Annotated in this window: 39 protein-coding genes; 25 read left to right on the forward strand and 14 right to left on the reverse strand. The window is 72.9% G+C overall.

Annotated features, from left to right (window positions below):
* A partial coding sequence (locus tag AB0H87_RS06070; protein WP_360140403.1) for a DUF1501 domain-containing protein occupies window positions 1-591 on the forward strand: 591 nt, incomplete at its 5' end.
* Here AB0H87_RS06070 and AB0H87_RS06075 read toward each other — a convergent pair.
* Window positions 578-1,399: an alpha/beta hydrolase gene (locus tag AB0H87_RS06075; protein ID WP_360140406.1), complete on the reverse strand. Its 822-nt coding sequence runs from the start codon at window positions 1,397-1,399 to the stop codon at window positions 578-580. The two genes, AB0H87_RS06070 and AB0H87_RS06075, sit on opposite strands and share 14 nt — an antisense overlap.
* A gap of 47 nt (window positions 1,400-1,446) precedes the next feature.
* Here AB0H87_RS06075 and AB0H87_RS06080 point away from each other — a divergent pair, with 47 nt between their 5' ends.
* The gene (locus tag AB0H87_RS06080) at window positions 1,447-2,397 is read left to right on the forward strand and encodes an NAD(P)-dependent oxidoreductase (protein ID WP_360140409.1); all 951 of its coding nucleotides are present in this window, start codon (window positions 1,447-1,449) and stop codon (window positions 2,395-2,397) included.
* A gap of 3 nt (window positions 2,398-2,400) precedes the next feature.
* Here the strand turns inward: AB0H87_RS06080 and AB0H87_RS06085 are convergent, their stop codons facing one another.
* Entirely contained in the window at window positions 2,401-3,963 is a 1,563-nt protein-coding gene (locus AB0H87_RS06085) for a serine/threonine-protein kinase (protein ID WP_360140412.1), read from the reverse strand.
* A gap of 163 nt (window positions 3,964-4,126) precedes the next feature.
* Between AB0H87_RS06085 and AB0H87_RS06090 the strand changes: the two genes are divergently transcribed.
* The 3 genes from AB0H87_RS06090 to AB0H87_RS06100 are packed head-to-tail and all read left to right on the forward strand — an operon-like array spanning window position 4,127 to window position 6,442.
* Window positions 4,127-4,423, forward strand: a complete 297-nt coding sequence (locus AB0H87_RS06090) for a hypothetical protein (protein ID WP_360140415.1) — start codon at window positions 4,127-4,129, stop codon at window positions 4,421-4,423.
* A 52-nt stretch (window positions 4,424-4,475) separates the two neighbouring features.
* A complete protein-coding gene (locus tag AB0H87_RS06095; protein WP_360140418.1) occupies window positions 4,476-5,249 on the forward strand; it encodes a hypothetical protein in 774 nt (257 codons plus the stop codon).
* 14 nt (window positions 5,250-5,263) lie between these two features.
* The gene (locus AB0H87_RS06100) at window positions 5,264-6,442 is read left to right on the forward strand and encodes a threonine synthase (protein WP_360140421.1); all 1,179 of its coding nucleotides are present in this window, start codon (window positions 5,264-5,266) and stop codon (window positions 6,440-6,442) included.
* Here AB0H87_RS06100 and AB0H87_RS06105 read toward each other — a convergent pair.
* Window positions 6,425-7,330 (reverse strand): DJ-1/PfpI family protein, encoded by a 906-nt coding sequence (locus tag AB0H87_RS06105; RefSeq protein WP_360140424.1) that lies wholly within the window; start codon window positions 7,328-7,330, stop codon window positions 6,425-6,427. The genes AB0H87_RS06100 and AB0H87_RS06105 overlap by 18 nt on opposite strands.
* A gap of 7 nt (window positions 7,331-7,337) precedes the next feature.
* Window positions 7,338-7,937, reverse strand: coding sequence for an isochorismatase family protein (locus AB0H87_RS06110; RefSeq protein WP_360140427.1), 600 nt, complete (start codon window positions 7,935-7,937; stop codon window positions 7,338-7,340).
* 136 nt (window positions 7,938-8,073) lie between these two features.
* Between AB0H87_RS06110 and AB0H87_RS06115 the strand changes: the two genes are divergently transcribed.
* Genes AB0H87_RS06115 through AB0H87_RS06125 form a run of 3 tightly spaced genes read left to right on the forward strand, consistent with a single transcriptional unit; the run spans window position 8,074 to window position 11,860 of the window.
* On the forward strand, window positions 8,074-9,732 hold the full coding sequence (locus tag AB0H87_RS06115; protein WP_360140430.1) for an FAD-dependent oxidoreductase: 1,659 nt from the start codon (window positions 8,074-8,076) through the stop codon (window positions 9,730-9,732).
* A complete protein-coding gene (locus tag AB0H87_RS06120; protein ID WP_360140433.1) occupies window positions 9,729-11,204 on the forward strand; it encodes an ATP-binding protein in 1,476 nt (491 codons plus the stop codon). Before AB0H87_RS06115 ends, AB0H87_RS06120 begins: the two co-directional genes overlap by 4 nt.
* Entirely contained in the window at window positions 11,201-11,860 is a 660-nt protein-coding gene (locus tag AB0H87_RS06125; RefSeq protein WP_360140436.1) for an HAD family hydrolase, read from the forward strand. Before AB0H87_RS06120 ends, AB0H87_RS06125 begins: the two co-directional genes overlap by 4 nt.
* Here AB0H87_RS06125 and AB0H87_RS06130 read toward each other — a convergent pair.
* The 5 genes from AB0H87_RS06130 to AB0H87_RS06150 form a co-directional block, all read right to left on the reverse strand.
* A complete protein-coding gene (locus tag AB0H87_RS06130) occupies window positions 11,857-12,933 on the reverse strand; it encodes a hypothetical protein (protein WP_360140439.1) in 1,077 nt (358 codons plus the stop codon). The genes AB0H87_RS06125 and AB0H87_RS06130 overlap by 4 nt on opposite strands.
* Before the next feature lie 537 nt (window positions 12,934-13,470).
* Window positions 13,471-14,076, reverse strand: a complete 606-nt coding sequence (locus AB0H87_RS06135; RefSeq protein WP_360140441.1) for a Clp protease N-terminal domain-containing protein — start codon at window positions 14,074-14,076, stop codon at window positions 13,471-13,473.
* Complete coding sequence (locus AB0H87_RS06140) at window positions 14,076-14,312, reverse strand: helix-turn-helix domain-containing protein (RefSeq protein WP_360140443.1); 237 nt, start codon at window positions 14,310-14,312, stop codon at window positions 14,076-14,078. The genes AB0H87_RS06135 and AB0H87_RS06140 overlap by 1 nt, the downstream gene beginning before the upstream one ends.
* A gap of 51 nt (window positions 14,313-14,363) precedes the next feature.
* The gene (locus AB0H87_RS06145) at window positions 14,364-15,152 is read right to left on the reverse strand and encodes a metalloregulator ArsR/SmtB family transcription factor (RefSeq protein ID WP_360140445.1); all 789 of its coding nucleotides are present in this window, start codon (window positions 15,150-15,152) and stop codon (window positions 14,364-14,366) included.
* Window positions 15,153-15,374: 222 nt separating this feature from the next.
* Window positions 15,375-16,253, reverse strand: coding sequence for a DUF1295 domain-containing protein (locus tag AB0H87_RS06150; protein ID WP_360140447.1), 879 nt, complete (start codon window positions 16,251-16,253; stop codon window positions 15,375-15,377).
* A gap of 500 nt (window positions 16,254-16,753) precedes the next feature.
* On the opposite strand from AB0H87_RS06150, the gene AB0H87_RS06155 reads away from it, so the two are divergent.
* Window positions 16,754-17,737, forward strand: a complete 984-nt coding sequence (locus AB0H87_RS06155) for a diacylglycerol kinase family protein (protein ID WP_360140449.1) — start codon at window positions 16,754-16,756, stop codon at window positions 17,735-17,737.
* Window positions 17,738-17,756: 19 nt separating this feature from the next.
* Window positions 17,757-18,761 carry a YihY/virulence factor BrkB family protein gene (locus AB0H87_RS06160; protein ID WP_360140451.1) on the forward strand — a complete coding sequence of 335 codons (1,005 nt, stop codon included), beginning with the start codon at window positions 17,757-17,759 and terminating at the stop codon, window positions 18,759-18,761.
* Window positions 18,762-19,008: 247 nt separating this feature from the next.
* On the opposite strand, the gene AB0H87_RS06165 is transcribed toward AB0H87_RS06160, so the two are convergent.
* Together AB0H87_RS06165 and AB0H87_RS06170 are read right to left on the reverse strand one after the other, a co-directional pair.
* On the reverse strand, window positions 19,009-20,604 hold the full coding sequence (locus AB0H87_RS06165) for a replication-associated recombination protein A (protein WP_360140454.1): 1,596 nt from the start codon (window positions 20,602-20,604) through the stop codon (window positions 19,009-19,011).
* A 246-nt stretch (window positions 20,605-20,850) separates the two neighbouring features.
* On the reverse strand, window positions 20,851-21,066 hold the full coding sequence (locus tag AB0H87_RS06170; RefSeq protein ID WP_360140457.1) for a hypothetical protein: 216 nt from the start codon (window positions 21,064-21,066) through the stop codon (window positions 20,851-20,853).
* Between the two features lie 110 nt (window positions 21,067-21,176).
* Between AB0H87_RS06170 and AB0H87_RS06175 the strand changes: the two genes are divergently transcribed.
* On the forward strand, window positions 21,177-21,881 hold the full coding sequence (locus tag AB0H87_RS06175; protein WP_360140460.1) for a GNAT family N-acetyltransferase: 705 nt from the start codon (window positions 21,177-21,179) through the stop codon (window positions 21,879-21,881).
* A 250-nt stretch (window positions 21,882-22,131) separates the two neighbouring features.
* On the opposite strand, the gene AB0H87_RS06180 is transcribed toward AB0H87_RS06175, so the two are convergent.
* Both AB0H87_RS06180 and aspS read right to left on the reverse strand, forming a co-directional pair.
* A complete protein-coding gene (locus AB0H87_RS06180; RefSeq protein WP_360140463.1) occupies window positions 22,132-22,968 on the reverse strand; it encodes a sugar nucleotide-binding protein in 837 nt (278 codons plus the stop codon).
* A 16-nt stretch (window positions 22,969-22,984) separates the two neighbouring features.
* Window positions 22,985-24,787: an aspartate--tRNA ligase gene (gene aspS, locus AB0H87_RS06185; RefSeq protein WP_360140466.1), complete on the reverse strand. Its 1,803-nt coding sequence runs from the start codon at window positions 24,785-24,787 to the stop codon at window positions 22,985-22,987.
* A gap of 164 nt (window positions 24,788-24,951) precedes the next feature.
* Between aspS and AB0H87_RS06190 the strand changes: the two genes are divergently transcribed.
* The 10 genes from AB0H87_RS06190 to AB0H87_RS06235 all read left to right on the forward strand — a co-directional run bounded on the left by AB0H87_RS06190 (window position 24,952) and on the right by AB0H87_RS06235 (window position 36,688).
* Entirely contained in the window at window positions 24,952-28,002 is a 3,051-nt protein-coding gene (locus AB0H87_RS06190) for an SWIM zinc finger family protein (protein ID WP_360140469.1), read from the forward strand.
* Complete coding sequence (locus AB0H87_RS06195; protein WP_360140472.1) at window positions 27,999-29,060, forward strand: AAA family ATPase; 1,062 nt, start codon at window positions 27,999-28,001, stop codon at window positions 29,058-29,060. The genes AB0H87_RS06190 and AB0H87_RS06195 overlap by 4 nt, the downstream gene beginning before the upstream one ends.
* The gene (locus AB0H87_RS06200) at window positions 29,053-31,590 is read left to right on the forward strand and encodes a DUF5682 family protein (RefSeq protein ID WP_360140475.1); all 2,538 of its coding nucleotides are present in this window, start codon (window positions 29,053-29,055) and stop codon (window positions 31,588-31,590) included. The genes AB0H87_RS06195 and AB0H87_RS06200 overlap by 8 nt, the downstream gene beginning before the upstream one ends.
* Window positions 31,587-32,792, forward strand: coding sequence for a VWA domain-containing protein (locus tag AB0H87_RS06205; protein ID WP_360140478.1), 1,206 nt, complete (start codon window positions 31,587-31,589; stop codon window positions 32,790-32,792). The genes AB0H87_RS06200 and AB0H87_RS06205 overlap by 4 nt, the downstream gene beginning before the upstream one ends.
* A gap of 110 nt (window positions 32,793-32,902) precedes the next feature.
* Complete coding sequence (locus AB0H87_RS06210) at window positions 32,903-33,847, forward strand: YbaB/EbfC family nucleoid-associated protein (protein ID WP_360140481.1); 945 nt, start codon at window positions 32,903-32,905, stop codon at window positions 33,845-33,847.
* Between the two features lie 3 nt (window positions 33,848-33,850).
* Entirely contained in the window at window positions 33,851-34,168 is a 318-nt protein-coding gene (locus tag AB0H87_RS06215; protein ID WP_360140484.1) for a hypothetical protein, read from the forward strand.
* A gap of 5 nt (window positions 34,169-34,173) precedes the next feature.
* A complete protein-coding gene (locus AB0H87_RS06220) occupies window positions 34,174-35,271 on the forward strand; it encodes a hypothetical protein (protein ID WP_360140487.1) in 1,098 nt (365 codons plus the stop codon).
* Window positions 35,255-35,488 carry a hypothetical protein gene (locus AB0H87_RS06225; protein ID WP_360140490.1) on the forward strand — a complete coding sequence of 78 codons (234 nt, stop codon included), beginning with the start codon at window positions 35,255-35,257 and terminating at the stop codon, window positions 35,486-35,488. Before AB0H87_RS06220 ends, AB0H87_RS06225 begins: the two co-directional genes overlap by 17 nt.
* A gap of 40 nt (window positions 35,489-35,528) precedes the next feature.
* Window positions 35,529-35,828 carry a hypothetical protein gene (locus tag AB0H87_RS06230; protein ID WP_360140493.1) on the forward strand — a complete coding sequence of 100 codons (300 nt, stop codon included), beginning with the start codon at window positions 35,529-35,531 and terminating at the stop codon, window positions 35,826-35,828.
* Window positions 35,828-36,688, forward strand: a complete 861-nt coding sequence (locus AB0H87_RS06235; protein WP_360140496.1) for a sigma-70 family RNA polymerase sigma factor — start codon at window positions 35,828-35,830, stop codon at window positions 36,686-36,688. Before AB0H87_RS06230 ends, AB0H87_RS06235 begins: the two co-directional genes overlap by 1 nt.
* On the opposite strand, the gene AB0H87_RS06240 is transcribed toward AB0H87_RS06235, so the two are convergent.
* Window positions 36,689-37,507, reverse strand: a complete 819-nt coding sequence (locus AB0H87_RS06240; protein WP_360140499.1) for an MBL fold metallo-hydrolase — start codon at window positions 37,505-37,507, stop codon at window positions 36,689-36,691.
* A gap of 110 nt (window positions 37,508-37,617) precedes the next feature.
* Between AB0H87_RS06240 and AB0H87_RS06245 the strand changes: the two genes are divergently transcribed.
* The 4 genes from AB0H87_RS06245 to AB0H87_RS06260 are packed head-to-tail and all read left to right on the forward strand — an operon-like array spanning window position 37,618 to window position 40,639.
* The gene (locus tag AB0H87_RS06245; RefSeq protein WP_360140502.1) at window positions 37,618-37,920 is read left to right on the forward strand and encodes an urease subunit gamma; all 303 of its coding nucleotides are present in this window, start codon (window positions 37,618-37,620) and stop codon (window positions 37,918-37,920) included.
* 9 nt (window positions 37,921-37,929) lie between these two features.
* A complete protein-coding gene (locus AB0H87_RS06250) occupies window positions 37,930-38,250 on the forward strand; it encodes an urease subunit beta (RefSeq protein ID WP_360140505.1) in 321 nt (106 codons plus the stop codon).
* On the forward strand, window positions 38,247-39,941 hold the full coding sequence (locus AB0H87_RS06255) for an urease subunit alpha (RefSeq protein ID WP_360140508.1): 1,695 nt from the start codon (window positions 38,247-38,249) through the stop codon (window positions 39,939-39,941). The genes AB0H87_RS06250 and AB0H87_RS06255 overlap by 4 nt, the downstream gene beginning before the upstream one ends.
* Complete coding sequence (locus AB0H87_RS06260) at window positions 39,941-40,639, forward strand: urease accessory UreF family protein (protein ID WP_360140511.1); 699 nt, start codon at window positions 39,941-39,943, stop codon at window positions 40,637-40,639. The genes AB0H87_RS06255 and AB0H87_RS06260 overlap by 1 nt, the downstream gene beginning before the upstream one ends.
* The last annotated feature ends 31 nt before the right edge of the window (window positions 40,640-40,670 follow it).

Below are 40,670 nucleotides of genomic sequence, written 5' to 3' on the forward strand. Positions count from 1 at the left end.
GCCCGGTGCTTCGCCGACCTGGACCGGATCGACCAGATGATCACCGAGGTACGCGAGGCGCGGCCCGACGATCCCGACGCGGACGACGGCGGCGCCGACCCGGCCACCGGCACCGGCGGGCGGGCCGAGCTCGGCGCGCAGCTCGACCTCGTCGCCCAGTGCGTCGAGGCGGGCGTGGCGACCCGGGCCTTCTCGGTGTCGCTCGGCGGCTTCGACACCCACGCCGACGAGAAGCAGCTCCAGGAGATCCTGCTCGGCAAGATGGACAAGGCCGTCACCGCGTTCGCCGACCGGATGGCCGGCCGTCCGGTGACCGTGGCGGTCTACTCGGAGTTCGGCCGCCGGGTGCGGGCCAACGCGAGCGACGGCACCGACCACGGCACGGCGTCCAACGTGTTCGTGCTCGGTTCCGGCGTACGCGGCGGGCTGCACGGCGCGCAGCCGAGCCTGACCGACCTGGACGACGGCGACCTGAAGTACACGGTGGACTTCCGCGACGTCTACGCGGGTCTGCTCGCGGACGTGCTGGCCACCGATCCGGAGCGGGTGCTCGGCGGCTGGACCGGGCGGCTGTCGCTCACCGCTTCGTGAGCCACCGCATCGCCGACGGGAACCGCCGGAGGACGGACACGTGCCCGTCCACGTCGGACGTCCGCAGTGTCGCGCCCGGGATCCGTGCGGCGAGCCACCCGCTGTGCGTCGGTGGCACCATCCGGTCGCGCGCGCCGGTCAGCACCAGGACCGGTGCGGTGACCGCGGCCGGGTCGAAGCCCCACGGCGCCACGTAGGCGAGGTCGTCGTCGGCCGCGGCGGCGGGACCCTGGGCCAGGGCCGGCCGCACCACGTCGAGCACCCAGGCCCAGTCGGTCGCGAGGGCGTCCTCGTCCGCGTCGCAGAAGCCGATGTCCGGGTCGTCGGACGGGTGCTCCCCATAGGACTCGCGGGCCGCGCGGCCCGCCAGCGCGGCGTGCAGCGACGCCGCGGCGCCGGGTGCCATGTCACCGAACCAGTCGAGGCCGTCCGCACCCCACGGCGCGAGGCTCGACCCGATGACGACCGCGGTCACCCGCGACGGCAGCAGCGCGGCGACGGCCAGCGCGTGCGGCGCGCCGCCGGAGTGGCCGACCACCGCGAACCGCTCGAGCCCGAGCTGGTCGGCGATCGCCGTGGTGTAGCGCGCGGCTGACGACACGTCGCGGCCCGGCGCCCGCGTGGAGGTGCCGTAGCCGGGCCGGTCGTAGGACACCCAGCGGACGTGCTCGTGCAGCAGCGGCACGGGCGGCGCGCCGAGGTTGGGCGTGCCATGGTGCCAGAAGACGGTGAGCGGTGCGGGTCGGCCGGTGTCGTAGACGTGGAGGTTCTGGCCGCCACCGAGGTCCAGATCGAGCTCCTTGGTCACCCGACCGACTTTACTGTTCCGGTGTACGTCGTTGAAGGGAGACAGTGATGAGAGTCCTGTTGGCGGGGGCATCCGGCGTTCTCGGTCGGCACATGGCGGCCGCGCTGACCGCTTCCGGGCACGAGGTGGTGGGGGTGACCCGGTCGCCCGGCGGCGCGCAGCGGCTGCGCGCGGACGGCGTCGAGCCGGTGGTCGCCGACCTGATGGACCGCGACGGGCTGCTGCGCGCGGTCGACGGCCAGCGCGCCGACGCGGCGGTGCACGCGGCGACCGCACTGCGCAAGCCGCCGATGCGGCACTCCGACATGACCGCCACCGACGCCCTGCGCGTGCGCGGGACCCGCAACTTCGTCGAGGCGGTCCAGGCCGTCGGCGCCCGCCGGCTGGTCGTCGAGTCCATGCACTTCGGTTACGGGTACGGCGACTTCGGCGACCGCGTCATCACGGAGTCGAACACCCCGTGGGCGCCGCCGGGCCGGACCGCCGCGCTGGAACGCCACCTCGAAGGCTTCCGGGTCAAGGAGCACGAGGCGTTCCACACCGCCGGCGTCGAGGGCGTGTCACTGCGGTTCGGCGCGCTCTACGGTCCCGGGTACGGCGGCGGTGGCACCGACGCGATCGTCGCGATGCTGCGCAAGCGGGCGCTGCCGGTCGTCTCGGAGCGGGTCCGCGGCGTGCTGCCGTGGACCCACCTCGAAGACGCGGGCACGGCGACCGTCGCGGCGCTCGAACGCGGCCGGCCCGGCGCGGCGTACCACATCGTCGACGACGAGCCGGCCTCGATGACCGCCCACGTGCGGTTCCTGGCGGAGCGGTCCGGCACGCCCAAGCCGATGACCGTGCCGCTGTGGGTGATCCGGGCGGTGGGGCCGTACCTCCACGCGTTCCTGACCACGGTGGCGCACCTGTCCAACCGGACGGCGCGCGACGAGCTGGGCTGGGAGCCGCGGTATCCGACCTACCGCGACGGCATCACGGCCCTGGCCGCCGGGCGCTGAGCCTCAGATCACGCTCGGCATTCCGTTGCGGCAGGCCAGGGTGACGCTGGCGGCGAGCACCGTGATGGTGACCCGGTTCTGCGGACCCGACCGGTGGTCGGCGGGCTCGAGCACCTCGACCTGGTCGCCGACGCAGCGCGCGGTGACGCCGATGCCGAGCACGCCGAGCTGGACGGAACGGCCGGGCGTGGGGCCGGGGTCGGGCGCCTCGGTCTCGCCGCCACCGCCGTCGCCGGTGCCGGGGTCCGAGCCGGAACCTGAACCGGAGCCCGGGTTCGAGTCGCGGGTCGCCTCTGCCCCGCCCGCGCCGTCGCCGTCCGTGGTGGAGTTGCCGGACCCCGCCGTGCCCTGGTCGTCGCCGCCGGTCGGGGTGTTCCGCGTCGGGGTCCCGCGGGTCGGACTCGGATCGGGTGGTGCCGAGGTCGTCACCGCCGGGGTGACCGACGCACCCGCGCCGCCCGCGATGCCCGTCGGCGGGTCATCAGGCACCACCAGCGCCGCCACGACCGCGCCAACGACCAGCGCGGCGCCCGCGGCGGTCAGCAGCGCCGTGCGCCGTCGCCGGTCGGGCCGGCGGGCCGGTGCCGCGCGCACGACCTCCGTGGTCAGCTCCGGGTCGACCGCGGGCCGGCCGGTGTCGACGACGTCCGCCGTCACCGGTGCGGCGGCCGCGGCGGCCTGGGTGGTGGCGTCCATCGCGGCCACCAGGCCGGCCAGCGCCGGGTCGTTGTCCAGCTGCGGTGGCACGATTCCGGCCGCGCCGGCCAGCACCGTCGCCACCTCGGCGGCCGACGGCCGGTCGGCGGGCTCCTTGGCGAGGCACCGGTCGCAGATCGCGTTCACCTCGGCCGGGATGTCCGGGATGGGCGGCAGCGGGTCGGGCTCGACGTACACGTGCGCGTCGATCATCTGGGTCGTGGTGTCGGCCTCCCAGGGCAGGCGGTCGGTCAGCGCGCGGTAGATCAGCAGGCCGAGCGCGTACACGTCGGACGCGGGGGAGACCTGGCCGAGGGTGAGCCGCTCGGGCGCGAGGTAGGCCGGCGTGCCGAGGAGCAGCCCGTCGGACTCGAGCTCGTCGCGGCCGACCACCGCCGCGATGCCGAAGTCGACGACCTTCGCGCCGGACGGCGTCAACATCACGTTGGAGGGCTTGACGTCGCGGTGCACCAGGTCCTGCGCGTGCGCGGCGGCCAACGCGCTGGCGACCTCCGAGAGGGTACGCAGGGCGACCCGCGGCGGCAGGGGCCCGTCCTCGAGCCGCTGCGCCAGCGTGCGGCCGGGCAGCAGCTCCATCACCACGTAGGGCACCTTGGCGCCGCCGTCCGTGGCCTCGCCGTAGTCGAAGACGCCCGTCACGTGCGGGTGCCAGAGCCGGGCGGCGGCCCGGGCCTCGGCCCGGATCCGCTGGCGGGCGGCCACGCTGACGGCGTGCCGGTTGGCCAGCACCTTGACCGCCACCGGGCGCTGCAGCACGAGGTCGTGGGCGCGCCAGACGACCGACATGCCGCCTGCACCGAGGCGATCGTCGAGCCGGTAACGCCCGTCCAGGACCTGTTGGGACCGCACCCGCACAGCTTGCCAACAACGCGCCGAAATGGCATCCCGGCGATGGCACGGCGATCGACGGGCGTGATGACCGTATCGTGCCTTCTTGGGGCGGACGAGGTAGGTTGGCCAGGTGCTTCCTGACGTGCTGATCCGGCCCTTGCGGCGGATGGTGCGGTCATCTGTGCGGGTTCTGACTGGTTTGGCCGCTTTGGCGCTGGCCGTAGGCATCGGCGTGTCCGCGACCGCCGCGCCGGAGACCGCCATCGCGGCGCCGCCCGCGGCGGCCGCCAGCACCCCTGAGCGCCCGGCCGTCGCCGACGCGCAAGCACCTCAGAACGCCGCGCCGGCCGTCGACGCGGTCGTGACCACCGACCCGGCCCCGATCGCGCCCCCGGCGGACCGCCCGCTCGTCGCGGCACACCCCGAGCGTTCGACACCGCGCGCCCCACCGGCGATCGACGACACCGCCGCCCGCTGAGCACCGCTCGGCACCCGTCGTCGTCCCCTCCAGCCCTCCGGTGAGGTGTCACATGGAAACAGCCCTGCAGCTCTTCTTCGTCGGCGTGCCACGCGCCGCTGTCATCTGGTCGGTCCTGCTCGGTCTCTCGGTTCTGGCGCTTGTCGGACTGCGTCTGGTCGGGCCGCGCGGCCCGAAGCGTCGTCCGCTGCGCACGCGGCTGCGCGCCGCCCGGATCCGCCGGCACCAGCGGGCCGAGGCCGCGGCCGAGCTGGTCCGCTACGCCGATGAGGTCGCCGTCGCGGCCGCACGCGCCGAGGCCACGGCGCAACGCCACCACGACGCCTGGGTCACGGCCCAGGAGACCGCCGAGCAGGCGTGGGTGGCGTACGAGTCGGCGGACACGATCGCCCGCCGGATGACCGCTGCGGCCCTGCTGCCGAGCCCGGTCACACCGCAGACCCCGCAGGAGTACGCGGACCGCGAGCGCTGGCTGCACCGGGCCGCGATGTCCGCGTGTGCCCACAATGAACTGTCCCTGTTGGACCTCAACGACGCGCTCGCACACCGCAACGGCTGGGACCCGCGCCGGCATCCCGCGGAGCAGGAGGCCATGCTGCGCCGGGCGATCCGCGACACCCTGCGCGACGCCGAGCGCGCCGCCGCCCGCGCGGAACGGATCGCCTGGACGGCGGCCGAGTCCGCGGCCGCGGCGGCGCGCAGCCTGCGGGCCGAGGCCATCGCCGCGCACGAGCGGGCCCACGCCGTGCGGCACCTGGTGCGCCCCGACGCCGTGGCCGCACCGGAACCCCAGCCGCAACGCCTGCGTACCGCCGTCGCGCGATAGCGCAGAATCAGCGGGTGTTCCTCACCGATCTCGAATGTCCCCGCTGCGGTCGCCGGCACGACGCGGGGGTGCTGACCAACCTGTGCGGGTGCGGTTCGCCCTTGCTGGCCCGCTACGACCTCGACGCCGTCCGGGCCGCCGTCACGCCCGCCGTGGTGGCGGGCCGGGGCGCCGACCTCTGGCGCTACCGCGAGCTGTTGCCGGTGCGGGACGACGCGCACCGGGTGACGCTGGGGGAGGGCTGGACGCCGCTGTGGCCGGCCGACCGCTACGGCGCCGCGATCGGCCTGGACCGGTTGCTCGTCAAGGACGAAGGGCTCGTGCCGACCGGCTCGTTCAAGGCGCGCGGCGCGGCCGTCGGCGTCTCGCGGGCCCGCGAGCTCGGCGCCCGGCACGTCGCGATGCCGACCAACGGCAACGCGGGCGCGGCCTGGGCGACCTACGCGGCCCGCGGCGGGCTCCGCTCGACGATCGCGATGCCGCTGGGCGCACCCGTGATCACCCGCAACGAGGTGGTCGCGGCCGGCGGGGAGCTGATCCTGGTCGACGGGCTGATCAACGACGCGGGCCGGCTGGTCGCCGACCTGATCGCCGCGTCGGGCGGCGACATCTTCGACGCCGGGACGCTGCGGGAGCCGTACCGGCTCGAGGGCAAGAAGACGATGGGGTACGAGATCTGCGAGCAGCTCGGCTGGCGGGTGCCCGACGTGATCATCTATCCGACCGGAGGCGGGGTCGGGCTGATCGGCATCCACAAGGCCCTCGGCGAGCTGCGGGAGCTGGGCTGGATCGGCGACCGGCTGCCCCGCCTGGTCGCGGTGCAGTCGACCGGCTGCGCGCCGATCGTGCGGGCGTTCGACGCCGGTGCGCGGCGGGCGGAGCCGTGGGCCGACGCGCGTACGGTCGCGTTCGGGATCACCGTGCCGGCACCGCTCGGCGACGAGCTGATCCTGGACGCGCTGGCCGCGACCGACGGCACGGCCATCGCGGTCGACGACGAGGAGATCCTCGGCGACCTGCGGGCGTTCGGCGAGCGGGAGGGGCTGCTGCTCTGTCCCGAGGGCGCGGCCTGCCTGACCGCCGCGCGCAAGCTGCGCGACCGCGGCTGGCTGGCGGGCGACGACGAGGTGGTCGTGCTCAACACGGGGGCGGGCATCAAGTACCCGGAGACGATCTCAGCCCCGGGCGCGTAGGCGGCGCAGCATCCGAGCGTCGTCGAAGCCCACCGCTCGGGCCGCGGCCTGCACCGTGCTGCCGTGGCCGATCAGGTGCTCGGCCCGTTCGAGCCGCAGCGCCTGCTGGTAGGCCAACGGCGTCAGGCCGGTGGCCTGGCTGAACTGCCGGGTCAGCGTGCGTTCGCTGACACCGCCGGCGCCGGCGAGATCGACCAGCGGCAGGCGCTCCGCGTACCGCTGGTCGATCAGGTCCTGGACCTTGTGCACGACGTCGCTGAGGTGGCCGCGGTGCCGCAGCATCGCGCTGCTCTGGTGCTCGTCGCCGTTGCGGCGCGCGTAGACGACCATCTCGCGGGCGATCCTGGCCGCGGCCGCCGGGCCGTGCCGCACCGCGATCAGGTGCAGCGCGAGGTCGATCCCGCTGGCGATGCCGGCGGAGGTGACCACCCGGCCGTCGACGACGTAGAGCACGTCGCGGACCACCGTCGCGCGCCGGTAGCGCCGGGCCAGCTCGTCCTGGAGGCCGTGGTGGGTCGTGCAGCGCCGGCCGTCGAGCAGGCCGGCCCGGCCGAGCACGTCGGCGCCCGAGCAGACACTGGCGACCGTCCCGCCGGCCTGGTGGTGCGCGGCGACCCAGGCGAGCGTCTCGGGTGTGAGCCGGCCCGTGCCGCGCAGCGTCGGCGAGCGCCAGCCCGGCACGAGCAGCAGGTCGGTGCGGCCGAGCCTGGGCAGGGCGGTGTCGGCGTGCACCGGCAGGCCCTGCGCGGTGGGCACCTGGGCCTGCTCGGCGACGTAGGTCAGCGCGTAGCCGAGGCCGAGGTCGCGGGCGGTGGAGAACACCTGTGCGGGCCCGGCCAGGTCGAGCAGGTGCAGGCCGGGCACGAGCAGGAAGCCGACGGTGGTCACGATCCGGTCATGATGCCACGAGCGCCGCACCGGTCACGTCGGCGGTGCTGCGGATGGCGGCGAAGCGGCCGTCGAGAACACGCTCCGTGCGCTCGACGATCGCTTCGACGCCGAGCGTGCGCGGGTCGGCGAGGATCTCATCGACGCTGTGGGCCGCGGCGTCGGGGTGGGGGATCGGGAACGTAAGCGTCGCATCCGTGACGAACGTGACGGCGTACCCCAGATCGCCGCCGACCCGGGCCGTGGTCTCGACGCACTGCTCGGTGCGGATGCCGCAGACGGTCACGTCGAAGATGCGCCGCTCGGTGAGGATCTGGCCCGCGTTGGTGGTGGTGAAGACGTTGTGCGAGGTCTTGATCAACGTGGGCTCCGTCGGGCGCGGTGCGATGATGCCGTCGAGGAGGCGGACGTGGCCGTTCGCGGGGTCGAAGACGCCGCCGGTGCCGGGCTCGCTGTGCAGCACCCAGATCACCAGATCGCCGCTCGCGCGGAAATTTTCAACCAGGTGGTTGACGTTGGGGATGAGGTCGGGATTGGAGCCGGCGCGCCAGATCTCTCGTTGGCGGAAGGACTCCTGGACGTCGATGACGAAGAGTGTGCGGTTCATGTCCCGATCGTCGCCTTGGCGCCGGCCGTCGCGGAAGGCCGGATCCCGTCCGCTGGCGGACTGATCCGGTCAACGACGCGCGGCGCTGTCCACAGGCGGCGACAGACCTGTACCGACTAGTGCTTTCATTGGTGGCATGGCGAATCCGGCGATCCTCACCGTTGACGACGACCTTGCGGTTTCCCGGGCCGTCGCCCGTGACGTGCGCCGTCAATACGGCGAGCGTTACCGGGTCGTTCGCGCCAACTCGGGGGCCGAGGCGCTCGACGCGCTCAAGGAGATCAAGCTACGCGGCGACCAGGTGGCGGTCCTGCTCGCCGACTTCCGCATGCCGCACATGAACGGCATCGAGTTCCTCGAAGCGGCGATGGACCTGTTCCCGCGGGCCCGGCGGGTGCTGCTGACGGCCTACGCCGACACCGACGCCGCGATCGACGCGATAAATCGGGTCGATCTCGACCACTACCTGCTCAAGCCGTGGAACCCACCGGAGGAGAAGCTCTATCCGGTGCTCGACTCGCTGCTCGACGCGTGGACGTCGACGCCCGAGGCGACCGCCACGGTCACCCGCGTCGTCGGCCACCGCTGGTCCGCGCCGTCGTTCAAGGTCCGCGACTTCCTGGCCCGCAACCTGGTCCCCTACCGGTGGTACCTGTCCGACGAGCCGGAAGGTGCGCGGCTGCTCGCGGCGGCCGGTGTCGAGGAGACCGACGTGCCGCTGGTGGTCACGCCCGAGGGCAAGTCGCTGGTCCAACCCACGGAGGGCGACCTGGCCACCCACGTCGGGCTGTCGACGACGCCGGCCAAGGACTTCTACGACCTCGTGGTCGTCGGCGCCGGCCCGGCAGGGCTCGGCGCGGCGGTCTACGGCGCGTCCGAGGGGTTGCGCACGCTGCTGGTCGAGCGGCACGCCACCGGCGGGCAGGCCGGGCAGAGCAGCCGGATCGAAAACTATCTGGGCTTTCCCGACGGGGTCTCCGGCGCGCAGCTCGCCGAGCGGGCCCGCCGCCAAGCGGTGCGGTTCGGCGCCGAGCTGCTGACCACCCGCGAGGCGGTCGAGCTCGACGTGCGCGGCACGACCCGCGTGCTCAAGTTCGGCGACGGCAGCGAGGTGGCCTCGCACTCGGTCGTCCTCGCCACCGGTGTCTCCTACCGCATGCTCGACGCGCCCGGCCTCAACGACTACCGCGGGCGGGGCGTGTTCTACGGCTCGGCGGCCACCGAGGCGCCGAGCTGTTCCGGGCAGGACGTCTACATCGTCGGCGGCGCCAACTCCGCCGGCCAGGCGGCCGTCTACTTCTCGCGCTACGCGCGCAAGGTGCACATCCTGGTCCGCGGCGACGGGCTGACCCGCACCATGTCGCGCTACCTGATCGACCAGATCGAGAGTCACGACAACATCGAGGTCCACTCCTACACCGAGGTCAGCGAGGCCGACGGTGACGAGCACCTCGAGCGGCTGGTGCTGCGCGACACCCGCGACGGGTCGACCCGACCCGTCGACACGTCGTGGCTGTTCATCTTCATCGGCGCCGAGCCACGCACCGACTGGCTCGACGGCGTGATCACCCGTGACGACCACGGCTTCGTGATCACGGGGCCCGACCTGATCGCCGGCGGCAGCCGCCCGGTCGGCTGGACCATGCCACGCGACCCGTACCACCTCGAATGCAGCGTCCCCGGCGTGTTCGCCGCGGGCGACGTTCGCTCCGACTCGGTCAAACGGGTGGCATCCGCGGTGGGTGAGGGCGCGATGGCCATCTCCCTGGTGCACCGTTATCTGGAGGCACAATGAGCACCGAACTAGCCGGGCACGCCGAAGGCGACCGGCTGTCCCCGGCCGAACTGCGCAAGCTGTTCCTGTTCGAGAAGCTCGACGCCGAGCAGCTCGACTTCCTCGCCAGCCACGGATCCGTCGAGCACTACGCGGGCGGCACCGCCGTCTACCGCGAGGGCGAGGAGGCGACCTGCTTCTACGTCCTGCTCAGCGGCACGGTGGCGCTGCGCCGCAAGGTGCACGGCGACGAGATCGAGACGACCCGGACCGACCAGGTCGGGGCGTACGCGGGCGCGACGCAGGCGTACATCGAGAAGATCCCGCAGATCTACCTCAACAGCATGGTCGCGATCTCCGACGTCGAGGTCTACCAGCTGCCCGCCGACGAGCTGGCCAGCGCGCTGCGCGACTGGTTCCCGATGGCGATGCACCTGCTCGAGGGCCTGTTCTTCGGCATGCGCTCCATGCAGACGATGGTCAGCGAGCGCGAGCGGCTGCTGGCGCTGGGCTCGCTGTCGGCGGGCCTGACCCACGAGCTCAACAACCCGGCCGCGGCGGCGGTGCGGGCGACCTCGGTGCTGCGCACCCGGTTCACCGGCATGCGGCACAAGCTCGCCCTGATCGCCGACGGCCGGATCGACGGCACGCGCCTGCACGCGCTGGTCGGCCTGCAGGAAGAGGCGATCAAGCGGGCCGCCAGCGCGCCCGAGCTGACCCCGATGCAGACCAGCGACGCCGAGGACGAGGTCGGCGACTGGCTGGAGCAGCACGACATCACCGGCGCCTGGGACATCGCCCCGACGCTGGTCTCCGGCGCGGTCGACACCGAGTTCCTGGAGAAGGTCCGCGGCGAGATCGGGCCTGACAACTTCGAGAACGCGCTGCGCTGGCTGACCTACACGCTCGACACCGAGCAGCTGATGACCGAGATCGACGAGTCGGTCACGCGCATCTCGTCGCTGGTCGCCGCCGCGAAGCAATACTCGCAGCTCGACCGGGCGCCGCATCAGACGGTCAACGTGCACGAGTTGCTGCACGCGACGCTGGTGATGCTGCACGCCAAGTTCCCCGACGGGATCAAGCTGGTCAAGGAATACGACCGCACGCTGCCGGACATCCCGGCGTACGCGGCCGAGCTCAACCAGGTGTGGACCAACCTGATCGACAACGCGATCAGCGCGATGGGCCAGTCCGGCACGCTGACGGTCCGCACGTCCCGCGAGGGCGACAACCTGGTCGTGTCGATCGGCGACACCGGGCCCGGCATCCCCAAGGACGTGCGGCCGCGGATCTTCGAGCCGTTCTTCACCACCAAGGCGGTGGGCGAGGGCACGGGGCTCGGGCTCGACATCTCCTACCGGATCGTGGTCAACAAGCACCACGGCGACATCCGGGTCGACTCGAAGCCGGGCGAGACCTGGTTCCACGTCGTCCTGCCGATCGATCCCGAGGAGGGGGTCGAGCCGACCTCGGCGGTTCCCGCCGGGTGACGCACATCCTGTTCGACTTCTTCGGCACGCTGGTCGACTACGACGACGGGCACGCGCGTACGCCGGTGAAGTCGGCGGCCATGGCGGCCATGTCGCCCGACGAGTTCCTGGTGCGGTGGGACGCGGCGTGGATGGCGTGGGAGGAGCGGTGCGCCGCCTCGCACCGGGAGTTCTCGATGCTGGACGTCGCCGGGTCCTTCCTGCCCGACGCGTCGCCGGCCGACCTGGCGGCGTTCGTCGACGTCTACATCGCGGAGTGGAACGCGGGCGTGCGCTACCTGCCGGGTCTCGCGCCGCTGCTCTCGTCGTTGGCGTCGCGGCACCGGCTGGCGGTCGTGTCCAACACGCACGAGCCCGACCTGGTGCCGGGCCACCTGGCGGCGATGGGCGTCGCGGACCTGTTCGACGCGGTCGTCACGTCGGTGGAGGTGGGCGTCCGCAAGCCGGCCGCGGCCATCTACGAGGCGGCGCTGGCGCGGCTCTCCATCGACGCGCCGGCGGCGGTGTTCGTCGGTGACAACCCGGCCGCGGACTACTTCGGGCCGCGCGCGCTCGGCATCCGGTCGTACCTGATCGACCCGGCGGCACGGCATCCGTCGGTGCCGCCGGGCTCCCGGCTGTCGTCGGTGTTCGACCTGCCGTCCGTGCTGCCCTAGCGGGCGGCCCACTCGTGCTCGCCGCCCTCGTGGAGGGCGGCGTAGACCCGGTCGCGGATCTCGTTGGCCTCCGTCGCGTCCAGGGTGCGGTCGAGGTCGCGGAGGACGAGGCGGAGCAGGACGTTCTTCTGTCCGGGCCGCAGCCCCATCCGTCGCCGGGCCGAATCCGGCAGGTCCGCGTAGGCGGTCTCGCTCCGGACCTCGATCTCCTCGATGGCCGCGGCGTCGTCGCCCAGGGCGGCGCGGGCGCGGTCGCCGAGCTGTTCCGCGTCGCGGTCGCCGGCGACGGCCAGGGAGAGGTCGCGGTTGGTGGCGGGCATGGCGGACACCGGGTGGTACGGGCTCAGGTCGCGCATCTGGTCGGCCACCCGCGGGTCCGCGGCGCGCAGCAGCCGGATGTCGTCGATTCCCTTGACCAGCATGGTGATCCGATCGAGCCCGAGCCCCATCGCCAGGCCGGTGGCCCCGTTCGGAAGCACCTCTGGATGGGCGAGGCCACACTCGCCGATCTCGACACCGTCGACGTAGATCTCGCGTCCGTCCAGTGTGTAGGGATGCGGGCTCGTCGGTGTCTCGACCTTCCTGCCGGGCAGGACCGCGTCGACGACTGTTCTGATCATGGCGGTCAGATCGTCGTTCGTGAGTTTTCCGTTGGTGCTGATGCGCCAGAGGTCGAGCTGGTGCGGCTCACCGACGTGCTGGCGGTCGATGACGTCGCGGCGGTAGGTGATGCCGGGGACGCTGAGCAGGACGTCCTGTTCTTCCATCCGGTCGAGCAGAGCGGGTATCCGGGCGGTGGTGTGGGATCGCAACATGCTTGTTTCGTCGACGTATCGGCTGTACCGGCGATCCCGCGTGACGTCGGCCGCGCCGTACCGCAGGCGGTCGTAGTTGTCGGCGACCGACACGATACGGGGGCCGGGGTCACGCCGCACGGGTATGCCCCATCGCTTGTGCAGCGCGCTCTCGATCTTGTCCACGACATGCTGGACGGCGTGCTCGCCGGCGGTGGGGTCGGCTAGGTCGCGTTGGGCCAGGGCAGCCTGGAGTTGGGCAGGGCTCAGGTAGGACATGACGGTTTCCTCACGGGCGAAGGGGAGACTGGTGGAAACGGAAAACCCCCGGCTGGACCGGGGGTTTCGTGGTCTCCCGCACCCGCGGGACGCGGCACGGATCAGCGCACGACAGACAACCCACCGGTCACCCGGGGGCAGCTAAATCGCGTGCACTGAATCCTCACGCCACCAGTGTATGCCGCCCGGCGACCAATTTCCGCCTGCGCGGCCGCGGGTGCGTATGACCTCGGGCCGAATCCGCCTGGCTGCTTCGCACGCCGCGGGGCTCAGTTCGCCGCCCTTGCCAGTCCCGTGCGCGCTGGCCCTTGCCGCGTTAGCCGGTGGCGCGTCAGCGTCAGTCCTTGCCGGCCTCCGGGTGTGCTGCCCTCAGCCCTTGCCGGCCTCGTTTGCGCCGGCTTCGGCCTTGCCCGCCTTGTCTGATCCGCAACCGCTCGGGGGCTGTTCGCTCGGTGCTGCCGCACCCCGCGGTGCGGCGCTGTCTCGTCCACGTGCGGTGGGTTGGGCGACGGCCCGACCCACCGCGATCCAGGCGCGTTACGCCGCGGCGCGCAGTTCCTCGATCACGCGGCGGCGCAGGTCGTCGACCTCCACGCCCGACTCGGCGAGGACCATCACCCCGAGACCTTCGCCCTCGCGGAGCAGGCCCAGGAGGACGTGCTCGGTGCCGATGTGCTTGTGCTTCAAGCGGATCGCTTCCCGCAGTGACAGCTCCAGCACCTTCTTGGCGCGCGGCGAGAACGGGCCGGCCGCGTAGTAGCGGCGCCGGCGGAAACCGAACAGGCCGCGGGAGTGCGGGCGGGCCGGTGGGCGGCTCAGGGCGCCTTCGCCGAAGGCTTCTTCGACCTTTCGGCGTACCGCTTCCAGGTCGATTCCGATCTGCCTTAGTGCCTCGGCGTCCGCGTCACCGAGCGATCGTGGGCCCTGGCCCACGTGCGACTCGATCCGGGCGCGGATGTCGGCCGCGGTGACACCGGCGTCGCGGAGCACCCGACCGGCGATGCCGCCGCCGCTCTCGCGTTCCTCGTCGAGCATCGCGAGCAGCAGATGCTCGGTGCCCACCTTGTCGTGCCGCAGCGTGCGCGACTCGGCCACGGCGCCCTTGACCACCGCTCGTGCCCGGTCGGTGAACCGCTCGAACATCACGCCTCCTGTGACGGTCGCACGACCGGACGCCCGGCGTGCTTCTTGTGTACCGCCTGCCTGCTCACCTCGAGCGCGGCGGCGATGTCCTGCCACGACCACCCCTGCGCCCGCGCGTTGTCGACCTGCACCGTCTCCAGGCTCTCCAGGAGACGGCGCAGGGCCAACACCGCGCGCAGGCCGACCTTCGGGTCGGTGCTGCTGGCGGCTGCGGCGAGGTCTACTGCCTGACTCATGACGTCAATCTACGTTGACAGGAGGCCGCTTGTCAACTCTGGTTGACGACGTCAGGCCATGACCAGTGGTTCGCCGGTCTCGACGAGGGTCTTGAGGCCCGCGACGATCTGCGGCCAGCCGCTGTCGATGGCCTTACGCACCGCGCCGTCTGGGGCGAAACCGCTGTGGATCACCGTCAGCTTCACGGCCGGCCCGGCGGGCTCCAGCTCGAAGGTCACCGTGGACCGTGGCTCGGCGGCGAACGCCGCGCGGTCGGCCTCGGCGATGCCCGATGCCTCGGCCCACTCGGTGGTGAAGGTGTGCCAGGTGTACGACAGCCGCCGGTAGGGGTCGGACTCGACGACCACCTGCTCCGGGTCGGCGATCCGGGCGCCCTCGGCGTGCCAGACCATCGGGGAGCCGGGGGACCAGTCGGTCTCGAACTCCGTACCCCAGTAACGCTTGGTGAATGCCGGATCGGTCAGCGCCTGCCAGAGGCGTTCCGGCGTGGTGTTGACGTAGGTCGTGTAGACGAAGTCGGACGTGCTCATCGGGGTCTGCTCCAATGCGGTCTTGAGGTCGGCGAGGGCCTGCGCGCGCCCGCGGTCGTAGCGGTTGATCCAGCGGTCGGCGATCGCGTTGACCGGCGCGGCGTTGAGGTAGTGCAGCTTCTCCCGGCCGCGCCGGGCCGTCGTGACCAGCTCGGCAGCCTCCAGGACCGCGAGGTGCTTGCTCACCGACTGGCGCGCCATGTCGAGCCCGGCGCACAGCTCGCGCAGCGTCTGCCCGTTGCGCGCGTTCAACGAGTCGAGCAACTGGCGGCGGCTCGGGTCGGCCAACGCCTTGAAAACCAGGTCCACTGACTCCCACCTCATATGCAGCCGTCTGGCTGCCCTTCCACCATAGGCAGCCGTTTGGCTGCGTGTCAACGCCGACCAAAACTGTCGTACGTACGTTCTAATCTGCTTGCATGGATATCGAGATGGCCACCCGGGGTGGCGACGGCGGTCCGTGGGGCGATGGCCCTCAGCAGCAGCGGTTGCGGCGTGCGTTCGGTGCGGTGATGTGACGTGGCGACGCGGTCAGCGCAGACGGGGAAGCAGCGCCGGCACCTCGCGCATGTGGTCCGCATAGCCGCTGCGGCGGTCCAGCGACCGGCGGTCCATCAGCGGGATGCTCGCGGCCTTGAAAAGCACGACCATGCCGAGGGGCCCGATCACGGTCCACCACCACGTGGGGGCGGCGGCGACCCCGAAGATCCACAACCCCCACCAGAGCGCGATCTCACCGAGGTAGTTGGGGTGGCGCGTGCGCCGCCAGACCCCGGTCGCCAGGATGCGGCCGCGGTTGTCCGCCGCGGCCGCGAAGCGGTGCATCTGCAGATCGGCCACGGCCTCGAGCGCGATCGCGCCGGCGGTCAGGGCGGTGGCTACCACGTCGAGCAGACCGAAGGGGCGTGATCCGGCGAGGGCGGGCCAGACGGAGAGCAGGCCGAGGAAGACGACCAGCGTGGGCATGAGCTGGATGCCGCCGAGGTTGACGAGCCACCAGGGCACGCGGCCGCGGGTGGCGCGCAGCTGCCGGTAGCGCCAGTCGACGTGGTGCAGGCCGGCCCAGCCGTACGCCCAGTTGGCGGTGAGCCGCACCGCCCACACCGTGATCAGCAGGAGCACGACGGCCTGCCGCACGCCGTCGCCGGTGTCGGCTGCGACGACCCACCAGGCGGCGATGACGGGTGGGGCGACGCTCCAGTACGGGTCGTAGAGGCTCGCGTTGTCGAGCACCATCGACAGGCCGAAGATCAGCAAGGTCGCGACCAGGTCCGCGACGAACGCGGTGAGCAACGGATGCCAGGAAGGAGGCGCCAGCACCACAACCGCATAGGCCACGCCGAGCGCGAGCAGGTAGGCACCGCCGACGACGCCCATCGACCCGGCACGCGACACCGTACGCACGCCCACGGAAACCCCTTCCCGCCAGCAATTCGTGATCATCGTAGGCACCCGACCGGCGCGGCACCATGCCCGTGAACGGGCGGGAGCAGCCGACCGAACACTGGTATCGGGGTGCGGCGGGCGTGGGGATGTCGCGATCCATCGTGTGGGTGAATCAGGGCAAAAGCGCGAGCGACCGCCTCGATCTGACGGCGCCGCGCTACGTCTGGCCTGACCAGGCGGCGAGCGCTTATGTAGTCGACGGTCGAGTGCCGGCGCTGATCGCCGCCGCCGACCTGCCCTCGGAGTCGAGCACTCATCAGCGGCGACAGCCGCCTGGCTTGCGTCCGCGCCCTGGCCGGCCCGTGGCGAACGAGCCTCGGCATGCGAAGGTCGCCGCGAGCGTTGGTCGTCGTCAGCGGCGAGCCCTCATCGGCGTCGGCCGAGGCCGTGCCCGGCGGGTGCCGGTGACCACCCCGGGGTTGCTTGGGTCGCCGAAATCGTTGCGGTCCTGCACACTTTCCTGCGTGGATGTGAGCAGGTCCGGCGTGCGCTCGGCCGTCGTGGTCAATCCGGCCAAGCTGGAGGATCCCGACGAGCTCCGTGCTGTGCTCGGGAAAGCGTTGGCGAAAGCCGGCTGGCCGGCGCCGGAGTGGTACGAGACCACCCGCGAGGATCCCGGGCGGGGGCAGAGCCGTGCCGCGGTCGAGGCCGGCGCCGAGGTGGTCTTCGCCTGCGGCGGTGACGGCACCATCATGGCCTGCGCGTCCGCGCTGGTCGGGACCGACGCCGCCCTCGCCGTGCTGCCCAGCGGCACCGGCAACCTCCTCGCCGCCAACCTGGGGCTCACCGGTGACCTCGCCGCCGGCATCGCCGTCGCCGTCGAAGGGGGGCGGCGCCGGCTCGACCTCGGGCTGGTCAAGGGGCGCGACGAGAAGCGCTACTTCACGGTCATGGCCGGCATGGGCTTCGACGCGCAGATGCTCGGGTCCACCTCCGAGACGACCAAGGCCCGGATCGGCTGGCTCGCGTACATCTTCGGCGGGCTGAAGCACCTCCGTGACCGGCCGATGCGCATCTCCGTGCGGATCGACGACCGCCCGCCGATGCGGCGGCGCGCGCGGTCCGTGCTCATCGCCAACGTCGGGCGCCTGCAGGGCGGTGTGCGGCTGTTCAAGGAGGCCGAGCCCGACGACGGCTGGCTCGACGTCGCCGTCCTCACCCCGCGCACCATGGGCCACTGGGCCGTCCTGATCCTGGCCGTGCTGCGCCGGCGGCGGCGGGTGCCCCGGATGGAGACCTTCCGCGCCCACCGTGTCCAGGTCACCAGCAACCGGCCCCAGCCGCGCGAGATGGATGGTGACGTGATCCCCGCCGGGCGGGTCCTGCGGGTCGAGGTCCAGCCCCGCGCCATCTGGCTCTGCGTGCCGCGACCCGAGGGCTCGGACGACCTGGCCTATGACGCCGACGCCGCCGCGCGGCGTGGTGAGCGGCTCGTGGGCTCGGAATGACAGGGGGAGAAGCGGGGGAATGAGCTCCACACGGATCGTTCCGGAAACCCAACTGATGTCCGCCGACCAGCTCACCGCCGACGACGCCTGGCACACCCTGCGTCGGCACGGTGGGTGGCACCTGCTGCGGGACGCGTTCGTGCGGCTGCGCTACGGCGACGGGTTCAGCCACGCGCGGGCGTTCGCGTTCCAGCTCTGTCTCGCGGTCGTGCCCTTCCTGATCGCGCTGACCGGCCTCACCACCGACCTCGGCGTCGAGTCCGGCGGCAAGGTCGTCGCGGACACGGTGATCGCCCTGACCCCGGGCGCCAGCGTCACCGTCGTACGCGAGCTGCTCGTCGACGACGAACGCACCGAGGACGCCGGTGAGCTCGCGCTCGCGCTCGGGTTGATCACCGGCCTCGTGGCGCTCACCATGGCGATGTCGCAGGTCGAGCGCGGGGCCAACCGGATATACGGCGTCGAGCGGGACCGGCCGGCGTTCTTCAAGTACGTCCGCGCGGCCGTGCTCGCCCTCGCCGCCGGCCTGCCCATGCTGCTCGGCTTCCTCATGCTCGTCGCCGGTGGGCCGATCGGGGAATCGGTCCAGCGGGAGTACGGCTGGGGTGGCTGGGCCCACGACGCGTTCGACATCGTCCGCTGGCCCGCCTCCATCGTGCTCACCGTGTTCCCGATCGCCGCGCTGTTCCGCTACGCACCCCGGCGGCGCCAGCCCGGGCTCTCCTGGCTGCTGTTCGGGGCCGGCATCGCCACCGTGCTCTGGGTCGGCACCAGCCTCACGCTCGCCCTCTACGTCTCGCTCGCCGAGAGCTTCAACCAGACCTACGGCGCCCTGACCGGGGTCATGGCGCTGCTGATCTGGGCAAACCTGACCGGCGTCGCGTTCTTCTTCGGGCTCGCGTTCACCGCCCAGCTCGAAGGCCTGCGGGTCGGCGTGCCCGAGCCCGCCGAGCCTGACCTGTGGCAACCGATCAGCCAGCGCGCCGCCGACAAGGATGGTGTGCCCGAGCCGACTTCCGGGTAAACGAACGCCCCATGGAGATGACGCCCGCGCGCAAGCCGCTCGAACACTTCACCGCGCGGAGCCTCGTGGGGCTCGCCGCCATCGTCGCCGCCGGGATCGCGTTCGGGATTCCGCCGGCGGATCGCGCCGATCGTCGCTCACGCGTTCACCTCACTGCTCGTGGCGTCACCGCGCCGCCGCATACCTCGCCAATGGGACACCGGCGCGGTGGTGGGATCGAGATCGCGACACAGCCCGCAACCCCGGTTCACCCAACCTCGCCTTCGTCGTCACGCGTCGCACCTGGCGACCGTCGACCGCCGCGTTCCGCCGGAACAGCGTCACCCACAGCCGGCTCCCCCGCGACCCCGGTGTCGGCAGATCGCGCGTCCGCACGGTCGACCGTTTCCGCACCATCCGCACCGCGGTCGTCCACCGACCGGGCCGAAGCGGCGCCGTCGTCGGGACCGGCCGCGCCCCGCCGGCCGCGCTCGCCGCGGATGATCCGGCGGATGGTCGGCAGGCGCATGGCCACCGCACGCTCGTCGCCGTGGTCGCCGGGCTCGTAGTAGTCGACCCCGACCAGCCCGTCCGGCGGGTACTGCTGGGTCAGCACACCACGCGGGTCGTCGTGCGGGTACTGGTAGCCCTTGCCGTGCCCGAGCCCCCGCGCACCCTGGTAGTGCGCGTCCCGCAGGTGCCGCGGCACGCCGCCGCCCTTGCCGGCCCGCACGTCGGCGAGCGCGGCGCCGATCGCGGTCGTGGCGCTGTTCGACTTGGGCGCGGTCGCCATGTGGATCACGGCCTGGGCGAGGTTGAGCTGCACCTCGGGCAGGCCGACGTACTCCACCGCGTGCGCCGCCGCCGTCGCCACCGTCAGCGCCGTCGGGTCGGCCATGCCGACGTCCTCGCTCGCGAAGATCACGATGCGCCGGGCGATGAACCGGGCGTCCTCACCGGCCACCAGCATCCGCGCCAGGTAGTGCAGCGACGCGTCCACATCGGACCCGCGCATGCTCTTGATGAACGCGCTGATCACGTCGTAGTGCTCGTCGCCGTCCCGGTCGTACCGGACCGCCGCGACATCGACCGCCTGCTCCGCGGTCGCCAGGTCGATCTCGGTGGCGCCGCGGGCGAGCGCCGAGCCGGCGGCCGCCTCGAGGGCGGTCAGGGCCTTGCGGACGTCGCCTGACGCGAGGCGTACAACGTGATCTTCTGCTTCCTGGGTGAGCGTGACCTCGCCGCCCAGGCCGCGCTCGTCCGCGACCGCGCGTCGCACGAGGCTGCGCACGGCCGCCTCGTCGAGGGGCTGGAGGGTCAGCAGAACACACCGGGACAAAAGCGGTGAAATGACCGAGAAGTACGGGTTCTCCGTGGTCGCCGCCAGCAGCGTCACCGTGCGGTCCTCGACGGCCGCGAGCAGCGAGTCCTGCTGGGTCTTGGAGAAGCGGTGCACCTCGTCGATGAACAGCACGGTCGGCGGGCCGCCGGCCCGCCGCTGCCGCCGCGCGGTGTCGATCACGGCGCGGACGTCCTTGACGCCGGCGTTGAGCGCGGACATCGCCACGAACTTGCGGTCACTCGCCTGGGCGACAAGGTGCGCGATAGTGGTCTTCCCGCTGCCCGGCGGCCCCCACAGGATCACCGAGAGTGGCGTCGACCCGCTGACCAGCTGGCGCAGCGGCGCACCGGGCGCGAGCAGGTGCTCCTGCCCGACCAACTCGTCGATCGTCCGGGGCCGCATCCGCACCGGCAGCGGCGCGTCGGCACCCGGCGCCGCGAAGCCGTCAGCGCCGGCGGTGTGCTGGGGTGCGGTGCGCACCCCGCCGCCGTCGCCGACCGAGAACAGGGCGTCGGGCTCCATCAGGAAGACACTACCGGCCGGGAGACAGGTGCCGGAAATGCGAAGAACCCTGCGCCGGTACGAGCGACGCGGGGTTCTTCGCAAGATGCGCTGGACCACCCGGTGTTCGGATGACGCCGCCGTCCGCGGCTTCAGCCTGTCGGCCGGTGCCGGCGTGCGGGCCTGGCCCGTCAGCTTGGGCCGGGGCTGGCGGCTTCGTCGAGGTCGAGCCTCCACCTGGCGTTCAGCTTCGGCCCAGGCCGGGCGTCAGCCGCGACCGGGACGGCGGCCGTAGAAGCGGCGGCCGCTGCCGGTGCCGCTGCGCGGGCCACTGCCGACGCCGGCGAAGTACAGGGCGAGCAGCGTCAGACCGATCAGCACGAGCGTGTTCCAGTTGAACAGGTCCGGCGCGCCCAGGTCGGTGTCGAACAGGTCGAGCAGCAGGGCAAAACCAAACACGATGGCCGCGGCGATGGCGAGCATCTCTATCCTCCTGATGGGGGCTCCGCCCGAGGGGTTCGGGTGGGGTGGCCGGCTCAATACCCAATCGGGTCAGCGGGCAATCTCGACGATCGATCGGTTACGTTGCGGCCATGGTTGAACCCCTCGCCGGCCGCGACGCGGTGCTGGCCGCGACGGGTGCGCACCCGTACGCCCGCCTCACCGCCGAAGCCGACGGCGCCGCCTTCCGAGACGGGTCCACTGTGGTCTGGATCACGCGCGGCGGTTCGACGGTGTGCGCCCTCGGCGACGGCGCCGTAGCCGCCACGACCGCGATCCGCCTGGCGGCCGAGGTGTCCCCGGACGCGCCACGCTGGTGGCACCTGCCGCGCCTCGCCGGGGAACCGCCGGTGGCCGCACGGGTCCGCGACGAATGGGACTTCCGCTGGACGACCTCTCCCCCACCGCTGCGGGCAGGCGAGGAGCTCGCGGCCCCGGTCGAGGACGACGCCGGGATCTCGGCGTTGCTCGACGCCGCCTTCCCGGCGACGACGACCCGGCCCGGCGACCGCCGCGTCCGCGCGTGGTGGGCGATCCGCGAAGGCGGGCGCCTCGTCGCGTGCGCGGCGGACCGCAGCCGAGGCGGGGTGGGCTTCCTGGCCGGCATCGCGGTGCACCCGGACGCCCGCGGTCGCGGGCTGGGCGCCGCGCTGACGGCCGCGGTGACCCGCCGACTGGTCGAGGAACACGGCATGGCGGCCCTCGGCGTGATGAGCGACAACCACCTGGCGAACCGGATGTACGCGTCCCTCGGCTACGCGTCGTCAATCCCCCGGACCTCGGTCGGCCTGGCCTAGCCTCGGCCGTGAGCCGTGGACCGACGCGCTCGTCGCAGCGATCTGGCTACTCGCGGAGGCGGGTCGCTTAACGGCGGTCCGCCCGGCTCGACACCGGGGGCATGCAACGTAGGGCCCGCGGCGATGACGCACCTACCCGGTGCGAAGGTAACGGCTACGTCTCTGGCGAACGACCCGGTGAAGCCCCGGTCCAACCATTCGCTCTGTCCTTGATGGACCCTGCGGCCAGAGCCGAACCCGGCACCCGGGGTCAGCTCGGCGTGCCGCCGGTCAGGATCTCGGACGGCGGGCGGAGTCTGGTCTTCAGGACGTCGCGGGCCCGGGTCGTGTCGAGGACCACGGTCGCCGGGCGGTGCAGCCGCATCTCGGTCAAGGTCGCGCCGCGCAACGCTGCCGGGTCGCGGCCGTGGGCCCGCGCGACCAGCCGGCCCAGCTCGAGCCGGGACATCGGCTCCGGCCCGGACACGTTGAGCACGCCGGCGTAGTCGCCCGCCGCCAGCTCCAACACCGCCGCGGCCAGGTCGCCGGCGCCGACCGGCGTGCGCAGCTCGTCGCTGAACAGCCGCAACTCGGATCCCGGCTCCAGCGCGTCGAGGCAGAACGCGACCTGCCTCGACCGGGCATCCGGCCCGATGATCACCGAGCACCGGACGAGCGCCGCGGCCGGCGCCACCACCCGCACCGCCACCTCGGCCGCCGCCTTCGACGCGCCGTAGGCGTACACCGGCGTCGGGTCGTCCTCCTCCCGGTACGGCTCGGGCCGTCCACCGTGGACCGCGTCGCTCGAGACGTGCACGAGGCGCGCGCCAATCCGGGCGGCGGAGGCCGCCACGTGCCCGGCACCGGTCGCGGTGACGGCCCAATCGGCGTACACCCCGACGGTGTTGACCACCACCCGCGGCCGCACCGCGTCGACGAGCCGGTCCACCGCGGCCCGGTCGCGGACGTCGACCCGCTGCCAGCGCACGCCCGGCACGTCGCCGGGCGCACGCTGATAGGTCGCCACCACCGCGGACCCCGCAGCGACGGCCAGCCGGCACACCTCACCACCGAGGTAGCCGCTCCCGCCGACGACCAGCACCGTCACCGGGGCGCCCGCCCACTCACGGCGTGTGTTCGACCGGCACCGCGACCCCGGCGGTGCCCGCGTGCGCCGCCGGGCCCTTGGGCTTGGCGTCGATGCCGGCCTCGAGCCGCTGCTGCGCCGTGATCGGCGTCGGCGCGCTCGTCAGCGGGTCGTAGCCGCCCCGCGTCTTCGGGAACGCGATGACCTCGCGGATCGAGTCAGCACCGGCGAGCAGCATGCAGACCCGGTCCCAGCCGAACGCGATGCCGCCGTGCGGCGGAGGGCCGTACTTGAACGCCTCCAGCAGGAAGCCGAACTTGTCGGCCGCCTCCTCGTCGCTGATGCCGAGCAGCGTGAACACCCGGCGCTGCACGTCGGCCCGGTGAATACGGACGGAGCCGCCGCCGATCTCGTTGCCGTTGCACACGATGTCGTAGGCGTAGGCCAGTGCCCGGTCCGGCGCCTCCTCGAAGCGGTCCATCCACTCCGAGTTGGGCGACGTGAACGGGTGGTGGACGGCCGTCCAGCCGCCCTCGTCGTCCTTCTCGAACATCGGCGCGTCGGTCACCCAGCAGAACGCCCACGCGTCGGGGTCGGCCAGGCCGGCCCGGCGGGCGATCTCGACCCGGGCCGCGCCCAGCAGCTCCTGCGCCTCGCGCCGTTCGGCGCCGGCCGCGAAGAAGATGGCGTCGCCCGGCTTGGCGCCGACCGCGTCGGCCAGCCCGTCGAGGTGCCCCGCGCTGAGGTTCTTGGCCACGGGACCGCGCGCCTCGCCGGTCTCGGCGTCGAGCACGACGTAGGCCAGGCCGCGGGCGCCGCGCGCCTTGGCCCAGTCCTGCCAGCCGTCGAGCTCCTTGCGGCTCTGCGCGGCGCCGCCCGGCATCACCACCGCACCGACGTAGCCGCCGGCCTCGATCGCGCCGGCGAACACCCGGAACTCGGTGCCGCGCAGGTAGTCGGTCAGCTCGGTCAGCTCGACGCCGTAGCGCAGGTCGGGCTTGTCGGACCCGTAGCGCGCCATCGCGTCGTGCCAGGTGATCCGCGGGATCGGCCGCTCGATGCGGTGACCGGCCAGCTCCTCCCACAGGGCGCCGACGATCGCCTCGCCGAGGTCGATCACGTCGTCCTGGGTGATGAAGGACATCTCGATGTCGAGCTGGGTGAACTCGGGCTGCCGGTCGGCGCGGAAGTCCTCGTCGCGGTAGCAGCGCGCGATCTGGTAGTAGCGCTCCATGCCGGCCACCATCAGCAGCTGCTTGAACAGCTGCGGCGACTGCGGCAGCGCGTACCAGCTGCCGGGTTGCAACCGCACCGGAACCAGGAAGTCGCGGGCGCCCTCGGGCGTCGACCGGGTCAGGGTCGGCGTCTCGATCTCGTTGAAGTCGCGGTCGTGCAGCACACGGCGGGCGATCTGGTTGGCCCGGCTGCGTAGCTTGAGCGCGCTGGCCGGCCCCGTGCGGCGCAGGTCGAGGTAGCGGTGGCGTAGCCGGATGTCGTCACCCGCGTCGACGTTGTCGTCGACCGGCAGCGGCAGCGGCGCGGCCTCGGAGAGCACCTCGAGCACGGTCGCGTTGACCTCGACCTCGCCGGTCGGCAGCTCGGGGTTCTCGTTGCCGGCGGGGCGGCGCGCGACCTCGCCCTCGACGCGGACGCAATATTCGTTGCGCAGGTGGTGCGCGTCTTCCTCGCGGAAGACCACCTGCACCACACCTGACCCGTCACGGAGGTCGACGAAGATGACCCCACCATGATCACGGCGGCGGGCCACCCAGCCGGCCAGGGTCACCGCGCCGCCGGCGTCCGTGGCACGCAGGCTTCCGGCATCATGGGTACGGATCACGGCTGTCGTTCTCCTCGACGATGGGGTACGGCGTTGCGCGGTCGATTCTCGCAGGGCTGGTCGGCGACGGAAGCCCGCACCCCCGGCCTGTGGATAAGGTTTGGTGTCTTGGGGTTATCCACAGGCCACCAAATTTCGTCGTACATGAGTTCTAAGGTTTGCGCGTGTCCGTCGAACGCTGGTCCCCCGACAAGGTGCTCTCGCTCGCGCCCGACCAGGGCGCCGCCAAGAGCGGCCGCGGCCTGATCACGTCCGCCCACTGGGCTGGTCAGGGCCGGTTCGACGACATGCTCTGGGGCCTCTGCCGGGGTTCCGGCGCCCGCCCTTACCAGGTATGTGTCGATCTGACCGGTCCCGCCTACCGGTGCACCTGCCCGAGCCGCAAGATCCCCTGTAAGCACGCCCTCGGGCTGCTGCTCCGGTGGGCCAACGGCGGCGTGCCCGACGACGACGGTCCGCCCGACTGGGCGATGGAGTGGCAGGCCGAGCGGGCCGGCCGGGCCCAGCGGGCCGAGCAGCGGGCCACCCGCTCACCGAAGGCGCCTGGCGAGGGCCTGGCCGACCCGGAGGCCGCCGCGCGGCGGGCGCAGCAGCGCGCCGGGCGCGTCGAGACGGGTCTGGTCGAGCTCGACCGCTGGCTGGCTGACCAGATCGAGCAGGGCCTGGCAGCGACCGAGCAGGCGGGTTACCGCCCGTTCCAGACGATGGCCGCCCGGCTGGTCGACGCCCAGGCGCCCGGGGTCGCCGGGGCGGTCCGCCGGCTCGGCTGGGTGGTCGGAGTCGGCACGAACTGGGCCGACCGGCTGCTGAGCGAGTTCGCGCTGCTCCGGCTGCTGATCGTTGCCCACGGCCGGCTGCCGGAGCTCCCGCCGGGCCTGGCCGCTACCGTCCGCACCCGGGTCGGCTACCCGGTCGCGACCGACGACGTGCTGGCCGAGCCCGAGGTCCGCGACCGGTGGGAGGTGCTGGGCCGGTTCGACACGGCCGACGACCGCCTGACGAGCCGGCGGACCTGGCTACGCGGCGAGCAGACGGGGCGGTTCGCGGTGGTCCTGGCGTTCGCGCCGGTTGGTCAGACGCTGCCCGCCGACCTCGAGCCCGGCACCGTGGTCGACGCCGGACTCTGCTTCTATCCCGCGGCCGTGCCACGGCGCGCGCTGGTCAAGGCCCGCTACGGGGAGCCTGTTCCGGCCTACGCCGCCCCGACGGGCGCGGTCCCGGTCCGGGCCGCGGTGGCCGAGCACGCCCAGGCGGTGGCCGCCGAGCCGTGGCGCGAGTCGACCCCGATGCTGCTCGCCGACGTCATCCCGACCGACGACGGCCGGCTGGTCGACCCGGCCGGCGACGCGCTGGCCCTGCACCCTGATGACGACCGCCCGTGGTGGTTACTGGCGGCCGCGGGCGCGCGACCGGTGGTGGTGGCCGGCGAATACGGCCACAACGGCTTCCGTCCGCTCGCCGCCTGGCCCGACGGCCGGCATGTCCCGGCGCTGCCGGGCGAGCCCCGCGTCGCGCCCGGCGGCCCGCCTGAGCTGCCGCCGGATCTGCTGTCGGCCGCCCTGGTGGGCACGGCCCGCCGACCGTGGTCGGCCGACCGCCTAGACATTGGGGGCGGCCATCGTCTTTCGATCGCGATCCCCGGCAATCTCCATCGCGCCGCTGGCCAGCTTGAGGTCGCCCAAGAGGGAGAACTGGGCGAGCAGGCGCCGACTGAGTTGGGCGGCGGCGCCCGCGAAGAAGCGGTCGGCCATCAGGGAGCCGGTCCCGGCGCCGGTGGGCAGTGGGTCGGGTCCGGGGGTTCCGCTCGGGCGTTGTTGGAGGCCGCGGCGGTGGCGCTGACCTATCGGCGGGCCGGCGAAACGCCGTTGGCCGGGCGGGCGACGATCGCGCCCGCGCCCGAGGAGGTGCGGCCGATCGTGCCACCGGCCGCCGCCGAGCGGCTCGACATCCTGCTGACCGAGGGGGCGACCGGTTGGGGTGGGCCTGCCCAGCGGGCGGTCCTCGGGCAGTGGCTCGTCGAGGCTGCCAAGCGCCAGCTGCTCGTCCCACCGGAGACGCTGCCAACGCTGCTCGACCTCGGTCGCCGGGACACGGCTGTGCGGCCGGCGTTGGGCGCCGTGGCCGGGCGGCGCGGCCACTGGCTGGCCCAGCGGCAGAACGATTGGCGCTACTTCCGCGACGTCGGTGGGGAGGCGGCCGCCGCCGACCCGCAGGACTGGCAGACCGGCACGCCTGGGGAGCGGCTCGCCTACCTGGTGGCGCTGCGCGCTGCCGACCCCGCGAAGGCGCTCGACCTGCTCACCGAGGCCTTCGACGGCGAGTCGCCGCACGACCGGGTTCTTCTCCTCGGCGCCTTGGAGACCGGAATCGACCGGCGTGACGAGGCGTTGATCGAGCACGCGCTCGACGACCGGCGCCGCGAGATCCGGCAGGTCGCGGCCGAGCTGCTCCGCAAGCTGCCGGGCTCCGCATTGGGCGACCGGATGGCAACGCGGGCCGCGGCCAGCGTGCACTTCGCCGACGGCGCCCTGACCGTCACCGCGCCGGCCAGCATCGACGCCGCGATGCTCCGCGACGACATCGACCCGTCGCCGCCGCGCGGTGTGGGCCTCGGTGCATGGCTGCTCGAGGAGGTTGTCTCGGCGACACCACTGGCCTTCTGGACCACGCTGACCGGCCGCGACCCGGCCGGCGTGGTGGCCCTGCCGGTCGCCGACGGTTGGCAACCGGTGCTGCTCCGCGGGCTCGCCCGGGCGACGGCCGCACAGCGCGACCCGGTCTGGGCGGCGGTGCTGCTCGACCATGCCGACTCCGCACCCGCCGAGACCGGCGGCGACGGGCTCGGAGACCGGCTGACCTGGCCGCTGCTCGAGGTCCTACCGGGCGGTGAGCGCGGGCGCCGGGTCGCCGCCGCGCTGCGCCGGGACACCGCCGCCGGGATCCGACTCCTGCACTTCTGTGCCGACGACTGGTCCGACGAGTTGGCGTCGGCCGCGCTGCGCGCGATGGCCGTGCTCGCCCCCGACAACGCCTGGCAGCTCTCCGAGCTGTGCCGGCTGGCGATGCCGGCCATGCCGACGTCGTTCGTCGGGCGGGTCGAGGCACTCGTCCGCTCCCTCGACGGCCTACCCGAGGGCCGCCGTTCCGCCCGCTACCTCGCCCAGCTCGCCGCCGTGCTCGGCTTCCGCCACGACATGATCGAGGAGTTCGCATGACCGCCCTGCGCCCGCACGCGGAACAGTTCTACGCCGAGGAGCTGGCCGCGCTCGCCGCCGACGACGAGCTGCCGCGCCCGCCAGGCTGGCGGCTGTCGCCGCAGGCGGTGGTCACCTACCTGCTGGGCGACGGAGGCAAGATCACGCCGAAGTACGTCGGTTCCCGCCGCCTGATGGAGGTCGCCGTCGCGACCCTCGCCACCGACCGGGCGCTGCTCCTGCTCGGCGTGCCGGGCACCGCCAAGACGTGGGTCTCCGAACACCTCGCCGCCGCCATTTCGGGCGACTCGACGCTGCTGGTGCAGGGCACGGCCGGCACGCCCGAGGAAGCGATCCGGTACGGGTGGAACTACGCCCGCCTGCTATCCGAAGGTCCGACCCCGGCGGCGTTGGTGCCGAGCCCGGTGCTGCGGGCGATGGAGCACGGCACGATCGCCCGCGTCGAAGAGCTGACGCGCGTGCCCTCCGACGTCCAGGACGCGCTGATCACGATCCTGTCCGAGAAGACGCTGCCGATCCCCGAGCTGAACACCGAGGTCCAGGCGCAGCGCGGCTTCAACGTGATCGCGACCGCCAACGACCGCGACCGCGGCGTCAACGAGCTCTCCAGCGCCCTCCGGCGGCGGTTCAACACCGTCGTGCTGCCCGTGCCGGCCACGGTCGACGAGGAGATCGACATCGTCACCCGCCGGGTGGCCCAGCTCGGCCGTTCCCTGGACCTGCCCGAGACGACGACGGCGCTCGACGAGATCCGGCGGGTCGTGACGGTGTTCCGCGAGCTACGCGACGGCCAGACGGAAGACGGCCGCACCAAGCTCAAGTCGCCGACCGGCACGATGTCGACCGCCGAGGCCATCTCCGTCGTCACCAACGGCATGGCGCTGGCCGCCCACTTCGGCGACGGCGTCCTGCGCGCCGGCGACGTCGCCTCCGGCATCGTCGGCGCTGTGGTCAAGGACCCGGTCTCCGACCGCGTCGTCTGGCGCGAATACCTGGAGACCGTGGTCCGCGAGCGCCCCGCCTGGGCCGACTTCTATCGAGCCGCCCGCGATGCCTGAGCGCTACTACGGCATCCGCCACCACGGGCCAGGCTCGGCCCGTGCGGTGCTCCGCGCGCTCGAAGAGCAGCGCCCGGACATCCTGCTGGTCGAGGGCCCGCCGGAGGCGGACGAGCTGATCGAGTGGGTGGCCGACGAGCGCCTCCAACCGCCCGTCGCCCTCCTCGGCTATGCCGCCGACAACCCCCGGCGCGCGGCGTTCTGGCCGTTCGCGGTCTTCTCGCCCGAATGGCAGGCGATCCGCTGGGCGGTAGCCAACGGCGTCCCGGTCCGCTTCTTCGACCTACCGTTCGCCTACCGCCTCACCAGCCGCAAGACCGCCCCCAAGCCGGACCCGAACGACACGCCCGACCCACAACCGCCTGACGAAGCCCAAACCGACGGCCGCGAGCCGACGCTGGACAGACCTGTCGACATTGGACCCGGCTCCGAAAACGGGCCCGGTCCGGACGCGGCGCGGACAGGTGATGACGGACCGGACGCCGACAGGGATGGCGCTAACGGGCCGGGCACGAACGGACCAGCTGCGATCACGCCGAGCGCGGACGGACCCGGCGCGGACGGGCCGCCTGCGACCGAGCCAAGCGCAGACGGGCCCGGCGCCGACGGGCCTGAGGCGAATGCGCCGAGCGCGGAGGCGCCCCCGTTGGGCGAGCCGGATGAGGACGAGGGGCCCATGCCTGGGCCTCCGGCGCCGGAACTGCGCCCCGTGGATCCGATCGGTGAGTTGGCGGCAGCGGCGGGCTACGACGATCCCGAGCGTTGGTGGGAGGACGTCGTCGAGCACCGGCAGGCGCCGGCGTTCGAGGCCATCGAGGAGGCGATGACCGAGGTTCGGGCGGGCGCGCTGGAGGATCCCTACGACCTGGTGCGCGAGGCGTACATGCGGACCGTTCTGCGCCAGGAGCGGCGCAAGCACGAGGAGATCGCCGTGGTGTGCGGTGCGTGGCACGTGCCGGCCTTGCGGGCCAAGGTCACCGCCGCGCATGATGCCGCGTTGCTCAAGGGGGTCAAGCGGCGCGGGAAGGTGCGGTTCACGTGGGTGCCGTGGACCTATGGGCGGTTGGCGTCGTGGCAGGGCTACGGCGCGGGGGTCGACTCGCCCGGCTGGTACCACCACCTCTTCACCACCACCGACGAAGTCGTGCCGCGGTGGCTGGTCGGCGCGGCCGGCGTCCTGCGGGCCGAGGGCGTGGACACCTCCTCGGCGCACGTCATCGAGGCGACACGGCTGGCCGAAGCCTTGGCCGCCATGCGGAGGCGCCCGCTCGCCGGGCTCGCCGAGGTCACCGACGCCGCGGGTGCGGTGCTCTGCGAGGGCGACGACCTGCGGTTGCAGCTGATCGGGCGCAAGCTCGTGGTCGGCGAGCGGCTCGGCGAGGTGCCCGACGGGGTGCCGACCGTGCCGCTGGCCCGCGACCTCGAGGCCCGCCAGCGCGCCGCGCGTCTCAAGCCGTCCGCACTGGACCGTGATCTCGACCTCGACCTGCGCAAGGACACCGACCTCGCCCGCAGCCACCTGCTGCACCAGCTTCGCTGCCTCGACGTGCCGTGGGGCGAGCCGGCGGAGCGGCGGGGCAGCACGGGTACGTTCCGCGAGGAGTGGTTCTTGCGCTGGCAGCCGGAGTTCTCGATCCGGCTCGTGGAGGCGAGTGGCTACGGCACGACCGTCGTCGGGGCGGCCACCGCCCAGGTCACCACCGCCGCGGCCAAGGCGACGACGCTGGCCGAGGTGACCGCGCTGCTGGAGACCTGCCTGCTCGCGGACCTGCCGGGTGCGCGGCCGGCGGTGCTCCGCGCGCTCGACGTCCGCGCTGCCGAGGACGCCGACGTCACGCACCTGATGGCCGCGATCCCAGCCCTGGCGCGCACCGTCCGCTACGGCGACGTCCGCCGCTCCGACGTCGCCGCCGTGGCGGCGGTGGTGAGCGGGCTATTGGCCCGCGTCTACGCGGCGCTGCCGCCGGCCGCCTCCGCGCTCTCCGACGAGGCCGCCGCCGACCTGCGCGACCACATCGACGCGGTGCACTCGGCGGTCGCACTGCTCGGCGACGAGGCCGAACGCGCGCGGTGGCTCGACACCCTCGTCGCCCTGACCACCCGTGACGACCTGCACGGCCTGCTCGCGGGCCGGCTGACCCGGCTGCTCCACGACGCCGGCCGGCTGTCCACGGGCGACGCCGGTCTCCGGCTCGGGCGGGCGCTGACCGCCGGCGTTCCGGCCGCGACCGGCGCCGCGTGGGTCGAGGGCTTCCTGGCCGGCGGGGGGCTGCTGCTCATGCACGACGACGCACTGCTGACGCTGGTCGACAACTGGCTGGCCGACATCCCGCCCGACGCGTTCACCGAGGTGCTCCCCCTGCTCCGCCGCACCTTCGGCACCTTCGCGACAGGCGAACGCCGCGGCATCGGCGAACGCGTCGCCGGCGGTGGCGCCAACGCGAGGGCCACGACCGTGGTGCTCGATCACGACACCGCGCGGCTCGCTCTCCCCACGCTGAGCGCCCTCCTCGGACGGAGGATCGAATGACCAGGCCCGAAGCGCCGAGCGCTGACGACGAACGCCGCCGGCGCTGGCGGCTTGCGCTCGGGGAGCCCGCCGACGAGTCGCTCGGCGAACCCGGCGGGCGCGACGCCGCCATGGACGCCGCCATGGCCGCGCTCTACGACCGCGCGCCCGACGGTGAGGGCGCCGGCGAGGCGGAGGGCAAACGGCGGACCGGCGGCCTGGGCGCTTCCGCACCGCGGGTGGCGCGCTGGCTCGGCGACATCCGGGAGTACTTCCCGCAGAGCGTCATCCGCGTCATGCAGACCGACGCGATCGAGCGCCTCAACCTCACCCGGCTCCTGCTCGAGCCCGAGATGCTCTCCGCCGTCGAGCCCGACGTACACCTTGTCGGCACCCTGCTCTCGCTCAACTCCGTGATGCCCGACAAGACCCGCGACCTGGCCCGCCAGGTGGTCCGCAAGGTGGTCGACGACCTGGAGAAGCGCGTCGCCCAACGCGCGCGGGCGGCGGTCACCGGCGCGCTCAACCGGGCCACCCGGATCGAGCGCCCGCGGCACGGCGACATCGACTGGAACCGCACCATCCGCGCCAACCTGCGCCACTACCAACCCGCCTACCGCACCATCGTTCCCGAGCGGCTGATCGGGTACGGGCGCCGCGGCAACGCCGTGCAGCGGGACGTGATCCTCTGTGTCGACCAGTCCGGGTCGATGGCGTCGTCGGTCGTCTACTCAGGAGTGTTCGCCTCGGTCCTGGCCTCGCTGCGGACGTTGCGCACCTCGCTGGTCGTGTTCGACACCTCTGTCGTCGACCTGACCGACCACCTCAGCGACCCGGTCGAGGTGCTGTTCGGCACCCAGCTCGGTGGGGGCACCGACATCAACCGCGCGATCGCGTACAGCCAGCGTCTGGTGACCCGGCCCCGGGAGACCATCTTCGTGCTGGTCAGCGACCTTTACGAGGGTGGCGTACGCGACGAGATGCTGCACCGGATCGCGGACCTAGTCGGCGCCGGTGTCCAGGTCGTCGTGCTGCTCGCGCTCTCCGACGACGGGGCGCCGAGCTACGACCACGAGAACGCCGCCGCCCTCGCCGCGCTGGGTGTGCCTGCCTTCGCGTGCACGCCGGACGTCTTCCCCGAGCTGATGGCCGCCGCGATCCAGCGGCACGACCTGCGGGCGTTCGCAGAACGGGAGGGAGCACAACGGGCGCACGGAACGTGAACATGGATCGAGATCGGTGCTAGGGTTTTGGCCGCCCGACCGGCGCGCTCGGAATTGGGGGTCTGATGAGCGCCTTCGACGCGATACGCAGGACGGCGATACCGAAGCCCATGCCAGCGGGGGATCTGCGCGACACCGTCGAGGCGTTGCGCCAGGCGGTCACCGCCGCCACGGCCACAGTCTCCACTGCGGACGGTGCCGTCGAGGTCACGGCGGGTCCCGGCAACGCGATAGTCGGGCTCGGTTTCGGGCGGGCGGCCTACCGCTATAGCCCCGAGCGGCTCGGCGCCCTCGTCGTCGACACGGCGAGGCAGGCGACCGCCGAGGCGACCGGCACGATCACCGAAGCCATCGGCAAAATCGGCCAAGGCGACGGCCACCCCCACGACCAAGGCGCAGGCCACGCCCACCGCCACGACCACGGCGCAGGCCACGCCCACGACCACGGCCTCGGCCGCGGCTACGGCGAACGCCACGCCCACGACAACCGCCAAGGCGAAGGCCAGGACCGCCGCCACGGCGAAGGCCACGACCGCCGTCACGGCGAAGGCCACCACCAGCCCCATGACAACGGCTACGGGAAGAACCGGCCCGAGCTGCCCGGCCTGCTCGGCGGCGTGCTCCCCGAGGTCCCGGCACCCGAGCAGCCGACGCTGGACGACCTCCCCGAGGACGGCCCGCCCGACCCCGAGGCCCACCGCGCCAACGAGCTGCTGCGCCGCCTACGCGACGAGTCGCAGGAGCAGCTACGCGGGTACGCGCGGCTGAGGGACGAGCTGGCCGACCTGACCGCCACCGCGCGCTCCGCGGACGGCGGCATCACGGCCCGGGTGCGCGCGGGCGGCGAGCTGCTGGCCGTCCACATCGGCACCGACCAGCTCCAGCACGACCCGGCCACCCTCGCCGGCATCGTGCACACCACGGTGATGACCGCGACCGCGCAGGCGGCCATGCTGATGGCGGACCGCGTACAACAGCTGACCGGTCCGCGCCTGGATGTCCGGTCATTGATCGAGACCTACCAGAACCCCGACCCCGACGAACGCCGAGGCTGACCCATGGGAGAAGGCTTCCGCACCGACGTCGACGAGATCATGACGTGCCGGGCCCGGCTCGCCGAGATCCGTGGACGGGCCGCCGACATCCTCGCGCTGGCCGAGGACGCCAACCCCGAGTGGTACATCTGGGGCCTGATCGGCGCGCCGTTCGCTGCCTGGTACTGGAAGTACGCCGACGACACCTACGAGCACCTGTCGATGATGGGCGAGGCGCTGCAGGACCGGGTCGAGGCGCTCGACTGCACGGCGCAGGCCTACCGCGACACCGACCAGGAGATCGAGAAGGCGCTCCAGTCGATCCGCGAGCTGCTGGGCTGACCGCGATGACCGACGAGCGGCTCAAGGACAGCGACGTCACCAACGACGTCACCGAGTACGGCACCGACAACGGCGTCGTCGACGCGAAGGGTGACTGGGACGGCTACGGCGGCGCCGGTTCCGTCAGCGTCGGCGGATACGACGTCCTCCGGCTCGACCCCGTCAAGGACTTCGCCGGCGTCGCGGGCCTGCCACAGGCGGTGTCCGGCGCGGCGAAGATGGTCAACGGTGACGGCGACTGGGGCGAGCTGTTCAACATCGGCGGCAGCGTCGCCGACCTGGGCATCAACGTCGCCATGTACGCCGTCGACCCGCTCAACGCGCTGCTCTCCGCCGGGCTGAGCTTCCTGATCGACGTCGTGCAGCCGCTGGAGGACCTGCTCGGTCTGGTCACCGGCAACCCGGAGCGGATGGAAGGCGAGATCGCCAAGTGGGAGCGCGTGGGCAACGCGCTCGAGCCGCTCGCCAAGGAGATCCTCGAGGCCACCCGCGAAGGCCTGGTCGGCTGGCAGGGCGAGGCGGCCGACGCCGCGCGCGCCCGCATGGAGGAGTTCGCCGGCGGCGTCGCCGGCATCCAGGGTGACGTGCAGCAGCTCGTCTTCATCCTCAACACCGCGAAGCTGCTGATGGACGTCGCCCAGGCGTTCGTGATCGGCCTGATCGCCACGTTCGTCGAGTGGCTGATCATCACCTGGGCGACCGCGATCGCCGCTGCCGTGCCCACCGCCGGCGCGTCGACCGCCGCGGCCGGGGCGGCCACGACGGCGCAGGGCGCGATCGTCACCACGCGCGGCGTGACCTTCATCCAGAAGGTGGCGCAGATCCTCGCCCGCCTCAAGAGCGTGCTGACCAAGATGCACCCGCGGATCATGAAGCGGGTCCAGGCGTCGTTCCAGCTCCGGAACGCGCGGGGCCAGTTCGTCCGCGGCTGGGTCGGCAGCGGCCGGGCACTCCGCGAGTCGGCGACCGACTACCGCACCTGGCTCGGCCCCGCCGACAAGCTCGCCAACACCGGCGCCAACGAGATCAAACGGGGCCTCGACGGCGCCGACGAGAAGATGTCCGACGAGGAACTGGATCGCCGCCTTGACCCCGACCGATGACCGCAAGCCCGCCCGCCGGGTACGCACCCGCATGCCCACGCCCGCCGCGGTGGTGGCGTCGTTCAGCATCGCCATGGCGGTGCTGCTGGTCCTGTTCATCGTGACCACCGCCGCCGGCGCCGGCGGCTCCGGATCTCTGCTGGTCAGCGCGGTCGTCGGCGTCGTGGCGGGCGCGCTGTTCTTCGTCAGCTGGTGGCGCCGCGGCCGCAAGCGCTGAGCGCCTGTCACATCCCGCCTCCGGCGCGGCTCATAGAGGCATGAAGCTGGTGATGGTACGCGCGAACGTCAGGCCGGAGCGCGTCGACGACATCGAAGAGGCGGGCCGGACGCTGTTCGCCGCGATCGAGCGCGAGCGGCTCCAGGGCATCCGTTACGCCTCGGTCCGCCTGCCCGACGGCGTCACCTACCTCAACCTGCTGGCCCTCGACGACGGGATCGCCAACCCGCTGCCCTCGCTGCCCGAGGCGCGCCAGTTCCAGGAGCAGCTCAAGGGCTGGCTGGCCGGGCCGGCGACCTCGGAGCCGCTCACGGTCATCGGCTCCTACCGGCTCTTCTGATGGACGACGCCCAACTCGCCGCGCACTTCGAGCGGCACCGCGCGAGACTGCGCGCGGTCGCCTACCGGATGCTCGGCTCGCTGGCCGAGGCCGACGACGCGGTCCAGGACGCCTGGCTGCGCCTGCACGCGAGCGACACCGGCGAGATCGACAACCTGGGCGGCTGGCTGACCACCGTCGTCGCCCGGGAATCCCTGCACCGGTTGCGCTCGCGGCGACACCGGCGAGAGGACCCGCTGCCCGACCCGATCGTCGTGGCGGGCGACGACGACCCGGAGCAGGCGGCACTGCTTGCCGACTCGGTGACCCTGGCCCTGCTCGTCGTGCTCGACCGCCTCACCCCGGCGGAGCGGTTGGCATTCGTCCTGCACGACACGTTCGACGTGCCGTTCGAGACGGTCGCCGGTGTCCTCGGCCGCACACCGGCGGCCGCGCGACAGCTCGCCAGCCGGGCGAGACGCCGGGTCCGCGGCGCCGGCCTGCCGAAGCCCGACCCGGACCTGGCCGCGCAACGGCGGGTCGTCGACGCCTTCTACGCCGCCGCCCGGGCCGGGGACTTCGCCGCCCTCGTCGAGGTCCTGGCCCCGGACGTCGTGCTCCGCACGGACGACGGCCCCGGCCGCACACCGCTGGTCCTCCGCGGGGTGCCGGCCGTGGCCAGGCTGGCCCGCGCACCGCGCGGCGCGGAACTGCACCCGGCAGTGGTCAACGGCCTCGCCGGGGCGGTGATCACCCGCGCCGGCCGGCCGTTCGCCATCATCGCGTTCACCGTGGTCGAGGGGCGGATCGTCGCGATCGACGGCCTCCGCGACCCCGACCGCGTCGCGCGCCTCACGACTGTCCGGCTCGCCGCCGCGTGATCAACCCCGCTGCTGACCGATGTGCGCCAGGTAGCGATCCGCCGACCGACGGACCCGCTCCTTGGCGCCCCCAGACACCACCCGACCCCACCAACCGCCGTAAACAGTGTCGTACGGTAAGGAATCCACAAGGGACACCGCCCGGACGATCGTGTCCGGGTGCTCGGGAATCAGGTTGGGATAGCTGTACATGAAGCTCACCCACCGCCGGTCCATCACGACGGTGAAGATGTCGCCGGTGCACAGCGCGCCCTTGCCGTCGAGCCCCGGCCAGTGCAGGACGGTCCCGCCAGGAAAGTGGATCCCGGCGTTGACCAGCGTCCGCTCGGGCAGGATCTCCTGCCGGTCGCCCTCCCAGAGCACGACGTTCCCGGCCCGCGGCACCCACTCGGCGTCGGACGCGTGCACGTACACCGGGATGTCCCCGAACGCCCGGCTCCACTCCACCATGGACCCGTAGAAATGCGGGTGGGAAAGGGCGATCGCCGCCAACCCACCGACCGACTCGACCGCGGCGACCACGTCGGAATCCACATAGGGCACGCAGTCGAAGAGCACGTTGCCGCCCGGGCCCGGCACGACCAGCGCCCGCTGTCCAATGCCGACGCTCGGCTCCACGCCGACGCCCCACAGCCCGGGAGCCTCCTCGCGAACGGCGCCCCGATGCCCCTCGGCGTGCAGCTCGGTGATCGACGCCCAGCGCTGCCCGCCCCACCCCACGTACTGCCGGTCGTCGGCGCAGATCGGGCAGACGGTGCGGTCGGCATCGCGGGCCCGCTGAACGCCGCACGTGCGGCAGATCGGATGGTGTCGGTCCATTTGTGGAAGCCTACGGCCACCGCCGCGCGCCCTACCCACAAGGGGCGTAATGGGTGCGTAACGTTCTGGTGGCACGATCGTGACCCCCAGTGCGGACCAGGAGGTGAGCCGTGTTCCTCAGCCAGCACGAGCAGGAACGGCTGCTCATCCACGTCGCCGCCGACGTGGCGCACAAGCGGCGGGAGCGCGGGCTGCTGCTCAACTACCCGGAGGCGACCGCGGTCATCACCGCCTTCCTGCTCGAGGGCGCGCGCGACGGCCGCACGGTGGCCGAGCTGATGTCGGCGGGCCGCGAGGTCCTCGCCCGCGCCGACGTCATGGACGGTGTCCCGGAGATGCTGGCCGAGGTGCAGGTCGAGGCCACCTTCCCCGACGGCACCAAGCTGGTCACCGTGCACGACCCGATCCCGTGACGGCGCACGATGATTCCCGGTGAGATCGTCCATGGCGAGGGCCCGATCGAGATCAACGCCGGCCGGCCCGTGCTCACGCTCACGATCCGCAACACCGGCGACCGGCCGATCCAGGTCGGCTCGCACTACCACTTCGCCGAGGCGAACCCGGCCCTCGACTTCGACCGCCGCGCCGCCTGGGGCCACCGCCTGGCCGTGCCGGCCGGCACCGCGGTGCGGTTCGAGCCCGGCATCGACCGCGACGTCGACCTCGTGCCGATCGGCGGCAACCGCGTGGTGCCCGGCCTGCGCGGCGAGAGCGCGGGCCCGCTGGACGGGAGCCGCCCGTGAGCCTGGTCGACCGGCGCCGCTACGCCGCGCTCTACGGCCCCACCACCGGCGACCGGATCCGGCTCGCCGACACCAACCTGCTGATCGAGATCGAGGAGGACCGCTGCTCGTACGGAGACGAGGCGGTCTTCGGCGGCGGCAAGGTGATCCGCGAGTCGATGGGCCAGTCGGCGGTCAGCCGGGGCCGGGGCACCGTCGACACCGTGATCACGGGCGCGGTCGTGCTCGACCACTGGGGCGTCGTCAAGGCCGACGTCGGCCTCCGGGACGGCCGGATCGTCGCGCTGGGCAAGGCGGGCAACCCCGACACGATGGACGGCGTGCACCCGGATCTGGTCATCGGCCCCTGCACCGAGGTGATCGCCGGCAACGGGAAGATCCTGACGGCCGGCGCGATCGACAGCCACGTACACCTCATCTGCCCGCAGGTCCTCTCGACCGCGCTGGCCAGCGGCGTGACGACGGTGATCGGCGGCGGCACGGGCCCGGCCGAGGGCACGAAGGCCACCACCGTGACGCCGAACGCGTGGCACCTCGCCCGGATGCTCGAGGCGGTCGACCCGTGGCCAGTCAACGTGCTGCTGCTCGGCAAGGGCAACACCACGAGCCAGGAGGCGATGTGGGAGCAGCTGCGCGGCGGCGCGGGCGGGTTCAAGCTGCACGAGGACTGGGGCACGACGCCCGCCGCGATCGACGCCTGCCTGCGGGTCGCGGATGCCAGCGGTGTGCAGGTCGCGATACACACCGACACCCTCAATGAGGCCGGGTACGTCGAGGACACACTGCGCGCGATCGGCGGGCGGTCGATCCACGCGTACCACACCGAGGGCGCCGGCGGCGGGCACGCGCCCGACATCATCACGGTCGCCAGGCAGCCGAACGTGCTGCCGAGCTCGACCAATCCGACCCGGCCGTACACCCGGAACACGCTCGACGAGCACCTCGACATGCTGATGGTCTGCCACCATCTCAACCCGACGGTGCCCGAGGACCTGGCGTTCGCCGAGAGTCGGATCCGGCCGAGCACGATGGCCGCCGAGGACGTCCTGCACGACCTCGGCGCGATCTCGATCATCGGCTCCGACTCGCAGGCGATGGGCCGGGCGGGCGAGGTCATCCTGCGTACGTGGCAGACGGCGCACGTCATGAAGGAACGCCGCGGCGGCCTCTCCGACAACCTGCGGGCGCGCCGCTACGTCGCGAAGTACACGATCTGCCCCGCGGTCGCCCACGGCATCGCCGGCGAGGTCGGCTCGGTCGAGCCCGGCAAGCTCGCGGACCTGGTGCTGTGGGACCCGGCCTTCTTCGGCGTGCGCCCGCACCTGGTCGTCAAGGGCGGCATGATCGCGTGGGCACAGATGGGCGACGCGAACGCCTCCATCCCGACACCGCAGCCGGTGCTGCCACGACCCATGTTCGGCGGGTACGGCATCGTGCCGGCCCGCACCAGCGTGGCGTTCGTGGCCCCGGCCGCGATCGACGCGCTGCTGAACGACCGCCTCCCGCTGGGCCGCCGGATGCTGCCGGTCGCGGACACGCGCGCGCTGACGAAGGCGGACCTGCCGCTCAACGACGCGCTGCCGCACATCGAGGTCGACCCGGACACGTTCACGGTCCGCATCGACGGCGAGGTGGTGCCGCCCCAACCGGCGCTGGAGCTGCCGATGGCCCAGCGGTACTTCCTGTTCTGATGTCGTCACTGTCGACGCTCCTGGTGCTGGCCGACGGTCGGCTGCCCGCCGGTGGGCACGCCCACTCCGGCGGGGTCGAGGCCGCGGTCGCCGCGGGCCGGGTGCACGACCTGCCGAGCCTGCGGTCGTTCCTGGTCGGCCGGACAGCGACCGCCGGCGCGGTGGCCGCGGCCTTCGCCGCCGCCGCTTGCCACGCCGTGGCCGCGAACGGCGATCCCGAGCCCGCGCGTCCGGTGGCAGCGGACACCGCCCGGATCGCCTCGCGGCCGCGGCAGCCCGGTGCCATCGGGTCGGTCGGACGGCTCAGCGCGTTGGACGACGGGATCGACGCGCGGACGGCGTCGCCGGCGCTGCGGGCCGCGTCGCGGGCGCAGGGCCGCGCGCTGCTGCGGGCCGCCGCCCGGATCTGGCCCGGCACGCCCGCCACCGAAGGCCAGCCCCACCACCCGATCGCCGTCGGCATCACCGCCGCGGGCGCCGGACTCGGGCCCCGGGAGGCGGCACTGGTGGCCGTCTACGGTGGACTCACCGGCGCCGCGTCCGCGGCGGTGCGGCTGCTGGGACTGGACCCGTACGCCGTACACGCGCTGATCGCCGATCTCGCCCCTGACTGCGACCGCTCGGCCGCGACGGCTCCGGGTCGTACGGCCTACTGCCGCCCAGCGGGCTCGTGCTGCTTGCCGACGCCCTCGACGTGATCGATGCGACGGTCACGAACATCGCCGCACC

It is taken from the genome of Asanoa sp. NPDC050611, from assembly GCF_040654855.1.
Classification (GTDB): Bacteria; Actinomycetota; Actinomycetes; order Mycobacteriales; family Micromonosporaceae; genus Asanoa.

Excerpts from the sequence above, each read along its gene's own strand:
- AB0H87_RS06080 (WP_360140409.1), top strand. The coding sequence starts at position 1,447 with ATGAGAGTCCTGTTGGCGGGGGCATCCGGCGTTCTCGGTCGGCACATG.
- AB0H87_RS06095 (WP_360140418.1), top strand. The coding sequence starts at position 4,476 with ATGGAAACAGCCCTGCAGCTCTTCTTCGTCGGCGTGCCACGCGCCGCT.
- AB0H87_RS06110 (WP_360140427.1), bottom strand. The coding sequence starts at position 7,937 with ATGAACCGCACACTCTTCGTCATCGACGTCCAGGAGTCCTTCCGCCAA.
- AB0H87_RS06115 (WP_360140430.1), top strand. The coding sequence starts at position 8,074 with ATGGCGAATCCGGCGATCCTCACCGTTGACGACGACCTTGCGGTTTCC.
- AB0H87_RS06120 (WP_360140433.1), top strand. The coding sequence starts at position 9,729 with ATGAGCACCGAACTAGCCGGGCACGCCGAAGGCGACCGGCTGTCCCCG.
- AB0H87_RS06130 (WP_360140439.1), bottom strand. The coding sequence starts at position 12,933 with ATGTCCTACCTGAGCCCTGCCCAACTCCAGGCTGCCCTGGCCCAACGC.
- AB0H87_RS06135 (WP_360140441.1), bottom strand. The coding sequence starts at position 14,076 with ATGTTCGAGCGGTTCACCGACCGGGCACGAGCGGTGGTCAAGGGCGCC.
- AB0H87_RS06140 (WP_360140443.1), bottom strand. The coding sequence starts at position 14,312 with ATGAGTCAGGCAGTAGACCTCGCCGCAGCCGCCAGCAGCACCGACCCG.
- AB0H87_RS06160 (WP_360140451.1), top strand. The coding sequence starts at position 17,757 with ATGAGCTCCACACGGATCGTTCCGGAAACCCAACTGATGTCCGCCGAC.
- AB0H87_RS06165 (WP_360140454.1), bottom strand. The coding sequence starts at position 20,604 with ATGGAGCCCGACGCCCTGTTCTCGGTCGGCGACGGCGGCGGGGTGCGC.
- AB0H87_RS06170 (WP_360140457.1), bottom strand. The coding sequence starts at position 21,066 with ATGCTCGCCATCGCCGCGGCCATCGTGTTTGGTTTTGCCCTGCTGCTC.
- AB0H87_RS06175 (WP_360140460.1), top strand. The coding sequence starts at position 21,177 with ATGGTTGAACCCCTCGCCGGCCGCGACGCGGTGCTGGCCGCGACGGGT.
- AB0H87_RS06195 (WP_360140472.1), top strand. The coding sequence starts at position 27,999 with ATGACCGCCCTGCGCCCGCACGCGGAACAGTTCTACGCCGAGGAGCTG.
- AB0H87_RS06200 (WP_360140475.1), top strand. The coding sequence starts at position 29,053 with ATGCCTGAGCGCTACTACGGCATCCGCCACCACGGGCCAGGCTCGGCC.
- AB0H87_RS06205 (WP_360140478.1), top strand. The coding sequence starts at position 31,587 with ATGACCAGGCCCGAAGCGCCGAGCGCTGACGACGAACGCCGCCGGCGC.
- AB0H87_RS06210 (WP_360140481.1), top strand. The coding sequence starts at position 32,903 with ATGCCAGCGGGGGATCTGCGCGACACCGTCGAGGCGTTGCGCCAGGCG.
- AB0H87_RS06215 (WP_360140484.1), top strand. The coding sequence starts at position 33,851 with ATGGGAGAAGGCTTCCGCACCGACGTCGACGAGATCATGACGTGCCGG.
- AB0H87_RS06220 (WP_360140487.1), top strand. The coding sequence starts at position 34,174 with ATGACCGACGAGCGGCTCAAGGACAGCGACGTCACCAACGACGTCACC.
- AB0H87_RS06230 (WP_360140493.1), top strand. The coding sequence starts at position 35,529 with ATGAAGCTGGTGATGGTACGCGCGAACGTCAGGCCGGAGCGCGTCGAC.
- AB0H87_RS06235 (WP_360140496.1), top strand. The coding sequence starts at position 35,828 with ATGGACGACGCCCAACTCGCCGCGCACTTCGAGCGGCACCGCGCGAGA.
- AB0H87_RS06240 (WP_360140499.1), bottom strand. The coding sequence starts at position 37,507 with ATGGACCGACACCATCCGATCTGCCGCACGTGCGGCGTTCAGCGGGCC.
- AB0H87_RS06250 (WP_360140505.1), top strand. The coding sequence starts at position 37,930 with ATGATTCCCGGTGAGATCGTCCATGGCGAGGGCCCGATCGAGATCAAC.
- AB0H87_RS06260 (WP_360140511.1), top strand. The coding sequence starts at position 39,941 with ATGTCGTCACTGTCGACGCTCCTGGTGCTGGCCGACGGTCGGCTGCCC.